The sequence below is a fragment of the Clostridium cuniculi genome (genome assembly GCF_004353185.1).
GTDB classification, from domain to species: Bacteria; Bacillota; Clostridia; order Clostridiales; family Clostridiaceae; genus Clostridium; species Clostridium cuniculi.
The window spans coordinates 1-40,699 of sequence record NZ_SMUS01000038.1 but is presented as its reverse complement, the minus strand read 5'-3'; the positions used below and the strand labels follow the sequence as shown (position 1 = coordinate 40,699).

Below are 40,699 nucleotides of genomic sequence, written 5' to 3'. Positions count from 1 at the left end.
AAAGCCCCTTTAGGGGTAGCCAGTAAAAATATGCGGTTGGCAAACCGTTCGACGTGCGAGTAGCACAGCCAGTAACAGAGCCTTATAGGCGTAGAGCAAACCACCCGTTTTACGGGTGGTCCTGATTGACGGTATTTATCACATTTAAGAGTGGTTTGGAATAATTAGTAGAGAGGGGAAAATATTAGGAAGACATGAAAACTTAAAATTAGTAAATTTTAAGAAAAAATATCATTATAAAGATAAAAATAGTGTCAAATAATATTGGGGAGAATAGTATATAGTATAAAAACAAAAAAAATCAAATTCTTAGGAGGAATGTTAATATGCCTAGTATGCAAGATATGATTGATGAACTAAACGACATTGAATGTCCAAGTTGTCCTCCAGTAGATCAATGCTGTAGTGGCTTTGGAAATTGTGGTAATTTTGGATGTGGCTTTGGAAGCTGGATCTGGATATTATTAATTTTATTCTATGCTGGACAAGGTGGCAATGCAGGATATGGTGGAAATTCAGGATGCTGCTGTAACACAAAGAGTAATTGCTGTTGTGGAAATACTGGAAACTATGGAAATGGTGGTTTATTTGGTGGATTAGGAAATTGTGGTGGAGGATATTTATTCTTACTAGTTATCCTATTCTTATGTAATGGTAACTTCGGATGTGGTAACAATGTAGCATCTTGTGGTAACCTAATATAGTTTAGTAGGAGGGAGGAATAGTTATGTCAAAGAGAAAACACAATAAATGTTGTTGTGAAAAATGTTGTTGTGAACCTTGTTGTTGTGAAACTTGCTGCTGCAATAATGCTGTAGCAAACAATGCAGGATGTTGTGGAAATATATTTGGTGGATTAAATAATTGTGTAGCACCAATTATATTTTTATTAATTGCTTGTGGTTCAGGACTTCTTAATAACAACTGCTCATATTTAATAATCTTATTATTCTTACTATGTGGTGGATCCTATGGTAGCCTATTTGGAGGAAATAATAACATGGGAAACAATTGCTGCTGCGAAAGTAACTGCTGCTGCTAGTTAAGAGGATGGAGGGTCTTACGACCCTCCAAAAAAATGTCTTAATTTATAAACATATATTATTTAATTACATATAATAGAGTAAAGAAATTAATTGGAGGAAGCTGTATGTCCAAGCGCAAGCATAAGAGCAGAAGTGATACTAGGCGTGAAGTTACAAGGGAAAATAGAAACAATGCAAATATGAATAATAATGCAAGTAATAATATGAATAATAGACAAACATATAATAATGGACCATTTGGGATAAATCCTAATCAATTATTAAGCAGTATGTTCGGAAATATAGACATGAATCAAATAAATAGTTTGTTACAATCGATGAATACACAAGGATTTGATTTTAATAATTTAAATCTAGGAAATTTAATGGGGAATATGAATCCTATGGGAACTTCTATGAATCAAAATAGTAATATGAATAAAGATCTTGATCATAGAGATGAAGATGAAAAAGTAGTTAATAGTAGTATTTTTGAAGGAAATATTGATAGAAACGATGAAAATATGAAAATGTTAAGAGCTATTAGAAGTATTGTAAGTGGAGAAAGAGGAGAGTTTATAGATAAGATAATTTTGATGTATAATGATGGAGCTTTTGACGAGTAATATTATTACTAGTAATAGATGAATAAAATTCATAGAAAGGTTAATACTATTACTGTACCGGAGAGTATTCTCCTATAGCTAATGAAGAAAAATCTTCATTGAAGCTAAACCCCCCCATCCCCCTTTTAGGCCGCTTTTATAGCGGCCTTTTATTAATTTTTTATTATAGAGGATATTTTATATTCATCTGGTTCTTCTAAGTTTGATTTTACATATATAGTAAGTTCTTGAGATTTGACATTTGAATCAATAGAATTAACTTTTTCAAATGAAAGTATCCAGTATATTGAGGTTGCCTTTCCTGAATCATCCCATGATATATCATAAAAATAACCTTTTTGAAATGAATAACGATAAGTAGATTTGTCTAAATTCCATAGAATTCCCAGCTCCTCACTTGGAATATATGAAGTGAATATATCTGGGGCATCGTCTAGTTCATAATCAGCTTCAATAAGGTTAATAAGTGTTTGAATATTACCTAAGGATGGAATTGTTTGATTACTAAATGTAATATCTTTTATTGAATTAGAATTTAATATATAGCTATTAGTACCTTTGTCGCCTGTAGTTGAATTAGTTGTAAATATTTTTGGTGTTCTTGAATTATTATAATCTAATATTCCTAGAATATTATTTTGAGAAAAGAGAATTTCCTTAAAAGTATTATCTATCCATTGAAAGATATAAAAAGTTGGTTTATTATTTTTAAAGCCGCTAATAATTAGTTCAGGAATTTTATTTCGATTTAAATCTATGTAGGAAATATTTATGCTACAAGATGAGGTTATATCTAGTAGTGAGTAATCAAATTCATTACTCTTTAATAATATTTCACCAGTAGAGTTTTTTATTTTTATTGAGTAGGTTGAATTAGTTGAAATAATTGTTAATTGATCCTTTTCTCCATCACAATCAAAGTCATATTCCTGGTTATTCTCTAAAAGATTATTAGATAGAGTTTCTGTATTTTTGGAATATGTATTAATTATAGTTATTATACTTATACCTATTAAAAAAAATATAATAATGAAAGCTATAATAGTATTCTTTTTTATCTTTTTAAAATTAAACATAGTATCACCTCAGTTAAGTATATGAAGATACTATATAATAAATACTTCTATAAAATAAAAAAAGCCAGCAGAAAATTCTACTGACAATCTTTACATAGACCATAAAAGAAAAGCTTATTCCATTTAACTTTATAATTTGTATTTTCTTCAACCATTTTATTTAGAGGAGAAAAATCCATATCACATAAATCGTCTACTTTACCACAGTTAATACATTGTATATGACCATGTTCGCTACAATTTCCGTCGTATCTAAAATTACCTTCACCAATATTGATTTCTTGTACAAGGCCAATTTCTACTAAAGTTTTTAAAGTTTTATATACAGTTGCAAGACTCATAGTAGGATAATTTGGTTGTAAAGCTTTATAAATAGTTTCGGCAGAAGGGTGTTCGTTAGTGCTTTTTAGATATTGATAAACAGCTAATCTTTGAGGTGTTAATTTTAGTTTCTTTTCTTTAAAGGTTAGAATTATATCATCCATAAGGTACACCTTCCTATATTTATTTAATAATATTATATTAAAAATTATGATTCTTTGTCAATAACTTTTATTAACTAAGAAAGAAAATTTAACAAAATCTCATTGTAAATTTATACAAAATATGATATTTTATAAGAAGAATGAGAAATAATAATTACATATTATTATGTTAATTGCATAAAATATAATTTGTAATTAGTGTAAATATAAAGGAGGAGAATTTATATGTCAAAATATAAAGTTGGTGATGAATTATTAATAATTAATGATCCAAATGCTGAAAATGAAAAATTAAAATCTTTAACTAAGCTAACACTAGATGGTGATTATGCTCAAATTTCTTGGGGATTAAAAATAGTAAAGGTTGAATATGATAAACCGTATGTTACATTAACATATACAAATGTTGAGGGAGAATTAAATAAAGTCTTTGCTGAATGTAGAGATATTGAAAACTTTGATCAACAAAAAGTTTTAGAAAAAGCTTTATTAAAAGCATTCCAAAATGAAATAATAAAAATATCAGTTGTTAAAAATTCTGCTATTAAAAAATAGAGTATATAGTTTTAAAATATCAATTTCTTCTATGAAGAAATTGATATTTTTTTATCAAAAAAATATAAAAATATTGATTTAATGATAAAATATGTTATATTATAAATAAATAGTATAAAACATTATATAAAATGGAATAAAAGTTTATTTATGTATGAAAATAATGTATAATAAACTTGTGATTTCGTTTACAGATAAAGTGGGGGTATGGGTTATGAGTAAATGTCCATTTTGGTCAAGTAAGAAGGAGAAGATAAGTTGTAGTAATGAATGTCCGATGAGTCCAGCTAAAAATCACAATGAAATTTGCCCTTTTGTTGAACATTTAGTAGGAGATAAAGTTATTTTTAAAGAGATTATTGATGATGATTTTATGTATTCACAAGATACAAGTTTGGAGTATATAATTCCAAGTTATGTAGGATATAAAGATGAGTAAGTATAATAGTCACTGAAGCAAAGCATCAGTGACTATTAAATTTTTTAGTGCTTTTTTTCCATTAAAAGTTCTTGTTTTAATTTCCAAAGTTTTGGTGAAAGATCCACATAATAAGTATGGGGATTTTCAAATCTTAAAATTTCAGGCCACAATTTAGATGTTTCTTGTTTAGAAAACTCCTTAATTTCTAATACTGAAGGTGAAGAATAAACTTGTTCACCTTTTTCGAAAATTTTAACTAATAATTCTTTTGTATAAAAATTATTTATTTTTTTTCTTTTCCATGTATGAATTGGGTGGAAGATTTCAAGCTCGGAATTTTCATCTATTTCTTCATCATTTAGACAAATAACATCAGCTATTGCTGTATCGGTGCTTTTATCAAAAAGTCTATATATTTTTTTGAAACCAGGATTAGTAATTTTTTCACTATTTTCACTAATCTTTATTTTTGGAATTATTGTAGAGTCTTTTTCAACAGCTACAAGTTTATAGACACCTCCAAATACAGGTTCAGATTTTGCAGTTATTAATCTTTCGCCAACACCAAATGCATCAATGCAAGCTCCTTGGGATAAAACATCTCTTATTATATGCTCATCTAAAGAGTTAGAGACAATTATTTTACAATCGTTATAACCGGCTTCATCAAGTATTTTTCTACATTTTTTAGTTAAATATGTTATATCTCCAGAATCAATTCTTATTCCTTGTGGTCTTTTGCCTAGTGGTTTTAAAACTTCATCAAAGACTTTAATAGCATTAGGTAAACCAGATTTAAGTACATTATAAGTATCGATTAATAAAGAACAATTGTCAGGATATGTTTGAGCCCAAGCTTCAAAAGCCTCATATTCAGTATCAAATAGCTGTACCCAACTATGTGCCATTGTACCAACAGCAGGAACATTAAAATATTTGTCTGCAATTGTACAGGCAGTAGAGTCACAACCGCCTATTATAGAAGCTCTTGCACCATATATTGCACCATCATAGCCTTGTGCACGTCTTGAACCAAATTCCATAACAGTTTTACCATTAGCAGCTCTACAAATTCTATTTGCTTTAGTAGCTATTAATGTTTGGTGATTTATAGTTAAAAGTATCATTGTTTCAACAAATTGAGCTTGTACAACAGGACCTCTAACTGTTACTAAAGGTTGATTTGGAAAAACAGGATTTCCCTCAGGAATAGCCCAAACATCACATTCGAACTTAAAGTTTCTTAAGTAATCTAAAAATTCTTTTGAAAAAATGTTTTTTTCTTCTAAGTATTTAATATCGCCTTCAGTAAATGATAAATTATTTAGATATTGAATAAGTTGATCAACTCCGGCCATAATGCAGTATCCGCCACCATCAGGTACTCTTCTGAAGTACATATCAAAGTATGCTATTCTATCTTGTACTTCCTTGTTAAAATATCCATTAGCCATCGTTAATTCATAAAAATCTACAAGCATTGTAAGATTTCTTTCGTTAGTAACGTCAAATCTCATTAAATTTTCCATTTTTATCTCCTTTATTGAAAAATACCTAAAGATATTGTACATCTATATATAAATTATTACAATATAGTTATTTATATTATAATAGAGGTAATAATTAAAGTATATTACATTTAAGGAGTACATATGAAAGTAGCATTAGATAATTACCAAATGAAAGCAATTAATAGTAAAGGTAAAAATACATTAGTAGTAGCGGCTCCAGGAAGTGGGAAAACAACAGTTATAATAAATAGAGTCAATCATCTTATTGAAGAAAGAAAAGTTAAGGTTGGAAATATTATTGTTATAACATTTACTAGAGCAGCTGCTGAGAATATGAAGTCAAGATATAAGAATATTTTTAAAAAAGATATAGCACCTTTTTTTGGAACTTTTCACGGATTATTTTACAAAATTTTACTTAGAGAAGGTTTTGATATAAAAATAATAGATGGTGGTAAAGGTCATGGAATAGTAAAAAGTGTATTAGGAAAGTATTTTGATGATGTAAATGATGATAAAGTTAGAGATGTTTTGAATAACATATCATTGTTTAAAACATCATTAGGAAAATTAGAGGAGTTCGCGCCATCAATATCTATGGAAATTTTTAAGGAATGTTATGAGCAATATGAAAAGCAGAAAGAAAAAGAAAAACTTTGGGACTTTGATGATTTATCTGTAAGGGTATTATATTTATTTAAGAATAATTCTAATATATTAAGTAAATATAGAAATTTATTTAAGTATGTTTTAGTTGATGAGTTTCAAGATTGTGATGAACTACAAATAGCATTTTTAAAAATGATAAATGATGGAAATGAGTTGTTTGCTGTAGGAGATGAAGATCAATGTATATATTCATTTAGAGGCTCTAAGCCTGAATATATGGTAGAGTTTGATAAATCCTTTATTAAAGGAGAAAAAGTATATTTGTCAACTAACTATAGGAGTAAAAAGAATATAATTGATATATCTAAAAAGCTAATTTCTAATAATTTAGGAAGAAATAATAAAGAGATATTATCATTTGAATCTGAAAAAGGAATTATAAAGTTTATGAAACCCTATAATGAATTTTTGCAAGGTGAGGAGATTGTAAATATTATTAAATCCTTTATTGGTGAAGACTATAGTAACAATGCTATATTATATAGAACTAATATGGAAGCTAGAAGTTTGATAGATACTTTTACAAGAAGAAAAATACCTTTTGTTTTATTAGATAAGGGATATAATTTTTTTGAGCATTTTATATGTAAAGATATAATAAACTATTTAATACTATCAGTAGATCCATACAATAGAGAGGCTTTTAATTTTATAATAAATAAGCCATTTAGGTATATTAGTAAAAGTAATTTAAGTTATATAGGGAATTATAAAGAGTATAAGAATGTATTTGATATTCTTATAGACAAAAGTGATACTGCACCATTTCAAGCAAAAAAGTTAGATGATTTAAAGAAGGATATTGCATACCTTAATAAAATTTCATTAGGTAGTGCTGTACAATATATAATCTCTTCTCTAGGATATATTGATTATCTAAGAGAATATGCAAGTAAATTTAATCAGAATTTTAGTGACTTAGAGGATGTGTTAGAGGAATTTAAAGGTGCAATAGAAGGATTTAGAAATATATCAGAATTTTTGACACATGTAGATAATGTTAAGGAGGAAATTGAAAAAAGTAAGGTAGTTCAGGATGGTGTAATTCTTAGTACAATACATGGTGTAAAGGGAATGGAGTTTAAAAATGTATTTATTATTAACTGTGTAGAAGAAACAATTCCTCATAAATCATCAATAGAAGAGAATTTAGAAGAGGAAAGAAGACTATTTTATGTTGCCATTACAAGAGCTATTAAAAATCTTTATGTATTTTCACCTAAAACTATTAGAGGTAAGTTTAGTGATATATCTAGATTTGTTTTAGAGAGTGGATTAGAAGAAGAAAGTAATTCTGCGGATTATGGAATTAAAAAAGGTGATGCTTTATATCACAGACAATATGGTGATGCAAAAGTAAAGGCAATAGATGGAGATAGAATAACATTAGAGTTTAAAGAGGATATAGATAGAAGTTTTTCTTTAAGAGTATTAATGGAGAATAACTTAATAATATTAATTAAGTAATATTAATTAAGTAATATTAATTAATATTCTGCAAAAGGGTAATAATAAGTATATAAAAACTTTTGCAAAAGGTGGATTCATTATGTGTAAGTATAGAAAATATATAAGGTTACTTTTAGTTGTAATTATTACTACTATAAATTTAAATAGTTTTACAGAGTTAACGTTAGCTTGTTCTCCTGAAGAAGGAAAAAAGTTAGAGGTATTTATTGAAAAGAATGATGATTTAATTAGTGCGGAGGAAAAAGAAAATTTAAATCAAATAATTTCAAAGTTAAATAAATATATAGTGTTGTCTCAAGAAGAACGAGAGTATATCCAAGAATGTGAATTGAATGTAATAAGAAAAAAACTAGGAGATGCACAATTTGAGGAGTACAAAAAGCTTATTGAAAAAAGATCATCAGGAGCAGAGTTCCAACAACCTGAAAGATTTAGGTTATATGAACTAGAAAAAATGTTAAGATAAAGTAATAAAAGTGATATACATAAGCAAACTAATTGAATAAAAAGGATGCATAATATATAATTAATCTAAATAGGCTTATATTTTTTAATATAAGCCTGTAAATTTTTTTTAGGAGAAGTTTTTATTTATGAAAGGTTTTAATATAGAAGCAAATCATATTAAAGATGAATTAATAGAAATAAGAAGGACTTTGCATCAATACCCAGAACTAGGCTTCGAAGAAACGAATACATCTAAATTTATAAAAGATTTTTTAAGAAAAGAAGGAATCCAGTTTAAAGAGTTTGCTGGAACTGGTGTATGTGGAATAATAGAAGGTACTAAAGAAGGGGTAAATAATAAGGTAATAGGCCTAAGAGCAGATATTGATGGATTACCAATGCAGGATAAAAAAATTTGTAGTTATGCATCAAAAGTTAGTGGAAAGATGCATGCATGTGGACATGATGGACATACTACAATTTTATTAGGTGCAGCAAAGCTATTAAATAAAAATAAAGATAAATTCAATGGAACTGTAAAGTTGATATTTGAACCAGCAGAGGAGACTACTGGTGGAGCAAAGGTAATGATAGAAGAAGGAGTTTTAACAAATCCTACTGTGGATGTTATGTGTGGATTACATGTTGAAGAAACATTAGATGCTGGAATGATAATGGTTAGAAGAGGGACAGTAAATGCTGCATCTAATCCATTTAATATTACAATAAAGGGTTCTGGAGGGCATGGAGCTTATCCTGATACTGCTATTGATCCCATAGTTATGGCAAGTCATGTTGTTACTTCATTGCAAAGTATAGTTAGTAGGGAGATAAAGCCTGTTAATCCAGCAGTTGTAACAATTGGTAGTATACATGGTGGAACAGCACAAAATATAATACCTAATGAAGTGAAGTTAGGTGGAATCATAAGAACTATGACAAATGAAGATAGAGAATTTGCAAAAGCAAGGTTAAAGGAAATTGTAAATGGGATTTGTACAACTTTTAGAGGAAGTGCAGAAATTGAAATAGAAGAATCATATCCTTGTTTATACAATGATGATAATATGGTAAAAATATTAGAGGATTCTGCAAGAAATATTATAGGTTCTGAAAATGTTAAAGTACAAAAAAATCCTAAGTTAGGAGTAGAAAGTTTTGCTTATTTTGCTAATAAAGTGCCATCAGTATTTTATTTCTTAGGAATTAGGAATGAGGAAAAAGGAATAGTACATCCTGCACATAATAGTTTATTTGACATAGATGAAGATGCATTACCTATTGGAGTAGCAATTCAATGTGAAGTTGCTATGAATTATTTGACAACTTAAAAAAATAATATTAATCTAATATAATGGGAAAATGTCTAAGAAAGATGAATTTACAGCTCTGATTGAATAAAGAAGAGTTGTTTCATAAATGAATCTCTAAATCTTTGATTTAGCAAGATGAATTTACAACTCTGATTGAATAAAGAAGAGTTGTTTCATATACATAATATAGGAGTTGATTTTTTGAAAATTGAAATAGGAACAAATGAGGCAGGTCAAAGACTAGATAAGTTTTTGAGAAAATATTTAAAAGATGTACCTTTAAGTGCTATATTCAAAGCATTAAGAAAAGGTGATATAAGAGTAAATGGGGTAAAGAAAAAAGAAAATTACTCTTTAGAATTAGGGGATGTTATTGAAATAAGATATATCCAAAGTAAGCAAGAGAAGAAAGAAGATTCATTTATAAAAGTAAATTATAGTGGACTTATGGTTACATATGAAGATGATAATATAGTAATTGTTGAAAAATGGCCTGGTGTTTTAGTTCATCCAGATCAAAAGGGAGCTCAAGCTTCACTTACTGACTATGTATTATCATATCTACATGGAAAAGGTGACTATTTACCAGAGAAGGAAAAGACATTTACGCCAGCACCATGTAATAGATTAGATAGAAATACTTCAGGAGTTGTTATATTCGGAAAAAATTTCGAGTCATTAAGAACAATGAATGAGATGATAAGAGAAGGTAAGGTTAAAAAGTATTATAACGCCTTAGTAAAAGGAAAAATAAAAGACGGAATATACAGGGGTTATATTTCAAAAAATGAAAATGAAAATATATCAAAAGTATATGATGAAAAGAAACCTAATACAAAAGAGATTTCTATGGAAGTAAAAACAGTTCAAACTAATGGAGCGTATTCATTACTTGAAATTGATCTTATTACAGGTAGAAGCCATCAAATTAGAGCGCATTTAAGTCACTTAGGAAATCCAATAATAGGTGATTTTAAGTATGGAGATAGAAAGTTAAATTCATTCTTTGATAATAAGTTTGGATTAAATTATCAGTTCCTTTACGCATATAAGCTTATATTTAAGGGCGCAGATGGAAAGCTAGAATATTTAAAAAATAAGACAATAGCAGAATCACTTCCACCAATGTTTAAGAAGATAAAGAAGGATGTATTTAAATTTACTATATAAGAACGTATAAAGGGGAAAGTTATGGAAGAGAAGTCAGTGGGTCGTAGTTTTCTTATCTTATCTTTAGCAGGAATACTTGTTAAAATATTATCAGCAGCATATGTACCGCTATTAAATGCTATTATAGGGCAAGATGGGATTGGAATATATAATGCAAGTTATTCATATTTTGTTTTTATACTAGCTATTACCAGTTTAGGTGCACAACCAGCAGTTGCTAAGGTTGTATCAGAATTAAGAGCTCAAGGGCATCATGAAGATGCTCTAAGAGCTATGAAAGTTGCAAGAACATACTTAGCTATTATTGGAGCTATTATTACCATAGCTTTTATAGCATTAGCTGGAGTTATTGCTGAAGGTACTGAGTGGGCAGAAGCAGCTTTATCATTAAGATTTTTAGCCCCTACAGTATTTTTTAGTTGCATATTAGCAACATATAGAGGTTATATGCAAGGTACGGAAGATATGAAAACATTAGCGATATCTCAAGTACTTGAGCAAATAGTTAATATAGTATTAAGTTTAATATTTGCATATGTATTTGTTCAAATTAGTATTGAATGGGGTAGTGCAGGTGGAACAGTAGGAACTACAATAGGAGCAATTGCTGCCTTAATATTCATATTAATAATGTATGATAAGCTTGACTATGAAGGTAAGGCTGAAATAGAAGATAAATCTGAAAAGCAAATAAGCAACAAAAAAATATTAAAGAAGCTTTTGTTTTATGGTGTACCAATCATAATGGTAGCTGGCTTGCAGAATGCTGGGAGTCTTGTTGATACTATAAACGTTAAAGCAAGATTGCTTGCAGCAGGTTTTTCCAATATAGAATCAACAAGGTTGTATGGTGTTTTAGGATATTATAATACATTATTGAATGTACCTTTTGCATTAGTTACAGCATTAAGTGCTGCAGTATTTCCTAAGATAATACAAGCATATACACAAAAGAATAGAAAAGAATTAAAATCTCAGATGGCCTATAGTTTTAAAATAACTTATTTAATAACTATACCAGCAGCAGTAGGATTATCAATGCTAAGTAAAGATATATATATAATGCTATTTAATACAACGGCTGGGTATCAATTATTAAAATATGGGTCAGTAGTATTGATATTTATGTCCATATCTGCAATTCAAAATATTATATTACAAGGGATTAATAAAGTTTACTTAGTGTTAAGCACAGCTTTGTTAGGGATAGTAATTAAATTTATTATTAATTATTTCTTAGTTTCTATTAAAGATATAAATATATTAGGAGCAATTTTTGCAAGTTTCTTCGCCTTTTTAATTCCTGTTATTATAAATCATAGAAGACTTAGAAGAATTTTTAAAATGAAAATTCCTATATTTAAATTAGCCATTATTCCTGCTATATCTTCAGCATTTATGGCTTTAGGGATTTATATATGCAGAATTCCAATTGATAGAATTATAAATATAATTGGAAGTGGAAGAATTATAATTTGTTTTGTTATATTGATTCTTATGGGAATTGGGGGAATGATATATTTATGTGCTTTAATTTTCCTTGGAGGAATAAATAAAAAAGATTTAGATATGATTTCGCCTAGATTATTTACTTTATTACCAAGATTTTTAAGAAAAAATATGTAAAATAAAATTATTAAAAAGCTCATTATCCATATTGAGATAATGAGCTTTTTTGTTAGAGATATTAGTCTTCGTCTAGTCCAAATCTGCTTAGATATGCAAAAATACCGAATGTTAAAGTTATTATAATTATATTCTTACTTAAAAATAAGCCATCTAACAATCTATTAGTAAATAAATTTAAGATTAAATAAACTAATATTCCTATAAGAGCAAAAATAACTACGTTAAAAAACGATAAATTTAGTTCAATATGTTTCTTTACTTCACGTAAATTTATTATTAATCCTAAGGTAGAAGTAATAAAAATTGTTATAACGTAAGAAAAAATATTTATACTAGGTATTGCAGTAAAGAAATAAAGACATAATATTTCGGTAACAGAAATAATTATAGAATTTCTTAAAATAATACTTTGTCTATTTAAACCATTTAAAATTCCAAACATTGTATTAGAAACAAAGAAAATAGGTGCTGATAAAGAAGAAAGTCTAATATATAAACCTAAATCATCTCTTTGGAAAAACATTTGTCCTAATGAATCAGGAATAAGTTGACAAATGATAGTAGTAGCCATACCTAATAAAAAAGCAATTTTTAAAATAGTCTTAATTCTTTGCGAAGCGCTATAATATTCTCCAGAGCTCATACTTTGTGATAAATCTGGTACAAGTAATGTATTTATTGAATTAACAACTATAAGTGGGAATGTTACTATAGTCAAAGCCATTCCATTAAATCTACCAATAAGATTTAATGCAGAGCTATAATCAATACCAGAAGCCACTAGTTGTCTTGGTACAATTAATGTTGAAATAGTTGCAAATGTATTTCCTAAAAAGCCGTTTAAACATAGAGGTAAATAAATTACTAATACATTGAAAATAAGTTGAGCTCTACTTTCTGGAATTTCGTTACTAGTAGGCATTCTTTTTTTTGTATATTTATAGTAACAGAATAGTAATATTAAACTTTGTAATTCTCCTAAGGCCAAAGATACATAAGCTAGTGTTATTAAAGATGATAATGATTGAGCTTTAAAAACATACACTAATAAAGCAATAGTTATAATTCTCATAGCTTTTTCAGATATATCAATAATTGCAGGAACAGCAATTTTTGAGGTTCCATAAAAGAAACCTTTTAATATATTAGAAAGAGCAATAAATATCATTGCAGGACAGGTAACTTTAATGGCGTTTAATGTTCTTACATCTTTTATACCATATTTACTTATGTATGGAGCTAGAAAAAAAACTAAAATTCCTATGACAATAGACCAAATTATGTTAAAAAAAGTAACTGAACGAATAGTTTTAAATAGATTATTATATTCTCCTTTTGATTGATATATTGCAGATCGTTGGGAGATAGCTGCTATAATACCTGCAGTCATTAAGCAAATAAACAAATTGTATACAGGCATTACTAAACCATAAAGAGCAACTCCTTCAGGTCCAGCTAAATTATTTAGATACATAGAAAAAATGAATCCTAGTATTCCAGTTGTTATATTAGCTGCAGTAAGAAAAAATGAATTTTTAAAAAATATATCCTTCTCCAAAGTTAATTAGCCCCCTTAAGTAAAGTTTGTAAGTCTACTTTTAAAATTAAATTTTTAGTTAAAAGTTTGTAGTGAATTACATTAATACTTATTCGGTAAAATTAGATAATATGATATTAACTAGTTATTATTTAATTATTAAGTAATATTTTGTTAGTGAGAAAATATAAATAAAAATATAAAGGGGGAAGGAGTAATGTGGAGATTTTTTAAGTTTTTAATATTTTCAATAATAATTGTAACTTTATCATTTGGAATTTATAAATTTAGTAATAGGTATGATTTAAATCTTATCTATGAGAATGTAGATTGGTCAATAAATACAAAGGGTTTAGGAGGAGCAGTTTCCTTTGATTTTGATAAAGAAAATAATTTATACATAGCATTTAAAAATACTATTAAAATTATCAATAATGATAATAAAGAGGAGATTTTAGTAAATGATAAAACTTTAAATATATATGATATAGCTTGTTATAATAATAATATTATAATTGCAAGTGATAATAGAGTGCTATTGTATGATGTAAATAAAAAGCAATATACAGAGTTAATTAATGGTTTACCTAATAATGGATTGAATTACAAAACAAATATTATTTTGAATGGAGATTATTTGTATATAAGTATAGGCTCTAATACTAATTCAGGAGTTGTTGATGAGAATAATAAGAATGAGGATAAGGCGTCTTTTGAGTGGGAATCAACTGGAATAGGATATAATAATAATTATGCATTTGTTCCATTTGGGGAAAAAGTTATAGAGGGGCAGAAGATTAAGGAAAGTGTTTTAAGTAATGCAAGTATTTTAAGATATGATTTAAATAATAATGAATTTATAACATATGCCACAGGAATTAGGAATGTTGAAGGATTAGCAATAAATAGTTTAGGAAAACTAATAGCTATAGTTGGAGGTATGGAAGATAGTGGAGTAAGAGCTGTTAAAGATGATGCTGATTATATATATGATATAAAAGAAAAGGCTTGGTATGGATGGCCAGATTTTAGTGGAGGCGATCCTATTACTTCTCCAAGATTTTCAGATGGAACTAATAAGCTTTCTTTTGTTATAGCTAACCATCCAACTGAAGTTACTTTAGGTCCTAGATATCAGCATGATAAAGTAACTGCCTTGAAGGGATTAGCTATCGATTATGAAGGGAAATGCTTTCCTAAAGATACAGTAATATTTGCAGATAATGTAGATAACTATATATATGTTTTAACTGAAAATGGTACATCTAAAGCAATAGTGGAATTAGATAAAGATAGTTATATAGAGAAAATAAAGTACAACGATGCAAATATATATATACTAGATAGTAAGGGTGGTTGTTTATATAAGATAGGTGGACAAATAAATACAGCTATATTTAATTTGCCAAATGTAATTTGGATATTTATCACAGTTTTTGTGATGGCAATAATAATAGCTCTAATGTACAAGAATAAAATGAAAAAAAAGTAAATAATGATATTAAAAAAATATTTTGAAATTTATTTTCAAAATATTTTTTTGCATTAATATAACTAAATGAGTTAATATACATTGGTAAGAGTAAATACTACAAAAGCTGAATACATAATAAAAAATATGATTTAATTTAAAATAAGTTACATAATTATATAAATATAATAGTAAAATTTATAAAGAATTAAAATTTTTTATTTTAGGGAGTGGTATTTATGGGAAAAACAATTATATTAAACTTAAGCGATATAAAATTAACTGGAGACATATTAGATGTTGGGGAAAGCTATGGAGTAATATACAATATTTCAAAAGATGCCATAGATGAAGTTTCGGTAGATTTGTTAGAAGGTTCAATTGATGAAAAAACTACTCATGGAGAATATGACACTTGTACAGTGTTTTTTTATTTAAGTAGCATATGGAGAGAGTCTAGTAAAGTTAATTTAATTAGAGAAGCTAGTAAGTTAGTTAAGGTTGGAGGGGAAATATATATATGGGACATAAATAAAGAAATTGGAGAAGTATCAAATAATAAAGTTATGGCAGTATTACCATCAGGTAAAACAAAAGAGTTTGAGTTTAAAAATTTAAACCCAATCTCTAAATCAAATATAGATGATACAAAAAGAATGTTGAGTGATATATACGATATAAAAGAAGAAAAAGTTTGGGAAGATATTTTTTTTGTAAAAGGTGAAAAAATAAAATAAATAAACGAAGGGAAGAAAAATATGAAGGTATTATTAACAGCTATAAATTCAAAATTTGTTCATAGTAATTTAGCAGTTAGGTATTTAAAGGCATTTACGGAGGATATGAATTACGAATGTCAAATAAGAGAATTTTCAATAAATGATAGAGATGAAAAAATATTAGAAGAGATAATTAAAGAAAAGGCAGATGTAGTAGCATTTTCAACATATATTTGGAATATAGAAGTAGTTAAAAGATTATCGAATTTAATAAAGTTAATAGATGAGAATATAAAAATTGTTTATGGAGGTCCTGAGGTATCCTATGATAGTTTAAATATATTAAAAGAACTTTCGGGGGATTATGTAATTCAAGGTGAGGGAGAAAAAACTTATAGAGAATTTGTGGAATATTTACTAGGTGATAGAAGTATAACAGATATAAGAGGGTTGTATTTCAAAGAAAATGATAAAGTTATTAGCAATGGTAATAGACCCCTTATGAATATGGATGAAATAGTATTTCCATATAAGGAAGATGAAAATCTAGATAACAAAATAGTTTATTATGAAGCTTCTAGAGGATGTCCTTTTAATTGTAAATATTGTCTTTCTTCTACTACACATGGTGTAAGGTTTTTAAATATAGAAAGAGTTAAAAAGGAACTACAATATTTTATAGATAAAAAAGTTAGGTTAGTTAAGTTTGTTGATAGAACATTTAATTGCAATTTTAAATTCTCTATGGCTATATGGGAATTTTTAATTAATGCAGATACTAATACACAATTCCACTTTGAGATATCTGCAGATATATTAAAACCACAAGAGCTGGAATTATTAAGAAAGGCTCCTAAAGATAGATTTCAATTTGAGGTGGGGGTACAAACAACTAATGATGAGGTGTTAAATAAGATAAACAGATTTGTTAACTTTAGCGATATAAAAGAAAAGGTAGTTGAACTACTGGAGATCAAAAATATTAAACAGCATTTAGACTTAATAGCAGGGTTACCAGGAGAAGATATAATATCATTTAAAAAATCATTTAATGATGTTTATAGTATAGGGCCAGAGGAAATTCAATTAGGATTTTTAAAATTACTTAGAGGGTCTTCTATGAGAGAAGAGGCTGAAGAATATGGAATGAAGTATTCACCATATCCTCCATATGAAATATTACAAACTAATGATATAACCTATGATGAACTTTTAATATTAAAAAAAGTAGAAAGTATGGTTGATAAGTATTATAACTCTCAAAAATTCAATAATATAATAAAATTTTTAATAAATAGTTTTGAAACACCCTATGATTTTTATCTAGAGTTAGGAAATTATTTTGATAAAAAGGGATACTTTGATAGAAATATAGGAAATAGTGAGTATTATAGAGTATTTTTAGATTTTAATATGGATATAACAAAGTTAGATAGTGAAATATTAAGAGACATAATAAAATATGATTATTTACTATTTAATAAAAGGAGGGGAATGCCTGAGTTTTTAGGAAAAGGATTAGAAAAGAATGTTGAAAATGAAATTAAAGACCTTCTTAGAGAAGAATATTCTTTTAAAGATTATTATATTGAAAGTTTTAGTATAGATATAGATGAATTTATAAAAAATAACATTATAAAGAAGGGAAAAGTATATTTCTTATGCTCATATGAAGGTGAAATGGTTGATATAACTAGAAAAGTAAAGAAAAATTAATATTATAAAAAATAATATTAAAAAACAAATGAAGTTTTTAGTAAATAGATAATTATTTTAATATTGAAATGTTGTTTAGGAAATGTTAACAAAAAAAAGTTGAAAAATTGTAAAAACAGTGTATAATTAAGAAGGAGATAAAAAGTAATTAATACTATATAAAGTATTAATATTTATATTATCCAACTTGTATATAGTAAAGGTGGTGAGACTTTGGCATTAGAAGCAATTAATGAGATAAAGGAAGCTGAGAAAAAGGCTGAAACAATAATTTTAGATGCTAAACAAAATGCAAAAGAAATTATTAGCAATGCGACTAAAGAAGCTGATATTAAATATGATCAAATAGTAAGTGAGGCTAAAATAAAAGCTGATAGCTTATTAAAAGCTGCTTTAGAAGAAGGAAATAGCAATGCAGAGCCTATCTTAAAGATGGGTGATAAAGAAATAGAGGCTATACGTAATATGTCTCAAGATTTAAAAGATAATGCTATTAATATAGTTGTTGAGAGGATAGTGAAGATTCATGGCAATAGTTAAGATGAACAAATTCACTTTGCTTACTTTTGAATCTAAAAAAGAAGAACTTCTTCGTAGGCTACAAGGTTTTGCAAATGTAGAGTTTATAAATTTACAGGATGAAAACTTGTTAGAGGCCAATGAGGAGTTACAATCTCTTAATAAGGATGAAGTAGATTCAAATATTGCAAAGTACGAAGAAGATTTATCAAAGGCTAAAACTACTCTAGACTTTTTAACTCACTATATACCTAAAAAGTCAGGATTAAAAGCATTAGAGGATGACAAGGAAAACTTAACTATTGATGAGTTAGAAAAAGCAGTTGAAAATATTAACTGGAATGAAATTTATGCTAAAGTTAAGGAAAAGGAAGATGAGCTTCATAGCATAGAAAGCAAGATTACTAAGCTAGAAGGTGAAATTGAAGTTTTAACTCCATGGCAAGCCTTAGATATTTCTTTTGAAGCTCTAAATGAGCTAAAGATGGTATCAACTTTCGTTGGAAGTATTTCAAAGCAATATGAAGAACAACTTAATGAAAGTTTAGATTATGAGTATGTTGAAATTATCTCAAGAGGTAATAACGATATAAACATAGTAGTTGTGGCTTTAAGTGAAAGACATGATGAAGTATTAAATATTTTAAGAGGATTTGGATTTAGTTCATTTAAATCAGAGTTTAATGAAATACCACAAGTGGTTATAACAAATCATGCTCATGAAATAGAAGAATTAAAGTCAAAAATATTCTTTGTAAAAGAAGAAGTAGCTTCATTTGAAGAAGACTACAAGAAAATGAAGTTAGTTTATGATTATCTTACAAACGTTGTTTTAAGATATAAGGCTTCAAATAATTTCTTAAGAACTACTAACACTGTTGCAATTCAAGGATGGTGTGAAGTAGAAAAGAATGAGATATTACAAAAGATATGTAAAGAAGTTCTAAATGATGATTACTATATATCATTTGAAGATGTAAGAGAGGATGAAGTTGAGGCAGTTCCAGTTAAATTAAGAAATGGATTACTTAATAAAACATTCGAATCTGTTACAGAAATGTATAGTTTACCAAAATATAATGAAGTCGATCCAACTCCATTACTAGTACCATTTTACTTAATATTCTTTGGAATGATGGTTGCTGACGTTGGATATGGATTAGTAATGTTAATTTCTGCGTTCTGCGCAATGAAATTCTTAAAATTAAATAAGAAAAATGAAGATTTTGCTAGATTCTTCTTATTCTTAAGTATACCAACAATCGCTATAGGATTAATTTATGGATCATTCTTTGGTGATGCAGTAAAAATACCTGGACTTATAAACCCAACTGAAGATGTTAATACTCTTTTAGTGGCTTCTATAGTATTTGGTGTTATCCAAATATTATTTGGTTTATGCGTAAAGGCATATACACTTATTAAATCAGGAAAACCAAAGGATGCATTTTATGATGTTGGTTCATGGTTAATAACATTAATATCAATTGGTGTATTAGCTGGTTGCATAATGTTAGGATGGCCATCAATAGTTAAATATATTGCAATAGCAGCAATGGTATTTGGTATGCTTGTAATAGTATTAACTGGTGGTAGAGCAGAAAAGACAAAAGGTGCTCAAATAGGTCAAGGATTATATGCTTTATATGGAATAACAGGTTATATTGGTGACTTAGTTTCATATACAAGACTTATGGCCTTAGGATTATCAGGTGGATGTATTGCAGGAGCGTTAAACTTATTAATGCAATCATTAACTGGTCCAGCAATAATATTATTACCATTTCTGTTCATAGCAGCTCATGTATTTAACCTATTATTAGGTTTATTAGGAGCATATGTTCATACAGCAAGATTACAATATGTAGAATATTTCTCAAAATTCTACGAAGGTGGAGGAAAAGCCTTTACTCCATTTAAAGCATCAGAAAAATATATGAATTTAAAGGAAAATTAGGAGGATTTTAAAAATGAATACATGGATACAATTTTTTATGGAAAATAACGGTGGTTTAATATTCGCAGCTTTAGGTGTTGCATTAGCAGTTGGTTTATCAGGGATAGGTTCAGCTAAAGGTGTTGGACTAGTTGGGGAAGCAGCTTCAGGATTAGTTACAGAAGAGCCAGAAAAGTTCGGTAAAGCGTTAGTATTAGAATTATTACCAGGTACTCAAGGTTTATACGGTTTCGTTGTTGGTTTCGTTGCTTACACTAAGATGTCTTCAGGAATGTCTTTAGAACAAGGTTTATACTTAATAGCTGCTTGTTTACCAATCGCTTTAGCAGGTTTATTCTCAGGTATTGCTCAAGGTAGAGTTGCTGCATCAGGTATTCAAATATTAGCTAAGAGACCAGAACACAACACTAAAGGAATCATTTTAGCTGCAATGGTTGAAACTTATGCATTATTAGGATTCGTTATATCATTCATGCTAGTAAGTATGGCAGTGTAATTTTACATGGCAATATAAAAATAGCGTCAATATAAGATTGGAGATATAAATTATGTCAAATGTAAAAAATATAACTTCTAAAATCCTTAAGGATGCAGAAGCTGGAAAGGAAAATATCTTAGCTACTGCTGCTGAAGAAAAAGATAAAATTATTTCTAAAAAAGTAAGCAGTGCCAATGAAATTGCTAAAGAAATTTTAGATAAGGCTGAAGTTGAAGCAAAATCTAAAAAAGAAAGAGTAATATCAAGTGCTAAATTAAAAGTTAGAAATAACAAATTAGCGGCTAAGCAAGAAATTATTGATGAAGTTTTTGAAAAAAGTATAGATAAATTAACAAGCTTATCTAAGGAAGAATTCTTAAACTTTGTAAAAAATACAATTTTATCAATGAACTTAAGCGGTAAGCAAACATTAATTTTAAATGAACAAGGATTAAAGATTGTAGATTCAGCTTTCATTGAAGAATTAAATAAGAAAGTAAATGCACAAATAACTTTAAGTGAAACTCCAGGTAAATTTAAAGGTGGTTTTATCTTAGAAAATAATGGCATAGAAATAAATAGCACTTATGAAGCTTTAGTAAGCTCATTAAGAGATGAGTTAGAGTTTGAAGTGGCAAAGGTGTTATTTAATTAAGGAGGGGTAGTATGGATGTAATGCAATTTACTCAAGCTCTTTCAAGAATTTGGGTATTGGAAACAAGACTCCTTGATAAGGCCAAAGTAGAAAGAATGTTAGAAGCTAATTCTGCTGATGAGGTTTTAAAAATACTTGGGGAAACTGAGTATGCAAATATAATGGGTAATGTTAAAAGAGCTGCTGATTATGAAGTAATTCTAAGCACTGAACTTAAAAGAGTTTATAAATTAGTTTATGAACTATGCCCAGTAAAAGAAATCGTAGATTTAATGAGCATTAAATATAAATACCATAATATTAAGGTTTTATTAAAAGGAAAGTTCTTAAATAAAGATTTTTCAAATATGCTAATAGATTTAGGAAAAGAAGATTTAAGTGATTTAAAGAGAAAAATCGATACAGATAATTTCAGAGACTTAAAAGGAAATGTTGAAAAGGCAGTTCTAGAAGTTATAGCTGATTTTGAAGTAAATAAGGATCCTCAAAAGATTGATATTATAGTAGATAGATATATGTTTAAAGAATTAGTTGAAATAAAGAAATCTTTAAATTATAAATTTACAGATAAACTTGTAAATGCAATTATCGATGCTACAAATATTAGAACTTTACTAAGAATTAAAAAGCAAGGTAAAGGAAGAGAATTTGCTTCAGAAGTATTAGTTAGCGGTGGATCTATAAGCAAAGATACATTAGTATCTATATTAAATGAAACACCAGAAAATATTATTTCAAAATTAAGCACAAGTGTATATTCTGATTTAATAAAAGATGGTGTTGAGGGATACATAGCTACAAATTCAGCAAATCTTTTAGAAAAATTAAGTGATAATTACATTATGGATCTTATGAAAACTGGTAAGCTAGTAACATTTGGACCTGAAAGAATTTTATCATACATTTATGCTAAAGAAACGGAAATTAAGATAATAAGAATTATTATGGTAGGTAAGCTTAATAATATTGCTGAGGAAGTAATAAGAGAAAGGCTGCGTGATATTTATGTATAAGAAAATTGGAGTAGTTGGTGATAAAGACTCAGTTTTAGCATTTAAAGCTATAGGAATAGATGTATTTCCGGTAGTAGAAGCTGATGAAGCTAGAATTGCTGTTGATAGAATGGCTATGAATGGATACGCAGTTATCTTTATAACAGAGCATGTTGCAGCAAAAATTGAAGAAACAATTGAGCGTTACAATAAGCAAATGCTTCCTGCTGTAATATTAATTCCAAGCAATCAAGGAACGTTAAACATAGGTTCAAAGAGAATAAGCGATAGCGTGGAAAAAGCTGTTGGTGTAAATATTTTATAGGAAGGCAGGTTAGAGAGTTGAAGACCGGAAAAATAATCAAGGTTGCAGGTCCTTTAGTTGTTGCTGAAGGAATGGACGAAGCAAATATTTATGATATGGTTAAGGTTGGAGAAAAAGGTCTTATCGGAGAAATCATTGAAATGAGAGGAGATAAGGCATCTATCCAAGTTTACGAAGAAACTACAGGAATAGGGCCAGGGGACCCAGTTGTTACAACAGGAGAACCTTTAAGTATCGAACTTGGGCCAGGACTTATAGAGTCAATGTTCGATGGAATACAAAGACCACTAGATGCATTTGAAAAAGTAGCTCAATCACCATTCTTAACAAAAGGTGTATCAGTTACTTCATTAAATAGAGAAAGAGTTTGGACTTTTAATCCTACAGTTAAAGTTGGAGATAAAGTTGAAGCTGGTGATGTAATCGGAACAGTTCAAGAAACAGCTGTTGTATTACACAAAATAATGGTTCCATATGGAATTGAAGGTACTGTTAAAGAAATTAAATCAGGAGACTTTACAGTTGTAGATACAGTTTGTGTTGTTGAAACTGCTAAAGGAGATAGAGAAGTTCAACTTATGCAAAAATGGCCTGCTAGAAAAGGTAGACCTTATGCACAAAAATTAAAGCCAGAAGCTCCTATGACTACAGGTCAAAGAGTTATCGATACATTCTTCCCAGTAGCTAAGGGTGGAGCTGCTGCTGTACCAGGTCCTTTCGGAGCAGGTAAAACAGTTGTTCAACACCAAATTGCAAAATGGGGAGATTCTGAAATAGTTGTTTACGTTGGATGCGGTGAACGTGGTAACGAAATGACAGACGTTCTTAACGAATTCCCAGAACTTAAGGACCCTAAAACTGGTGAATCATTAATGAAGAGAACAGTACTTATAGCTAATACTTCAAACATGCCAGTTGCTGCCAGAGAAGCTTGTATATACACAGGTATCACAATTGCTGAATACTTCAGAGATATGGGATACTCAGTATCAATTATGGCTGACTCTACATCAAGATGGGCTGAAGCATTAAGAGAAATGTCTGGTAGACTTGAAGAAATGCCAGGGGATGAAGGATATCCAGCATACCTAGGTTCAAGACTTTCAGATTACTATGAAAGAGCTGGTAAAGTTATTTGTTTAGGTAAAGATGGAAGACAAGGTGCTGTTACAGCAATCGGTGCGGTATCGCCTCCAGGGGGAGACCTTTCAGAGCCTGTTACTCAATCAACTTTAAGAATAGTTAAAGTTTTCTGGGGATTAGATGCACAACTTGCATATAAGAGACACTTCCCAGCTATAAACTGGATTAATTCATATTCATTATATGCTGATACTGTAGATGGATATTTAAATAAAACTGTAGCTGAGGATTGGTCTGAATTAAGACAAGAAGCGATGACATTATTACAAGAAGAATCATCACTTCAAGAAATCGTAAGCTTAGTTGGTATTGATGCATTATCAGAAAAAGATAGATTAAAATTAGAAGTTTCTAAGTCTATAAGAGAAGACTATTTACAACAAAATGGTTTCCATGAAATAGACACTTATACTTCATTAGATAAACAATATAAAATGTTAAAGCTTGTATTATTATTCAGAAAAGAAGCTGAAAGAGCTTTAGATGCAGGAGTTTACTTAGATAAAATCTTAGAATTAGAAGTAAGAGATAGAATTGCAAGAAGTAAATATATCCATGAAGATGATATAGCTAAGATGGATGATATAGCAGCTGAATTAAGAGCTAACATTGATACTTTAATCAACGAAGGAGGAGTTCTTAATGCTTAAGGAATATAGAACAGTTACAGAAGTTGTTGGTCCTTTAATGGTTGTTGAAGGAGTTAGCGGTGTTAAATATGATGAACTAGTTGAAGTTGAATTACAAACTGGTGAATTAAGAAGAGGTAAAGTTCTAGAAGTTAATGGAACAAAAGCAATGGTTCAATTATTTGAAGGATCATCAGGAATTAACTTAAAAGGAACTAAGGCTAAATTTTTAGGAAAGCCACTTCAACTTGGTGTATCAGAAGATATGCTAGGTAGAGTATTTGATGGTATGGGTCATCCAATTGATAATGGACCAAAGATAATACCAGAAAAGCAATTAGATATAAATGGGGAAGCAATTAACCCAGTATCAAGAAACTACCCATCAGAGTTTATACAAACAGGTATATCTGCAATTGATGGATTAAATACACTTGTTAGAGGACAAAAGTTACCTGTTTTCTCTGCTTCAGGTTTACCACATGCTCAATTAGCTGCACAAATTGCAAGACAAGCGACTGTTTTAAATTCAGATGCTAGCTTTGCTGTTGTATTTGCTGCTATAGGTATAACATTCGAAGAATCTCAATTCTTCGTTGATGAATTTAAGAAGACTGGTGCTATAGATAATGCTGTATTATTTATGAACCTTGCTTCTGACCCAGCTATCGAAAGAATAGCTACACCAAGAATGGCATTAACTGCTGCTGAATTCTTAGCATACGAAAAAGATATGCACGTTCTTGTTATTATGACTGATATTACTAACTATGCTGAAGCATTAAGAGAAGTATCAGCTGCTAGAAAGGAAGTTCCAGGTAGAAGAGGTTACCCAGGATACCTATATACCGACCTTTCTACATTATATGAAAGAGCAGGTAGAATTAATGGAAGAGGTGGTTCAATCACTCAAATTCCAATATTAACAATGCCTGAAGAAGATAAAACTCACCCAATTCCAGACTTAACTGGATATATTACAGAAGGACAAATAATACTTTCAAGAGAATTATACAAGAAAGGGATTATGCCTCCGATAGATGTATTACCATCACTTTCAAGACTTAAAGATAAGGGAATTGGTAAAGGTAAGACTAGAGAAGACCATGCTGATACAATGAACCAATTATTCTCAGCTTATGCACAAGGTAAGCAAGCTAAAGAATTATCAGCTATCTTAGGTGAATCTGCATTATCAGAAACTGATAAGAAATTTGCTAAATTTGCAGAAGCATTTGAAGAACAATATGTTTCTCAAGGTTTTGAAACTAATAGATCAATAGAAGAAACTTTAAATATAGGTTGGAAATTACTTAAGATTCTTCCTAAGACAGAACTTAAGAGAATCAGAGATGAATATCTTGAAAAGTATATGCCAAAGGGAGATGAAGAGTAGAATATGGCAAAGTTAAATGTCAATCCTACTAGAATGGAGCTATCTAAGCTGAAAAAGAGATTAACTACTGCAGCAAGAGGACATAAGCTTCTTAAAAATAAACAAGATGAATTAATGAGACAATTCATTAATCTTGTTAAATATAATAATGAATTAAGAAAGTCAGTAGAAGCTGAACTAGAAGGTTCATTTAAAGATTTCGTTATGGCAAGTGCTGTAATGAGTTCTGAATTTTTAGAAGAAGCAGTTGCTTATCCGAAAGATAGTGTATCTGTTGAAGTAGGAACAAAAAACATAATGAGTGTTAATGTTCCACAAATGAAATTCCACAGACAATTACAAGATAGTGAAGGAAGCATTTACCCATATGGATTTGCTAATACATCTTCTGAATTAGATGATGCTATAGGAAAGCTAGAATCAATACTTCCAAAGCTGCTTGAACTAGCTGAAGTTGAAAAATCAACACAGTTAATGGCTGATGAAATTGAAAAGACAAGAAGAAGAGTTAATGCCCTTGAATATATGACAATTCCTCAGTTAGAAGAAACAATTAAGTTTATTAGAATGAAGCTTGATGAAAATGAAAGAGGAGCTTTAACTAGATTAATGAAGGTTAAAGATATCATTAACGCAAGAGCAGAATAGATCTTTACATTATCACAAAAGGGAGTTGCTTTATTGCAACTCCCTTAAATTTTTTCTTTAATATATTTAAAATTATATGTTTGATAATGAAGTAAATTAATAGTATAATGCTAATAGAATACATAATATTGCATATTATGATAAATTTTAAGGAGAATCTTAATGAAATATTTACTAGCGACAATAATAGCTTTTTCTACAGTATTTATTTTGACACCAATACTTATGAAATTAGCTTTTAAATATAATTTTACTGATAAACCGACTAAGAGAAAGAAACATAAGGGTGAAACTCCACTTTGTGGTGGAATTGCTATGTTTGTTGGATTCTTTTTAGCATATTTTATTGTTTTTCATAATTATAGTTTTGATGAAAAATATGGAATATTTATAGGTGCACTATTAATATTAATAATAGGAGTAGTAGATGATTATTATAAGAGTATAGGTAAAGAATTTGCTATTACCCCTAGGTTAATAGTACAACTTTTAGCTGCAGTAATTGTATTTAAATCTGGAATTTCCTTTCAAGGGTTTAAAAATCCATTTACAGATGAGTACATAACGTTATCACCTATAGTTCAATTTGTACTTACTATAACATGGATTTTTGGGGTTACTACGGTAATAAATTGGTCAGATGGAATGGATGGTTTAGCAGGAGGCTTATCTTTTATTTCAGCAATGACTTTTGCAGCAAGTGCTATAATATTAGGGCAACCGCCATCATTGTTATTTTCACTTATAACAGCAGGTGTAGTATTAGCATTTTTGTTTTATAATAGATATCCAGCAAAAGTATTTATGGGTGATTCAGGAGCTAATTTTTTAGGATTTATTTTAAGTATAATAGCTTTAGATGGAGCATTTAAAGGTGCAACTATATTGAGTTTGATGATACCAATATTAGCTTTAGCTGTTCCAATATTCGATAATATATTTGTTATATTTAAGAGATTTTCAGAAGGAAAACCTATATATCAAGCTGATAGAAGTCAAATTCATTATAGACTTCAGGAAAAAGGGTTAAATACTACGCAAATAGTAACTTTTATAAGTATAATTAGTTTAACATGTAGTGTTATTTCTATATTGTTGTTATTAATAAAATTTTAAATTTAAAATAGCTATTTACAAAATAGGAAGATTTTTGTATAATGTAATAAAGTCTTATCAAGAGTGGTGGAGGGACTGGCCCGTTGAAACCCGGCAACCTGTTGCAAGTGACAAGTGATAAGTGACAAATGGCAAGTTAATATTAATAACTTGTCATATGTCACTTGAAACTTGTCACTGTTCGAACGTGGTGCTAATTCCACAGCTTTAAGCTGATAGATAAGGGTATTTTTATAGGCAGAGTTATTTTTTTACCTAAGGGAAATATCCTTTAGGTTTTTTTGTTTTATAAGAAAGAATAAGTGATATAAAAAAGAATAAAAATTTATTAGGGAGTTTTAGTTATTAGTATAAAGTTATTGTAATAATCTAAAAATTATTAACAAAAACTACTAATTAATTTAAGGGGGCATTTTTATGAAAATTAATGAATTATTTAATACTAAGGAGCTTGTATTTTCTTTTGAGATATTTCCACCAAAGGTTACATCACCAATTAGTACTGTTTATAATACTTTAGAAGAATTAAAGGATTTAAAACCGGATTTTATTAGTGTAACTTATGGGGCTGGTGGTAGTTTAACTGATAATAGAACAACTGAACTCTCCTCACTTGTAAAAGAGAAATATGGAGTGGAATCAGTAGCTCATTTAACATGTATATCATCTACTAAAGAAGAAATAGATATAATCTTAGATGATTTAAAAATGAAAGGTGTAGAAAATATATTAGCTTTAAGAGGAGATATTCCTGTTGGACAAGATCCTAAGGGAGAATTTAATTATGCATATGAGCTTATATCTCATATAAAAAATAGAGGAGACTTTAATATATTGGGAGCATGTTATCCAGAGGGACATGTTAAAGGGAGAGATTTTAAAGAAGATATGCTACATTTGAAGTTAAAGGAAGAAATGGGAGCTACTCAATTTATTTCTCAATTATTTTTTGACAATAGTTATTTTTATAATATGTTAGAGCAAAAAGAAAAATTGGGAATTAAATCACCAATTCAAGCTGGAATTATGCCAGTAGTAAATAAGAATCAAATAGAAAGAATAGCATCTTTATGTGGAGCTCATATTCCAGAGAAGTTTATTAAAATAATGAATAGATATGAACATGATAAAGATGCCTTGAGAGAAGCAGGTATTGCATATGCCGTTGAGCAAATAGTAGATTTGGTTTCTAGTGGAGTAGATGGAATTCATTTATATACAATGAATAATCAATATGTAGCAAGAAGAATACATGAAAATATAAATACGATAATAAATTCAATTAATAATAAAAAAGTTATATAAGCTTAGGAGGATAAAAATGAATAAAGTAGAAAGTTTTGAATTAGATCATAGAAAGGTTAAAGCACCATATATAAGAAAATGTTGTTTATTAAATGGTCCACAAGGAGATTCTGTAACAAAGTTTGATATTAGATTTTTACAACCTAATAAAGAAGCCTTTGGAACTGCTGCAATGCATGGATTAGAGCATTTATTGGCATATGAACTTAGAAATAACCTAGAAGGTATAATTGACTTATCACCAATGGGTTGCAGAACAGGTTTTTACTTAAGTATTTTTGGAGATAGAGAAGCTAGCGAAATAAAAGTTGCAATAGAAAATGCATTAAAAGAAGTTTTAAAAGCTACAGAAATACCAGCAGCTAATGATATACAATGTGGAAATTATAGAGATTTATCACTTTTTGGTGCTAAAGAATATGCTAAAGAAGCGTTAGATAGAGGCTTTTCTTTAAATATCTATGGTGAGTAGTTAGAGTGTTATTAAGTGTATAAAATTTAATATAACATTTATAGCAAGGTATGTGTTTTTATTACATAACCTTGCTTTGTTTTTGGAAATAATTTTAAATAAAATTTAATAAAATTTTAATGGAAAATATCAATATTTAAAATAAAATATGATATTATCTTAATGATATGGTAAAATGTCTAAAATTGTACTATAATATATTTATATGTATTTTTAGGGGGATAAGTATGAATATATTATTGGTTGAGGATGAAAAAATTCAACGTGAAGCATTAGCATCTATAATTAAATCAAACTTTGTTGATGTTAGGATATATGAAGCTGCGTCTAAAAAAGAAGCATTAAAAATAATTAATGAAAAAGACGTACATTTATTTTTTATTGATATTCACTTGAAGGATTCATCAGGATTAGAGCTTGCAAAAAAAATAAGACAACATGAAAATCATTCTTTAACTGGAATAGTATTTGTAACAGGTGAACTTATACATATTATCGAAGCATTTAAAAGTATTCATTGTTATGATTTTATTGTAAAACCATATAAGGAAAAGGATATCATAAATATTGTTAATGTTTTTTTTAATTCAACACCATTGAAGAGTATTAAAGAAGGAAAGTATTCATTTATAGATATTGATTCTAATATATCTATAAAATTATATCATAATGATATTATTTATATTGAGTATATTGATAAATCCTGTAATATTCACACTGTGAGTGGTGTATACAATGTAAAGAGGACATCTTTAGTCAAGCTTTTAAAAAGCTTAAATGATGATGAAATAATCCAAACACATAGGTCATTTGCTGTTAATATAAAATATATAACAGAAATTGAAAAAACTTATGAAAAGGTATGGAGTATTAAAATGAGAGGTTCTGAGAATATGGTTTTACTGAGTTACACATATAGACAAGCATTTCTAAGGAGGATTGAATAATGGATGTGCCAAGTATAGTTATATCATTAATTGAAATACTAACTCTTCTATTAATATATAATATTATAATAAGAGATGATATATTTTTTAAAATCAAACTTAAAACAATAATTGCAATTATAACTACTGTTTTTTATGTTCTTTTAGTTAAAGTATATAATGTGGATCAACTGATAATATTAGTTGGTGTATTATTTTTAAATGCAATTATAGTTAGTAAGTTAGAAAAAAAGGATACATTATTGACTTTCATAGAATTAGTAGTAAGTTTTTTAATAGTTACAGTTTTTGAGCTAATTACAATGTTTATTGTTCATTTAATAATGGGAGATACTGATATAGAGCCATTGACATATTGTATATTAATTGCAATTACAATGGGTATTTTAATTTTTTTATTAAATAAGAATGGATTAAATAGAAAAATTAGATTATCAGAGTTTTTTTCGAAATATAAAAGTATAAATATAATAGTATTGAACTTATTTGTATTTTTCTTATTTATAAAAGTTTTACTAACTAATGAATTAATGGAAACTAATATAGTTATTCCAATAGCTATATTAACATTAATATTAGTTGGAGTAAATTGTTACTTTTATGTTTTTTTATATAATATTCTAAATGAAAAGAAGAAAAATGAAATAAAAACTTCCTTTAATCCGTTAATAAATGATTTAATGGGAAAGCTTAGAGCAAATGAACATGAATATAAAAATCATTTAAATACTATTTGGAGTATTGTACAAATTTCTAAGCCAGAAGAAGTAAGAGATAAAGTTAAAGAATACATAGGCAATTTAGTGGAGAATAATGAAGGATTTTCTAAATTGCTTGATGTAGAAAATACAATAGTTAAAGCTGTGCTTTATAACAAAGCTCAAAGAGCTGAAAAGTTAGGAATTACTTATAAGTATAGAGTTACAAGTAATTTAAAAAATATTTCTTTAGATAATTCAGAATTGACAGTAATATTAAGCAATTTATTAAATAATGCAATAGAAGCTACTAGTATGATAAAAAATAAGGAAATGGAAGTAGATATTAGTGAAGATGAAAAATATTATATAATAAGTGTTATAAATTATACTGAAAATATGAAGAATGAAAATTTATATAATATATTTAAAATGGGTTATACAACTAAAGGAGAAGGAAGAGGATATGGATTATATAATATAAAAGAAATTGTAGAGAAACATAAAGGCAAAATAAAAATTTCACTAGAAAATGAAATTATCAATTTAACAATAAAATTTTTAAAGTAGAAAAGGTTTATAACATATCATAATAAAATGAGGATTCCAAGTTGAATTCTCATTTTTACATAGTTTGAAGTTTAGTTTTAATTTATATATTTAGTAAGAAAACTTGAATTTAATATTAATGATAAATTTAGAGTAGTTTATATTTATAAAATAAATTTATTAAGCTATAATTACTTATATAATATATGAAAGTTAGAAAAGTAAAAAAAAGAAGAGGAATCAACGTAAAATATAAAAAATTACGAGATACCTCAAAATAAGTGTAGATAATAAAAATTTATTCTTCAATTTTTTTTAATGGTTCTTGTGGTTCACCCAAGAAGAATAAACTTTGTGGAATTCTTGCAAGTTGAGAAGTAAACTCTGTAGCTACAACCATTAAAGCAGCTAAATTAAATAGTAATTTTTTTTTCATTTTTATAAGCCTCCTTAAAAAAATCTATAATTATATATAAAATAATTAATAAACCACATTTAACATAGTAGTTAGATAAGAATAGTGTTGAAATAACAAACCAAATAATAAGAACGATTGTAACAATATCCTTAAATTTAAAATTTTTATAATGAGTATTAACAGTTTTTCTTTTTGGATTAACTGGATTAAAAACTCTAACAATTATGATAGATAATATTATAATTATTAGATGGATAAAAACGTTAACTTTAGGAAGAATATATGCCAAGTAATATATTGCTATAAATAATATATTACTTTGAATCATACAACCTATATAAGTTTTAGCATGACTTCCGCCTATTAGAGGTCTAATTAAAATTAGTAAAGTTATTAATAGAATAAATGCTAAAAATTTATTTAATAATAATGAAACGAAGAGCATTATTATTAATTTAAAAAACTCTCCATATAGCACTTCTAATCCATATCTAATATTATCTATTTCGTATATATCAGTTTTTCCTGTAGTATTCACTATAAAGTCTAATTGTTTTTTTATAAATGGATTACTCAAAAGTATACCTCCTTAAGTATTACGTAATAATTATAATATAAATTACACTTAAATTCTATTAAAACCATAAATTTCATTAAATTTAGTATAAAAAGAAGTGAAAATGAAGATTAAAGAAAAAAAAGTATAAATTTTTCTTAATATGCACATCATTATCCTAATAATTAATAAAAAGTAAAAATAATACTTTTAGAAAATGTCAAAACATGATAAAATATGTAGGAAAATGGGGGTGGTACCAATATTGACTTTTATTGAGTTCACAAGTGCATTAATGTTATATCACATAATTCTTATTGATAATGATATTAATATAAAAAAAAGTATAATTAGATCAATATTAGGTGGATTAATAGCAACACCAATATTCATAATGGTTAATGGAAATGGAATAACTGCATTTATTTTAATTTTTATATTATTACTTATTGTTTTAAGTAAAGTTTATAATAAGAATATCATTGTTAATATAGTTGGATTAATTATATCACTTATGATAATAATTGTTATTGAACTTGCAGTTATGGTTATGTCAATTCTAATATTTGGACATAATGATTTACCATATTGGTCATATTTTATAATTCTTTTAGTATCAATGAGTTCTATTATATATTATAGTTATAGAATTATGAGATTTAGAGAAATTAATTTAGAAAATTTTATAGAAAGATATAATTCAGTTTTTCTAATTTCTATTAATTTAATTATTATATTTTTACTTTTTAAAGTGTTATATCAAAACAAATTTATAGAAGATTTAGAAATAATGGAAATTGGAGCATTGTTTTTGACTATGATAATTATAAATACATTTTACTTTGTAAGTCTTTATAGGAACGATAAAGAAAATAAAAAATCAGAGTTAAAACAGAGCATTAATCCATTAATACAAGAGCTTCTTGATGAAATGAAGGCAAGTGAGCATGAATATAAAAATCATTTAAACATATTATATTGTATGATACAAGTTTGTAAAGAGGACGAGCTAAGAGATAGAGCGAAAAAGTACATAGGAAATGTTTTTGAAAATAAAAATTTATTAAGTAATTTATCTTATATAGAGAATACTATTCTAAAGGGTGTTTTATTAAGTAAAATAAATCAAGCAGAAAAGAATGAGATAATATGTAAGTACGAAATAGATAGTCAATTAGAAGGAATAGCATTAGATGATAGTGAGCTTACTGTAGTATTAAGCAATTTATTAAATAATGCAATTGAATCAGCAAGCAAAAGTGAAAAGAAATACATAGATATTTTTACAACATATCAAAATGGAAGATATATAATAGAGGTTAGTAATAGTGTTAGTAATCTTACAGAAGAGATGATTCCAAGTATATCTAAGGTGAGATTTTCAACCAAAGGAACGGGTAGAGGTTATGGACTTTATAATATAAATAAAATAGTTAATAAATATAAAGGTAATATTAACATGTCTATGAAAGAAGATATGTTTAATGTAAGTATAGAGATATAAAAAGTAGTATTTTAATACTACTTTTTATTTTTTAGATTTTTATTTACTTTTTCTAAATAATTATGTTCATTTATAATACCGTTTTCAAAGGTTTCAACGGCATTTTTTGTAAAGTTACCAATTTTGGCTAAATCTACTGGAGTCTTTACATTAATATTATTACTCATAAAAGTTACCATCCTTTAAATAAAATTTGATTAAAAAAATAAAGCTGATATTTAGTTTTTTAAAAGTTATATTATAGTGTGTCTATTTAACTATTATAAAAATAAATATTATCAATTATATTTTTCCGTAAAATAAAAAAACTATTACATATATAAAAGGATTAAATTGACATATGTGGATGCAAAGTGTAGAATTAATATAATTTATGAACAAAGTTTGTTAAAGCAAAGTAAGGGGGAATCGAAAATGAAAGCAATTTTAACAGTAATAGGCAAGGATAAAGTGGGAATTATAGCAGGAGTAAGTAGTGAACTTCAAAAATTGAATATTAATATTTTAGATGTTAATCAAACTATAATGGGCGAATTTTTTACAATGATAATGATGTTAGATTTAAAATTAAGCAATAATAATTTTGAAGAAATTAAAAAGACTTTAGAAATAAAAGGAAAAGAGTTAGGTGTTGAAGTTAAGATTCAAAGAGAAGAAATATTTAACTCTATGTATACTGTATAAAATATTTAAGTCTTTAATGGAGGAAAATTATGAATGCAAATAATATATTAGAAACAATAAAAATGATAGAAGAGGAAAAGCTAGATATTAGAACTATAACTATGGGAATTTCTCTTTTAGATTGTATAGATAGTGATGGAGATAAGGCAAGAGAAAAAATATATAATAAAATAACAACTTATGCTAAGGATTTAGTTAAGGTTGGAAATGAAATAGCCAATGAATTTGGTGTACCAATAGTGAATAAAAGAGTTTCAGTTACACCTATTTCAATAATTGCAGGGGCAACAAATGAAACTAATTACGTAAAGTTTGCAGAAACATTAGATAAAGCAGCACATGAATTAGGAATAGATTTTATAGGTGGTTTTTCAGCTTTAGTACATAAGGGCTACACCAAGGGAGATAGAATTCTTATTAATTCCATACCAGAGGCTTTAGCTAAAACTAGTAAAGTTTGTTCTTCTGTAAATGTTGGATCTACTAGATGTGGAATTAATATGGATGCGGTAAAAGAAATGGGACAAGTTATTAAAAAGACTGCTGAATTAACAGCAGATAAAAAGGGATTTGGATGTGCAAAACTCGTTGTATTTGCTAATGCTGTTGAAGATAATCCATTTATGGCAGGAGCTTTTCATGGAGTTGGAGAAGCTGATAGAGTTATAAATGTTGGAGTTAGTGGACCTGGAGTAGTACAAAGAGCTATAGAAAAGGTTAAAGGAGAGAGTTTTGATGTAGTTGCTGAAACTATTAAGAAGACGGCTTTTAAAATTACTAGAATAGGTCAATTAGTTGCACATGAAGCAGCAAAAAGGTTAGATACACCTTTTGGAATTGTAGATTTATCATTAGCACCTACTCCGGCAGTTGGAGATTCAGTTGCTCATATATTAGAAGCTATGGGACTTGAGGTTGTTGGAACACATGGTACAACTGCAGCTTTAGCACTTTTAAATGATGCAGTAAAAAAAGGTGGAGTAATGGCTTGTAGTCATGTAGGTGGATTAAGTGGAGCTTTTATTCCAGTTTCAGAAGATGCTGGTATGATAGATGCTGTATTAAATGGTTCATTAAATTTAGAAAAGCTTGAAGCTATGACAGCTATTTGTTCAGTTGGATTAGATATGATAGCAGTACCAGGTGATACAACAGCAGAAACTTTATCTGCTATGATTGCAGATGAAAGTGCAATTGGGGTTATTAATAATAAAACTACAGCAGTTAGAATTATTCCGGCTCCAGGATGCAAAGTAGGAGATTTAGTTGAATTTGGAGGTTTATTAGGTACTGCACCTGTAATGCCTATAAATAAATATTCATCATTTGATTTTATTCAACGTGGAGGTAGAATACCAGCACCGATTCATTCATTTAAAAATTAGATAAAATAATATGTATATAGGGACACTTAGCCAATATTTAAAAAGTAATAAATAATGGTTAATGAGTCCCTATTTTATTAGATAAAATTTGATATTTGTGATATTAAGGCTAAAAATATATAATAAAATTTGGGAATTCAAAATAAAAATGTTTAATTAAGGTAATACTATAAATAATTATAACTGTACAAATTGCTTACAGTAGATTATTATTAAATGTTATATAAAAAAATACAAAAATAAGATTGGTCGTGATGAAAAATAATGAGTGGAAATTTAGCTTTAGAAAAAGAAATTCTTGAGCAAAAGCGTAAAGATATATTAAGTGAAGTTGAAGAAAAAAGAAAATACCAAGCAGAAATAGCTAAAAAGTTAAGAATATTAACTAAGGAAGCTAAAGGGAGTTATGATCAAGAAAAAGAAAATACAGAAAAAATATATAATTTATTAAAAAAAGAGATAGAAAATTATGAGGAAGCATTAAAGAACCCTTATTTTGGAAGAGTTGATTTTAATGAGAAACTTGGTATTGAAGAAAAGATTTATATAGGTAAAAAGGGTATAACATCTACAGTAGATGGTGAAGAAATCGTGGTAGATTGGAGAGCACCAGTAGCAGATCTTTATTATAGTGGAACTGGAGGAGATACTTATTATAAGGCTCCTATGGGGGTAGTTGAAGGTGAGTTAAATTTAAAAAGAAAATTTTTATTTAATGATGATAATTTAGATAAAATTTTTGATGAAAGTACAAATGAAATTATTATTAATGGAGAAGAAGGATCAGAGCTTGTTGATGAGTTTTTAAAAATAAATCTAGAAGAAAGTAGAGGGAAAAAACTTAAAGAAGTAGTTGCAACTATACAAAAGGAACAAAATGATATTATAAGATGGCCTAAGAATCTTCCAATAATAGTTCAGGGCTCTGCAGGCTCAGGAAAAACTACAATTGCATTACATAGGCTAGCATATCTTTTGTATAGATATAGAGAATCGATGGAAGGAAAAGATATATTAGTATTAGCACCAAATAAGTTATTTCTAGATTACATTTCTGATATTTTACCTACTTTAGGATCAAATGATGTAAAACAAACAACATTTCAAGAACTTGTGATGAAAACTCTTAAGTTAAAAGGCAAAATAAAAACTAAAGATGATAAGCTTAAGGAACTTATAGAAATAGAGGATCAGAGAGAAAAACAATTTATTGTAAATGTCTCAAAGTTTAAAGGAAATTTAATATTTAAGACTATAATAGATAGGTATATAGCTTTATTGGAAAGTAGTTCTTTAGAAATAGATAATATTTTAATGTCAGGTTATGTTTTATTTTCAAAAAGAGAAATAATGAGGTTGTATCTAAAGGATTTACAAAGTTATCCTATAAACAAACGAAAAGATGAAATTAAGAGATATTTATCATTAAAGTTAAAGGAAAGAATCGAAAGTCTTATTATTCAAATTGATAGAGAATGGGATATAAAAATTAAAGAAGTAAAAAGAGAGTTAGATGATGGTGAAGTAAGAAGACATAAATTAATAGATATATATAATGAAAGAGATAACCTTAAAGAATATATTAGACATGATGCAAAAAAAGTAATGAATGAATATTTTAAAAACTGGAGGGGGATAACCTGCAGCGATATTTATATTAACTTATTTAAAGATGATCAAGTTTTTGAAATTGCAACTGGAAATAGAATCCCAGAAGAATTAGCTGAATATATGAAGGCAGAAGCAATATTAAATCATGAAAAAGGTATAATAGATGAGGATGACTTACCAGTACTTCTGTATATATATATGTTATTAGAAGGAATTGATGAAAAATCAAAGTACAAACATATAGTAGTGGATGAGGCACAAGATTATAGTCCATTTCAAATTTATTTGATTAATAATTTATCTATTGGAAATTCTTTAACGTTAGTTGGAGACTTAGCACAAGGTATTTATCATTACAAGGGAATTAGAACTTGGGAAGATATTACTGATGGTGTATTTGAGGGTAAGGCAACTTTCATAACATTAAGTCAAAGTTATCGTTCAACTGTTGAAATAATTGAATTTGCAAATTCAGCATTAAATGCTCAAGGTTTGGGTTTAAAAAGTGCGAAACCAGTATTAAGACATGGAGAAAAACCAGAATTAATTAAATCAGTTTCAAGAAGAGAGTCTGTAAGAATGATTGAAGAAATTGTAAAGAGGCTTAATTCTAAAGGGAAACATAGTATTGCAATAATAACTAAAACTTATAGTGAAGGTAAGATTTTAGAAAAGGAATTAAAAAAACATACTGATTTAGAATTCACTTTAATTAAAGGAAATGAAAAGGAAAGTCCTAAAACAGATATAATAATAATACCTGCTTATTTAACAAAAGGTTTAGAGTTTGATGGAACTATAATATATAATCCAACAGAAAAAAATTATCCAGATAATATATTAAATCAAAGATTACTTTATGTAGCATTAACTAGAGCACTTCATAGTGAGTATATAATTGCAGAAGAAAAACTTTCTAAGAATATAAAATTTGAAATATCTTAGATATAAAATTATTAATTGATAGAATCTATTAAGTTAAAAAATATAAAAATTAAAATCAAGTAAGTTAATAAGGGGTGTAAATACTATTATTAACTTACTTGATTATTTATAAAATATATATATAAAATTAATTTGAAAGATTATCCTTAGTTAAGTTAGAATAATTTTAGTGAATTTGAAAAAAATATATGATTTAGGATGAAAAATAGGAGGATGGGAATGAGTTATATATTTTTAATAGTAGGTTTTTTTCTATTAATTAAAGGAGCAGATATTTTTGTTAGCGGTGCATCTAATATTTCAAAAAAATTAGGAATACCTTCTGTTATAGTTGGTTTAACAATAGTATCATTAGGTACAAGTGCGCCAGAGCTTGCAGTAAGTGCTATTTCTTCACTTGAAGGAAGTAATGAGATAGCAGTAGGAAATGTATTAGGTTCAAATCTTTTTAATACGTTGATGGTACTTGGAGTTACTACTATAATAATGGCATTAACAATTAAGAAATCTGAGGTTAAAAGAGATTTTAGTATAAATATATTAGTAACTTTATTGCTTCTACTTTTGACTTTTACTAATTTGTTAGATGGAAGAGATAATTACATATCAAGACTTGATGGGATTGTATTATTAATAGGTTGTATTTCATATATAACTTATTTAATATTATCTGTAAAGAAAGGTAAAGCATCAAGTGAAAGTGTACAAGAAGAGCTAGCTTTAGAATCAACTAATGAAATAAGTGTTTTCAAGAGCATATTCAAATTAGTTATAGGTGTTGTAGGAATTGTTATTGGGGGTCAAATTGTTGTAGATTCAGCAACTTCTATTGCAACTTCATTAGGAATGAGTGAAAAGCTTGTAGGGCTTACAATAGTAGCAATAGGAACATCATTACCTGAACTTGTAACATCTGTAGTTGCAGCCATTAAAGGTGAAGAGGATATTGCCCTTGGAAATATATTAGGTTCAAATATATTTAATATTTTATTAATTATAGGATTATCATCAGCTATAAGCCCCATAGCTGTATCAAGTAATTTAATATTTGATTTTGTGTTTTTAATTGTAGTAACTTTAATAATTGGTATTATGATACTTGTAAACAAAAGTGATGAAAAGCGTTTTGATAAAAAAGAAGGAATTATTTTAGTAGTACTTTATGCAATTTATATGATTTATATAATAATTAGGAATTAAAATATATTCCATCAATTAATATAAAAATAAGAAACTATCACATATTAATTGTGGTAGTTTCTTTGCTTTAAATAAGATAAAAAGTTAAGAAGAATTTTAGCTGTAATTCCCCAAATAACATACTCATTATAAATATAAAAAGGAACTTCGTAAGAGCCAGTAGAAAATTTATAATTATGCTTTTTAGGAATTAAATCATAAGGAAAATTGTCATCGGGAGTAATATTAACCTTATTAATAAAAGTATTTACATTAGTATTTAATAAAAAATCCAATGGAACAAAAAATACTTTTTCAACTTCTTCAACATTAATTTTCATAGTGTTAATATCTTCAATGAAAACTAAATAAGGATGGATAATTGTATTAAAAGGAGAAACAAAAATGTCTAATGGAGATATAATTTTAATTTTATCTTCACATATTCCTATTTCTTCACAAGTTTCCCTTATAGCAGTATTAAGAGGGTTTTCATCATTTTCTATTTTCCCTCCAGGAAAACAAACTTCATTTGGTTGAGTACGTAAGGTTTTAGCTCTAACTTCAAATAAAATATGCAAGGAGTTATTATAATTTACAAGTGGAATAGTAACAGAAGCTCTTTTAAATTTTTCCCACCCATTAATATAAGGAGTATAGTTTGAAAAAATATTATTTATATTATCAATCATAAAATCACATAATTATTGATATTCTTAAAAAAATTACATTATACATAATCTTAAAA

Annotated in this window: 40 protein-coding genes and 1 riboswitch; of the genes, 32 read left to right on the top strand and 8 right to left on the bottom strand. The window is 27.7% G+C overall.

The window, feature by feature from the left end:
• Positions 1-326: 326 nt before the first annotated feature.
• The 3 genes from EJJ37_RS16155 (at position 327) to EJJ37_RS16145 (ending at position 1,651) form a co-directional block, all read left to right on the top strand.
• Positions 327-704, top strand: coding sequence for a hypothetical protein (locus EJJ37_RS16155; RefSeq protein ID WP_243124908.1), 378 nt, complete (start codon positions 327-329; stop codon positions 702-704).
• 23 nt (positions 705-727) lie between these two features.
• Positions 728-1,042 (top strand): hypothetical protein, encoded by a 315-nt coding sequence (locus EJJ37_RS16150; RefSeq protein WP_133016518.1) that lies wholly within the window; start codon positions 728-730, stop codon positions 1,040-1,042.
• A 108-nt stretch (positions 1,043-1,150) separates the two neighbouring features.
• Complete coding sequence (locus EJJ37_RS16145; RefSeq protein ID WP_133016517.1) at positions 1,151-1,651, top strand: hypothetical protein; 501 nt, start codon at positions 1,151-1,153, stop codon at positions 1,649-1,651.
• Between the two features lie 152 nt (positions 1,652-1,803).
• Here the strand turns inward: EJJ37_RS16145 and EJJ37_RS16140 are convergent, their stop codons facing one another.
• Both EJJ37_RS16140 and perR read right to left on the bottom strand, forming a co-directional pair.
• Entirely contained in the window at positions 1,804-2,727 is a 924-nt protein-coding gene (locus EJJ37_RS16140; protein WP_133016516.1) for a hypothetical protein, read from the bottom strand.
• 77 nt (positions 2,728-2,804) lie between these two features.
• Complete coding sequence (gene perR / locus EJJ37_RS16135; RefSeq protein ID WP_133016515.1) at positions 2,805-3,212, bottom strand: transcriptional regulator PerR; 408 nt, start codon at positions 3,210-3,212, stop codon at positions 2,805-2,807.
• Positions 3,213-3,437: 225 nt separating this feature from the next.
• Here perR and EJJ37_RS16130 point away from each other — a divergent pair, with 225 nt between their 5' ends.
• On the top strand, positions 3,438-3,767 hold the full coding sequence (locus EJJ37_RS16130) for a hypothetical protein (protein ID WP_133016514.1): 330 nt from the start codon (positions 3,438-3,440) through the stop codon (positions 3,765-3,767).
• A 214-nt stretch (positions 3,768-3,981) separates the two neighbouring features.
• Positions 3,982-4,206 (top strand): hypothetical protein, encoded by a 225-nt coding sequence (locus tag EJJ37_RS16125; protein WP_133016513.1) that lies wholly within the window; start codon positions 3,982-3,984, stop codon positions 4,204-4,206.
• Between the two features lie 44 nt (positions 4,207-4,250).
• On the opposite strand, the gene EJJ37_RS16120 is transcribed toward EJJ37_RS16125, so the two are convergent.
• On the bottom strand, positions 4,251-5,717 hold the full coding sequence (locus EJJ37_RS16120) for a nicotinate phosphoribosyltransferase (protein ID WP_133016512.1): 1,467 nt from the start codon (positions 5,715-5,717) through the stop codon (positions 4,251-4,253).
• A gap of 123 nt (positions 5,718-5,840) precedes the next feature.
• Here EJJ37_RS16120 and EJJ37_RS16115 point away from each other — a divergent pair, with 123 nt between their 5' ends.
• The 5 genes from EJJ37_RS16115 to EJJ37_RS16095 all read left to right on the top strand — a co-directional run bounded on the left by EJJ37_RS16115 (position 5,841) and on the right by EJJ37_RS16095 (position 12,394).
• Complete coding sequence (locus EJJ37_RS16115; protein WP_133016511.1) at positions 5,841-7,835, top strand: ATP-dependent helicase; 1,995 nt, start codon at positions 5,841-5,843, stop codon at positions 7,833-7,835.
• Positions 7,836-7,917: 82 nt separating this feature from the next.
• Positions 7,918-8,304 (top strand): hypothetical protein, encoded by a 387-nt coding sequence (locus tag EJJ37_RS16110; RefSeq protein ID WP_133016510.1) that lies wholly within the window; start codon positions 7,918-7,920, stop codon positions 8,302-8,304.
• A gap of 127 nt (positions 8,305-8,431) precedes the next feature.
• On the top strand, positions 8,432-9,616 hold the full coding sequence (locus tag EJJ37_RS16105; RefSeq protein WP_133016509.1) for a M20 metallopeptidase family protein: 1,185 nt from the start codon (positions 8,432-8,434) through the stop codon (positions 9,614-9,616).
• Between the two features lie 183 nt (positions 9,617-9,799).
• Entirely contained in the window at positions 9,800-10,768 is a 969-nt protein-coding gene (locus EJJ37_RS16100) for an RluA family pseudouridine synthase (RefSeq protein ID WP_133016508.1), read from the top strand.
• Positions 10,769-10,789: 21 nt separating this feature from the next.
• Positions 10,790-12,394 (top strand): putative polysaccharide biosynthesis protein, encoded by a 1,605-nt coding sequence (locus EJJ37_RS16095; RefSeq protein ID WP_133016507.1) that lies wholly within the window; start codon positions 10,790-10,792, stop codon positions 12,392-12,394.
• Between the two features lie 61 nt (positions 12,395-12,455).
• Here EJJ37_RS16095 and spoVB read toward each other — a convergent pair whose 3' ends face one another.
• On the bottom strand, positions 12,456-13,955 hold the full coding sequence (spoVB, locus tag EJJ37_RS16090; protein WP_133016506.1) for a stage V sporulation protein B: 1,500 nt from the start codon (positions 13,953-13,955) through the stop codon (positions 12,456-12,458).
• A gap of 196 nt (positions 13,956-14,151) precedes the next feature.
• Between spoVB and EJJ37_RS16085 the strand changes: the two genes are divergently transcribed.
• The 17 genes from EJJ37_RS16085 to EJJ37_RS16005 all read left to right on the top strand — a co-directional run bounded on the left by EJJ37_RS16085 (position 14,152) and on the right by EJJ37_RS16005 (position 31,690).
• Complete coding sequence (locus tag EJJ37_RS16085) at positions 14,152-15,426, top strand: PQQ-dependent sugar dehydrogenase (protein ID WP_133016505.1); 1,275 nt, start codon at positions 14,152-14,154, stop codon at positions 15,424-15,426.
• A gap of 218 nt (positions 15,427-15,644) precedes the next feature.
• On the top strand, positions 15,645-16,142 hold the full coding sequence (locus EJJ37_RS16080; RefSeq protein ID WP_133016504.1) for a hypothetical protein: 498 nt from the start codon (positions 15,645-15,647) through the stop codon (positions 16,140-16,142).
• A 21-nt stretch (positions 16,143-16,163) separates the two neighbouring features.
• Positions 16,164-17,840: a B12-binding domain-containing radical SAM protein gene (locus EJJ37_RS16075; protein ID WP_133016503.1), complete on the top strand. Its 1,677-nt coding sequence runs from the start codon at positions 16,164-16,166 to the stop codon at positions 17,838-17,840.
• 213 nt (positions 17,841-18,053) lie between these two features.
• Positions 18,054-18,380 (top strand): ATPase, encoded by a 327-nt coding sequence (locus tag EJJ37_RS16070; protein ID WP_133016502.1) that lies wholly within the window; start codon positions 18,054-18,056, stop codon positions 18,378-18,380.
• Positions 18,367-20,316: a V-type ATP synthase subunit I gene (locus EJJ37_RS16065; protein WP_133016501.1), complete on the top strand. Its 1,950-nt coding sequence runs from the start codon at positions 18,367-18,369 to the stop codon at positions 20,314-20,316. The genes EJJ37_RS16070 and EJJ37_RS16065 overlap by 14 nt, the downstream gene beginning before the upstream one ends.
• A 13-nt stretch (positions 20,317-20,329) precedes the next feature.
• A complete protein-coding gene (locus tag EJJ37_RS16060; protein ID WP_133016500.1) occupies positions 20,330-20,812 on the top strand; it encodes a V-type ATP synthase subunit K in 483 nt (160 codons plus the stop codon).
• Between the two features lie 52 nt (positions 20,813-20,864).
• Positions 20,865-21,449: a V-type ATP synthase subunit E gene (locus EJJ37_RS16055; protein WP_133016499.1), complete on the top strand. Its 585-nt coding sequence runs from the start codon at positions 20,865-20,867 to the stop codon at positions 21,447-21,449.
• An 11-nt stretch (positions 21,450-21,460) separates the two neighbouring features.
• Complete coding sequence (locus EJJ37_RS16050) at positions 21,461-22,462, top strand: V-type ATP synthase subunit C (RefSeq protein WP_133016498.1); 1,002 nt, start codon at positions 21,461-21,463, stop codon at positions 22,460-22,462.
• Positions 22,455-22,766 carry a V-type ATP synthase subunit F gene (locus EJJ37_RS16045; protein WP_133016497.1) on the top strand — a complete coding sequence of 104 codons (312 nt, stop codon included), beginning with the start codon at positions 22,455-22,457 and terminating at the stop codon, positions 22,764-22,766. The genes EJJ37_RS16050 and EJJ37_RS16045 overlap by 8 nt, the downstream gene beginning before the upstream one ends.
• Positions 22,767-22,783: 17 nt before the next feature.
• Positions 22,784-24,559: a V-type ATP synthase subunit A gene (locus EJJ37_RS16040; protein WP_133016496.1), complete on the top strand. Its 1,776-nt coding sequence runs from the start codon at positions 22,784-22,786 to the stop codon at positions 24,557-24,559.
• Positions 24,552-25,934 (top strand): V-type ATP synthase subunit B, encoded by a 1,383-nt coding sequence (locus tag EJJ37_RS16035; RefSeq protein ID WP_133016495.1) that lies wholly within the window; start codon positions 24,552-24,554, stop codon positions 25,932-25,934. Before EJJ37_RS16040 ends, EJJ37_RS16035 begins: the two co-directional genes overlap by 8 nt.
• A 3-nt stretch (positions 25,935-25,937) precedes the next feature.
• On the top strand, positions 25,938-26,582 hold the full coding sequence (locus tag EJJ37_RS16030; RefSeq protein ID WP_133016494.1) for a V-type ATP synthase subunit D: 645 nt from the start codon (positions 25,938-25,940) through the stop codon (positions 26,580-26,582).
• A gap of 162 nt (positions 26,583-26,744) precedes the next feature.
• Entirely contained in the window at positions 26,745-27,698 is a 954-nt protein-coding gene (locus tag EJJ37_RS16025) for an MraY family glycosyltransferase (RefSeq protein ID WP_133016493.1), read from the top strand.
• Between the two features lie 51 nt (positions 27,699-27,749).
• Positions 27,750-27,924: riboswitch (SAM riboswitch) on the top strand.
• A 191-nt stretch (positions 27,925-28,115) separates the two neighbouring features.
• On the top strand, positions 28,116-29,003 hold the full coding sequence (gene metF, locus EJJ37_RS16020) for a methylenetetrahydrofolate reductase [NAD(P)H] (RefSeq protein ID WP_133016492.1): 888 nt from the start codon (positions 28,116-28,118) through the stop codon (positions 29,001-29,003).
• A gap of 16 nt (positions 29,004-29,019) precedes the next feature.
• Positions 29,020-29,475 (top strand): S-ribosylhomocysteine lyase, encoded by a 456-nt coding sequence (locus EJJ37_RS16015; RefSeq protein WP_133016491.1) that lies wholly within the window; start codon positions 29,020-29,022, stop codon positions 29,473-29,475.
• Between the two features lie 227 nt (positions 29,476-29,702).
• Positions 29,703-30,422, top strand: a complete 720-nt coding sequence (locus EJJ37_RS16010) for a LytR/AlgR family response regulator transcription factor (protein ID WP_166484814.1) — start codon at positions 29,703-29,705, stop codon at positions 30,420-30,422.
• Entirely contained in the window at positions 30,422-31,690 is a 1,269-nt protein-coding gene (locus EJJ37_RS16005; RefSeq protein ID WP_133016489.1) for a sensor histidine kinase, read from the top strand. The genes EJJ37_RS16010 and EJJ37_RS16005 overlap by 1 nt, the downstream gene beginning before the upstream one ends.
• 277 nt (positions 31,691-31,967) lie before the next feature.
• Here the strand turns inward: EJJ37_RS16005 and EJJ37_RS20415 are convergent, their stop codons facing one another.
• Positions 31,968-32,105 (bottom strand): hypothetical protein, encoded by a 138-nt coding sequence (locus tag EJJ37_RS20415; protein WP_166484813.1) that lies wholly within the window; start codon positions 32,103-32,105, stop codon positions 31,968-31,970.
• Positions 32,083-32,664, bottom strand: coding sequence for an accessory gene regulator B family protein (locus EJJ37_RS16000; RefSeq protein ID WP_166484812.1), 582 nt, complete (start codon positions 32,662-32,664; stop codon positions 32,083-32,085). Before EJJ37_RS16000 ends, EJJ37_RS20415 begins: the two co-directional genes overlap by 23 nt.
• A 244-nt stretch (positions 32,665-32,908) precedes the next feature.
• Here EJJ37_RS16000 and EJJ37_RS15995 point away from each other — a divergent pair, with 244 nt between their 5' ends.
• Positions 32,909-34,147, top strand: coding sequence for a sensor histidine kinase (locus EJJ37_RS15995; protein ID WP_166484811.1), 1,239 nt, complete (start codon positions 32,909-32,911; stop codon positions 34,145-34,147).
• Positions 34,148-34,164: 17 nt separating this feature from the next.
• Here the strand turns inward: EJJ37_RS15995 and EJJ37_RS20410 are convergent, their stop codons facing one another.
• Positions 34,165-34,314 (bottom strand): hypothetical protein, encoded by a 150-nt coding sequence (locus tag EJJ37_RS20410; protein WP_166484810.1) that lies wholly within the window; start codon positions 34,312-34,314, stop codon positions 34,165-34,167.
• 247 nt (positions 34,315-34,561) lie between these two features.
• On the opposite strand from EJJ37_RS20410, the gene EJJ37_RS15990 reads away from it, so the two are divergent.
• The 4 genes from EJJ37_RS15990 (at position 34,562) to EJJ37_RS15975 (ending at position 39,972) form a co-directional block, all read left to right on the top strand.
• Positions 34,562-34,831, top strand: coding sequence for an ACT domain-containing protein (locus EJJ37_RS15990; protein WP_133016486.1), 270 nt, complete (start codon positions 34,562-34,564; stop codon positions 34,829-34,831).
• A gap of 29 nt (positions 34,832-34,860) precedes the next feature.
• Entirely contained in the window at positions 34,861-36,216 is a 1,356-nt protein-coding gene (locus EJJ37_RS15985; protein WP_133016485.1) for a PFL family protein, read from the top strand.
• 264 nt (positions 36,217-36,480) lie between these two features.
• Positions 36,481-38,772: an RNA polymerase recycling motor HelD gene (helD, locus tag EJJ37_RS15980; protein ID WP_133016484.1), complete on the top strand. Its 2,292-nt coding sequence runs from the start codon at positions 36,481-36,483 to the stop codon at positions 38,770-38,772.
• Positions 38,773-38,991: 219 nt separating this feature from the next.
• On the top strand, positions 38,992-39,972 hold the full coding sequence (locus EJJ37_RS15975; RefSeq protein ID WP_133016483.1) for a calcium/sodium antiporter: 981 nt from the start codon (positions 38,992-38,994) through the stop codon (positions 39,970-39,972).
• 44 nt (positions 39,973-40,016) lie between these two features.
• Here the strand turns inward: EJJ37_RS15975 and EJJ37_RS15970 are convergent, their stop codons facing one another.
• On the bottom strand, positions 40,017-40,643 hold the full coding sequence (locus EJJ37_RS15970; RefSeq protein WP_133016482.1) for an NUDIX hydrolase: 627 nt from the start codon (positions 40,641-40,643) through the stop codon (positions 40,017-40,019).
• Between the last annotated feature and the right edge of the window lie 56 nt (positions 40,644-40,699).

Excerpts from the sequence above, each read along its gene's own strand:
- EJJ37_RS16155 (WP_243124908.1), top strand. The coding sequence starts at position 327 with ATGCCTAGTATGCAAGATATGATTGATGAACTAAACGACATTGAATGT.
- EJJ37_RS16150 (WP_133016518.1), top strand. The coding sequence starts at position 728 with ATGTCAAAGAGAAAACACAATAAATGTTGTTGTGAAAAATGTTGTTGT.
- EJJ37_RS16145 (WP_133016517.1), top strand. The coding sequence starts at position 1,151 with ATGTCCAAGCGCAAGCATAAGAGCAGAAGTGATACTAGGCGTGAAGTT.
- EJJ37_RS16140 (WP_133016516.1), bottom strand. The coding sequence starts at position 2,727 with ATGTTTAATTTTAAAAAGATAAAAAAGAATACTATTATAGCTTTCATT.
- perR (WP_133016515.1), bottom strand. The coding sequence starts at position 3,212 with ATGGATGATATAATTCTAACCTTTAAAGAAAAGAAACTAAAATTAACA.
- EJJ37_RS16130 (WP_133016514.1), top strand. The coding sequence starts at position 3,438 with ATGTCAAAATATAAAGTTGGTGATGAATTATTAATAATTAATGATCCA.
- EJJ37_RS16125 (WP_133016513.1), top strand. The coding sequence starts at position 3,982 with ATGAGTAAATGTCCATTTTGGTCAAGTAAGAAGGAGAAGATAAGTTGT.
- EJJ37_RS16120 (WP_133016512.1), bottom strand. The coding sequence starts at position 5,717 with ATGGAAAATTTAATGAGATTTGACGTTACTAACGAAAGAAATCTTACA.
- EJJ37_RS16115 (WP_133016511.1), top strand. The coding sequence starts at position 5,841 with ATGAAAGTAGCATTAGATAATTACCAAATGAAAGCAATTAATAGTAAA.
- EJJ37_RS16110 (WP_133016510.1), top strand. The coding sequence starts at position 7,918 with ATGTGTAAGTATAGAAAATATATAAGGTTACTTTTAGTTGTAATTATT.
- EJJ37_RS16105 (WP_133016509.1), top strand. The coding sequence starts at position 8,432 with ATGAAAGGTTTTAATATAGAAGCAAATCATATTAAAGATGAATTAATA.
- EJJ37_RS16095 (WP_133016507.1), top strand. The coding sequence starts at position 10,790 with ATGGAAGAGAAGTCAGTGGGTCGTAGTTTTCTTATCTTATCTTTAGCA.
- EJJ37_RS16085 (WP_133016505.1), top strand. The coding sequence starts at position 14,152 with ATGTGGAGATTTTTTAAGTTTTTAATATTTTCAATAATAATTGTAACT.
- EJJ37_RS16080 (WP_133016504.1), top strand. The coding sequence starts at position 15,645 with ATGGGAAAAACAATTATATTAAACTTAAGCGATATAAAATTAACTGGA.
- EJJ37_RS16075 (WP_133016503.1), top strand. The coding sequence starts at position 16,164 with ATGAAGGTATTATTAACAGCTATAAATTCAAAATTTGTTCATAGTAAT.
- EJJ37_RS16065 (WP_133016501.1), top strand. The coding sequence starts at position 18,367 with ATGGCAATAGTTAAGATGAACAAATTCACTTTGCTTACTTTTGAATCT.
- EJJ37_RS16060 (WP_133016500.1), top strand. The coding sequence starts at position 20,330 with ATGAATACATGGATACAATTTTTTATGGAAAATAACGGTGGTTTAATA.
- EJJ37_RS16055 (WP_133016499.1), top strand. The coding sequence starts at position 20,865 with ATGTCAAATGTAAAAAATATAACTTCTAAAATCCTTAAGGATGCAGAA.
- EJJ37_RS16050 (WP_133016498.1), top strand. The coding sequence starts at position 21,461 with ATGGATGTAATGCAATTTACTCAAGCTCTTTCAAGAATTTGGGTATTG.
- EJJ37_RS16045 (WP_133016497.1), top strand. The coding sequence starts at position 22,455 with ATGTATAAGAAAATTGGAGTAGTTGGTGATAAAGACTCAGTTTTAGCA.
- EJJ37_RS16035 (WP_133016495.1), top strand. The coding sequence starts at position 24,552 with ATGCTTAAGGAATATAGAACAGTTACAGAAGTTGTTGGTCCTTTAATG.
- EJJ37_RS16030 (WP_133016494.1), top strand. The coding sequence starts at position 25,938 with ATGGCAAAGTTAAATGTCAATCCTACTAGAATGGAGCTATCTAAGCTG.
- EJJ37_RS16025 (WP_133016493.1), top strand. The coding sequence starts at position 26,745 with ATGAAATATTTACTAGCGACAATAATAGCTTTTTCTACAGTATTTATT.
- metF (WP_133016492.1), top strand. The coding sequence starts at position 28,116 with ATGAAAATTAATGAATTATTTAATACTAAGGAGCTTGTATTTTCTTTT.
- EJJ37_RS16015 (WP_133016491.1), top strand. The coding sequence starts at position 29,020 with ATGAATAAAGTAGAAAGTTTTGAATTAGATCATAGAAAGGTTAAAGCA.
- EJJ37_RS16010 (WP_166484814.1), top strand. The coding sequence starts at position 29,703 with ATGAATATATTATTGGTTGAGGATGAAAAAATTCAACGTGAAGCATTA.
- EJJ37_RS16005 (WP_133016489.1), top strand. The coding sequence starts at position 30,422 with ATGGATGTGCCAAGTATAGTTATATCATTAATTGAAATACTAACTCTT.
- EJJ37_RS20415 (WP_166484813.1), bottom strand. The coding sequence starts at position 32,105 with ATGAAAAAAAAATTACTATTTAATTTAGCTGCTTTAATGGTTGTAGCT.
- EJJ37_RS20410 (WP_166484810.1), bottom strand. The coding sequence starts at position 34,314 with ATGAGTAATAATATTAATGTAAAGACTCCAGTAGATTTAGCCAAAATT.
- EJJ37_RS15990 (WP_133016486.1), top strand. The coding sequence starts at position 34,562 with ATGAAAGCAATTTTAACAGTAATAGGCAAGGATAAAGTGGGAATTATA.
- EJJ37_RS15985 (WP_133016485.1), top strand. The coding sequence starts at position 34,861 with ATGAATGCAAATAATATATTAGAAACAATAAAAATGATAGAAGAGGAA.
- helD (WP_133016484.1), top strand. The coding sequence starts at position 36,481 with ATGAGTGGAAATTTAGCTTTAGAAAAAGAAATTCTTGAGCAAAAGCGT.
- EJJ37_RS15975 (WP_133016483.1), top strand. The coding sequence starts at position 38,992 with ATGAGTTATATATTTTTAATAGTAGGTTTTTTTCTATTAATTAAAGGA.
- EJJ37_RS15970 (WP_133016482.1), bottom strand. The coding sequence starts at position 40,643 with ATGATTGATAATATAAATAATATTTTTTCAAACTATACTCCTTATATT.